Here is a 57480-nt window from a genome sequence, read left to right on the forward strand (position 1 = left end):
CGGTCCCGCGGTACAGGGGATGTTCATGATGTGGCCCCCATTGATACGTTCCCCTGGCGGTGCCATGAGGATCCTGGCGGAGGGGCAGGCTGACCAGACCGCGTTCGGGAAATCGGTGCGTGTCCGCCCCCCGGTCCCTTAAATTTCCGCACACCAAGATTTTCCAGCTGGACAAGTGGAATGTGCACTATTTACCTTAAGCGGGCCATGTGTTAGGGAATTAAGTCCGAGTATTGCTATATTTGTTCTGGCATGATCAAAAAAGAGACCATAGAGAAAGTACTTGACGCAGCTCGGATAGATGAGGTGGTCGGGGATTTTGTCGATCTCAAGAAGAGGGGCACCTCCCTTATCGGGAACTGTCCCTTCCACAACGAGAAGACCCCTTCCTTCCACGTATCGGTCTCAAAGGGGATCTACAAGTGCTTCGGGTGCGGGGCCGGGGGGGATTCCCTGAAGTTCGTGATGGAGCATGAGAAGTATGCCTATCCAGAGGCCATCCGGTACTTGGCCAATAAATACAATATTCCTATCGAAGAGGTTGAGCGCAGCCCGGCACAGCTTGCAGCCCAGGATAAAAGGGAAAGTCTATACGTCCTGAGCCAGTGGGCTGGGAAGTACTTCAAAACCCAACTTTGGGAAACCGACCTGGGCAAGAGCATTGGCCTGAGTTATTTCCGCGAACGTGGATATCGGGATGAGACCATACAGAAGTTCGACCTGGGCTATTCGCCAGAAGCCTGGACAAGTTTGGTCGATGCAGCCTTGACAGAAGGGTTCAGTAAAGAATACCTAGCAGAGGTCGGACTCGCGGTTGAGCGGGATGATAAGTCGCTATATGATCGCTTCCGGGGCAGGGTCATCTTCCCGATCCATAACCTGACCGGTCGGGTGATCGGTTTTGGAGGCAGGACCCTAAAGACCGATAAGAACGTCCCTAAGTACGTGAACTCCCCGGAGTCCGAAATCTACCATAAATCGAACGTCCTGTACGGCCTGCACCTCGCCAAGAAATCGATTTCAGAACATGATGTGTGTTATCTGGTGGAAGGTTATGCCGATGTGCTCTCCTGTCACCAGGCAGGAGTGGAAAATGTCGTTTCCTCTTCAGGGACCTCCCTCACCACAGGGCAGATAAAGCTGATATCCCGCTACACAAAAAATGTCGTTATCCTTTACGACGGTGACGAGGCGGGGATCAAGGCTTCATTGCGCGGGACCGATATGCTATTGGAAGAGGGACTGAACGTCAAGGTCCTGCTATTTCCCGATGGCAATGACCCGGATTCCTATGTGCAAAAGTTTGGAGCCTCGGCCTTCAGGGACCATATCGATAAACATCAGGAAGATTTCGTCTTCTATAAGACCAATATCCTTCTGCGTGATGCAGGGGAAGACCCCATCAAACGTGCGGAAGTCATCCGGGAAGTCGTAAACAGTATTGCCCTGATCCCAGATGAGATCAAGGTCTCTGTTTATATCCGCCAATGTAGCGGATTATTGGATATCGAGGAACGCGTGCTCCTTACCGAACTGAATAAAATCCGGATGGACCGGAACAAGGCCAAGGATAGAAAGGCTTCCAGTGCGGCTTCTGGACCTGGCCCAGATTATCCTACGGATGATTTTATCCCTGCGGAGATGTTGGCTGCGATGGCGGCCGAGGGAATCACGGTTCCGGAACCCCAGATCCAGCAGATTACATCCGAAATCCTGATGGAAAGGGAACTCGTGCGTGTGTTACTAAATTATGGGCGTGAGCTGGTTGTTTGGGAAGGGGATGGCGATATTCCAGTTGCCCCATATCTATTGGCGAGCATGGACGATGTCAGATTTGAGGACAAAGCCAGCAGCAAGATCATAGAAGAGTTTAAAAAGCAAGCTGAAAGCTTTGAAGTCCCGGAAGCCAAATTCTTTTTCTCCCATGAGGACGAGGAAGTCTCCAGGCTAGCGGTCGACAGCATAGCCACAAAATACGAGATAAGCCCTAACTGGAACGACGATAAGCGTAAGATCTTTGTTCCCGAGGAGAGAGATCAGTTGAAAGACCTGGTCAATCAATTGATCTATAGAGTAAAGAAGAATAAGATCGAACAGGAGATGCATAGGATCAGGGAAGAACTTAAGACAAGTAAGGACCCTGATGATATGCTGGTCCTGATCGCTAAATATCAGAAGCTCAAAGAAGGAGAGAAGTTATTGGGCGATTTTTTAGGGAACACCATCGTTAAGTAGATATGATAGACCGCAAGGACCCTTGAACAAAAGGTGAAGAAATGACGGTTTTATTTATAAAAAAGATTGGTTTCCAGATTTTTGAATTAAATTGTCGACATAAAGATCTATAGGTAGATATGATCGCCCATGATAATGACGTTGTGGTATTTGTGGAAGTGAAAGTAAGGTCTTCTTCGGCGTTTGGAACCGAAAGGGATATGATCAATTCACAAAAACAAAATAGACTGAGTAGGGCCGCAGAAGCCTATATCATGCAAAAAGATCATCGTGGAGAAATCAGGTTTGATGTCATTACCTTTATAGACGGAAAATCAACATATATAAAAGACGCATTTTGGAATTATTAATATGAATAAGAAACTAAAGCTTAGCATTCAGGCACTAACTATCCTTTCCATTTCCTTGGTCATCGGTTGTAAGACCCAACAAAGCAAGGTTGAATTTGTAAACCCGACCAATAACAGCAAGGTCCTGAAAGGGGAGAAGGTGCAAGTGAAGTTGAAATTTCCTGACGCTTCGGTAGACTCAGTGGTCTATTCGGTGGATGGTGATATCTTTGACCGTAAAACCGACACAACAGCGGTCGTGTTTGATACTGACGCCTATAGCTATGGAAATAAAAGATTGAGTGCAAAGGTGTATTCCGGGGGCAAAGAGGATATCGCATACAGCGAAGTCTTGGTCGTTCCGCCCGCTCCAAAGCAATACGCTTTTGAAGTGGTAAATACCTATCCGCACGATCAAGGAGCCTTTACCCAAGGGCTATTCTTCGAAAACGGAACATTATATGAAACTACCGGTCAGTTAGGTGAATCTACCCTTAGGAAAGTGGAATTAGCAACAGGCAAGGTCCTTCAGAAAGCAGACCTAGCGGCTGATGAATTCGGTGAAGGGATGACGGTCGTTGGAAATAATATGTACGTATTGACCTGGCAGAACAACAAAGGCCATGTTTATGACAAGAACAGCTTCAAACTATTGAAGTCTTTTGACTACCAAAACAGCAAAGAAGGCTGGGGTTTGACCTACGATGGTAAACAGTTCATCAAATCCGACGGTTCCAATAATCTGTATTTCCTAGATCCTGTGGCATTAGCTGAAACAGGTTCCATTGCTGTTTTTGATGATAACGGTCCTGTAGAAAAACTAAATGAATTGGAATTCATTGACGGCAAGATCTATGCAAACCTCTATTACGGCGATAAAGACGAAATGGTGATCATCGATCCTAAGACTGGAATCGTTGAGGGTAGGATCAACTTTGTTGGCCTGTACAGCGATAAACGTGCTCCTTATGACAATGAGATGAACGGTATAGCCTATAAACCGGACAGCAAAACCTTATTGGTAACAGGTAAGCACTGGACCAAGTTGTTCGAGGTCCGCTTAAGGGAGCGCTAGATCAATCTGTGCTCCGTCGTTATCTTGATCAGCGACATCATGTTTTTAGCTTTGAACTTGCTCATCATCCTTTTCCTATGGGTTTCGATGGTGAGTGGGGACAAAAACAACTCCTCCGCAATCTGAACTGAAGTCTTCCCCAATGCAATCAGTTTCAAAATCTCAGTCTCTCTTTTCGTAAGCTTGGGTAATAGGGGCAGGTCTGAACCTATCGGATTGGCAATGATCTCCTGTACCGCGGAGCTGAATACCATCTGTTTGTTCACCGCCTGGTCCAGGCATTTCTCCAATTCCACGATATCGATGTTCTTGAGCAGGTAGCCTGATGCCCCATTCTGCATGAGCTGCAGGATCACGCTGCGCTCGGTATGGTTGCTCAGGCCCAGGATGATCACATTTGGGGCGATCCTCTTTATCTCCAGGCAGAGGTCTATCCCATTAATATCAGGAAGTGAAATATCCAGGAGGACAATGTCCACAGGGTCGGTTTCTAGAAATTTCAGTAATTCATAACCTTTGGTAAATGTGGCGGTCACCTCATAGGGTTTTATGCGGTCCAAGAGACTGACCAACCCTTGTAGGATTAGCGAGTGATCATCGACAATAGCTATGCTATAGGCTGGATTGTACATGGTCTTTAGGAAAGTGGTCCAATATTAATCCTAAAGATAACCAAGTTTTCAGTAAAAAAAATGGCCAATTTGAAATATCCCTGTTTACGGGTACAGCGGTTTTATTCCTCAATTAAGGCCTGATACTACCTTTTTGAATCAAAAACTCCACTTTATCTCTCAATGGCTCAAATTCTACCTTTGTCGACTCTTCTATGCGATCAGGGAATAAAATACCGTAAAGATGGTCTACCTCATGCTGGAAAATCACAGCCGTAAAACCTTCGATCAGCTCCTCTTTCACATTCCCTTGGCGATCAATATGCTGTAATTTAATAGCGTAACTTCGTTTTACATCTTGCCTCAGATCAGGAATAGACAGACAGCCCTCTGCACCTTGGCGAGTCAACTTAGAGCGCCAGATGATTTTAGGGTTCAAATAAAACTCAAAAGGCTCATCTTTCTTATCCAATCGCTGAACCCAAATAACATTTTTGTTGATGCCTACCTGCGGACCAGCTATCCCAACACCAGCATGTTCCGGATCCTTGACCGTAAGCAGCATCCTTGCAGCAAGTTTATCCAGCAATGGATCATCAAATTTGATGTCCTCCGATGGTTTCTTTAAAACTGCCAGTTCCTTTTCATCTGTAACCTTGTATACATGCATCAAGCTGTTTTCATCAGCCCCATTGATCAAAGATTTTTCAAAATCGTTAAAGTTCTTTGCCGTGCTCTTGTTCACGTTCCTTTCGTTTTTAGGTCCTTTGTACTTTTTCTCCCCAGCTTCTATGGCCGCATTCAAAATATTGTCCTTGGGTGGCTGAGGGCACCGGTATCCATTGCTGTAGGCACAGTAAGGGTTGTATGCCCTGTTGAAATCGACCTTGATCTTTCCATCCTTGATATCGGCTATGCTCAGGTCCATATATCGGCCGCCTTCATAGGTGGTCTCTCCTGTCGAATTGTCCATGAAAGGCACGAAAAGGTGGTTTTTATAGGTCGCATTCTGGAACAGTGCAACACTTTGATAAGCCGTTAGCTTATATTTCTTCCCGTTCAATTCAAAATTCAAGAATCCAAAGCGCTTGTACTCGTTGGAGGTGCCATCATAAGTGGGCATCCTGAAGGTAGGTTCATTGAAAAGCTGCTCTACTGATGCTGTCACCACATAGTCTCGCTTTGCAGGATAGAAGCTCACAAATTCAACCTGATCCTTTCTTAATGGGCCAAACTCGTCCTTCACCATTTCCTGGATCTGTTTGTCCCTATAGGACTGAATTTCCTGTTCCAAAGATTGGGCCATTAATATTACCGGACCAAAGAAGCTGATGAAGTAGATAAGTGCTTTCATTTTTTTGAATTAATATCTATCAAATGTATAGATATTTTGCGATTATCGGATAGGGCTAATCTAAAGTTTAATTGTAATTTTGTGAAAATTGCAGAGACATGAGAATAATGGCGTTTGATTATGGGACCAAGAGGATCGGGATTGCTGTTTCCGACAGCATGCAGATCATTGCAAGCCCATTGACCACCATCCATCCCGAAGGGATCTGGAAATTCCTGTCCGATTACCTTGCCGGGGAACAGGTAGAAACCTTCGTCATTGGTAGGCCGAAGCAATTGGACGGAACTGCATCCGGATCTGACCAACATGTGGTAGGTTTCAGCAGGAAGCTCCGCAAAACCTATCCCAATATCCCGATTGTCGAAGTGGATGAAAGGTTCACTTCCAAGATCGCTTCCAGGGCGATTGCTCAGTCTGGAATGAAAAAAAGCAAAAGACAGGATAAGGGGTTGATTGATAAAGTTTCGGCAGTATTGATCCTGCAGACTTATATGGATAGCAAATCTTATTAATATGGCATTGAAGGACATTCAGTTTTTTTCTGAAGACATCGATTTTACACTCAAGGAAAAGCAAAAGGTTAGGCAGTGGATTGGCGCAACGATTAAGGCCGAAGGTTTTAAGCGCGTAGGGGAGCTGAGCTTTGTTCTATGCTCGGATGCCTATCTCCTTGAAATCAATAAGCAATACCTTGACCACGATACCTTTACGGATATCGTGACCTTTGATTCGTCAGAAGATGAAGGTGTCATTGCCGGAGATATCTTTATTTCCGTGGAAAGGACCATGGAGAACGCTAAAAAATTCAATGTTTCCGAACGCGACGAACTGCATCGTGTCATCATCCATGGTATACTCCACCTTTGCGGCTATTACGATAAGAAAAAGGAAGACAAAACCTTGATGACCGAAAAAGAGGACTACTATCTAGCTAAACGCGAATTCTAGGGATCCTCTTCCTAATCCTTATTTCTTGCTGAATTCCTGAAAGGCGGCATTAGCCTCGGCATCACTCAATTCTGCACCAGAGCTGATGATGACCTTGTATCTAAAAGTAACGGACTCACCTGCCTTCAATTTGAAGTTCAAGGTCTCCTTGCCCTTGCTGAACTCTTTCTGTCCCAGTGGATTGGCAGCAAAAAGACCATAGCCCCTAGCATGCCAATAAGTTGGATAGCCAACATTTTTGGGATTATCTAAGATCAATAGTGATACCGGTTCATTTCCAATCTTCCCTATCAGATTGACCCATTTTCCTCGCGTTCCCCAAACTTCGTCACCTTCTATCCCTTCGCTGCTGCGATATTTCCCAGTAACTTTATCATTGTCCAATTTGGAGACAGTTGTTGGATTCCCGTTTGCATCAGTAAAGATCTCCGGTTTATCGGACGGGTGTTCTAGCTCTCGTGCAATCCGGATCCCAATCAGGCCCTCCTTATTATCTGAAAAAGAAACGTCCTCATCCAAAGCCGTCAATTTAGTAGTCATTTCAATCGATCTTTTCTGACCTTCTTCGGAAAAGATATATTGGGTGTTTTCCTTTAGCAGGCTTTTTCCATCAGGGCTTTGCCAATCTTTCAGCACGGCCAATTCCGCATTCTTGTTGCTGGCTTTTATTTTCTCAACAGCTACATGTTTGATCGTTCCAAAATCCTTTTTCCTTTCCGGAGGTATGGCGGTTGAATTGTTCCAGAAATCCAATCCATTGACATTTCCATAATTAAACCACATACCGACATGATGCGGATGGTCCACGCGTTCCTCAGGCCTTGGGTCCAGTGGCCAGCCACGGGTCACCAAAGTGCCCTTTGTCGTCCGAAGGGGATAAAGCACGGGCTTCATCAACACGCCGGGATAGATATAGGAGGTGAATGGTTTTCCATCAACAGCAATGTCGATCCGCTTTTCCGCTCTGTTTTCCACAATGGAATATTTAGTCTGTGCATGTGCCTGGAACAGCGAAAGTGCCAATAGCAGCACAGGGAGTGTTTTAATAAGCATAATCCTTCATTAACTGGTTAGCACTTCTTGTTTGGCATCGTCAAAGGTCACCCGTTTTCCGGTCTCCATGGCTGTCCTTGCCATAATATTAGCGATAGAATGGTTGTAACCGGCTTCTACCGATGCATTTGGCGTCTTCCTGTTACGGACACAGTCCATCCAATTGCGCATATGCAATGAGGTCATCGGGTCGCCACCCGTATTGGCCGAAGTTTCCATTTTTGCCGCATTATCAAGCGTAAATGGAGTCAATAAATTTGCTTTCATCCCCATTTCAGCAGCCGACCTTTCGCTCAATCCTCCTTCCGCACTTACCTGATTGGTATCCAGGTTCAGCATGCCGGCATTGGAATAGTAAAGCTCCTTGATCCCTCCAGCAGAATTGGTGAAGCGGGAGGAGTACAGCACTTGAAACCCCTTGCTCTTATCATTCTCGGGACCATAGTCCATCACTGCCGTTACGGTATCGGGATTCTCTCTGCCATCCTTCCAGGTATAGATGCCTCCATTGGCAACCACACTTCTCGGATGGTTTAATCCCGAAAACCAGTGCACCGTATCGATCTGATGCGCCATCCATTGCCCCCAGATCCCCGATGAATAGGGCCAGAACAACCTAAACTCCAGGTATTTCCTCGCATCCCAGGCTACTTTAGGTCGGTCCATTAAAAAGCGATCCCAGTCCGTATCCTCTTGACGGATTTCCTTGACCAATTTCGGTAATCGCCAACGTCCGGGCTGATTCACATTCCAGGTCATCTCCACCATGTTGATATCCCCAAATTTCCCAGACTTGATGTACTCATCCGCAGCAATGTAGTTCGGGGCACTTCTGCGCTGTGAACCAACTTGTAATATCTTGCCTGTTTCCTTTACAGCTTTCAACAGTATCTTGGCATCTTCCAAGGTTTCAGCCATTGGCTTTTCGACATACACGTCCTTGCCATTGCGGACAGCTTCAGCAGCCATCAGAGCATGTTGGAAATCTGCTGTACTGATGATTACGGCATCAATTCCTTTATCTGCATAGAGTTCATCGTTGTTGCGGTATTTCTTGATGGTATTATCCGATTTCTGCTTGATATAGGCCTCAGCCTCGTCTCGCCTTCGGTTCCAAATATCCGATACCGCAACAAATTCAAAGTTGAGTTCCTTAGCATGGTTTAGGAAGGAGGGAACAAGGGAATCCTTGAAACGGTTTGAAAACCCTACAATGCCTACCTGAATCCGATCGTTCGCACCCATGATCCGGCCATAGCTCTTGGCATCGATGCCCATTGCCGTTAGACCTATCACACCAGCGCCGATGCTAGCTTTTTTAATGAATTCCCTTCTTGAATAATCTGAATTAGGCTTTTCCATAATGGTTAAGTTTTATGTTCGTGAATGAAGCTGTTTGTAAGTTTAGGTTTGCTAAGTGCAGTTGCTTAATAAATAGTAAGTTACGATTTTGAATTTTAATTGTTGGAAAAACAATTGTAAAAAATCAAATAGCTATTTAACCTTTTAATAAAGCTCCAAAATCGGTAACTTGTTCCAATAAAAATTTCCTAATTATGAAATTCAAGCTTTTTTCGGCATACAGAGTATGGCTCCCAACCGTCTTTCTTTGCTCTATAGGTATTTCCGCTTTTGCTCAAAGGACCCAAAAACCGCCACTCCATGGAAAACACTGGATGGCGATCACCGGAAAACCTTTGGCTGCCACAGCAGGAGCTCAGCTTTTCCAACAAGGCGGAAACGCTGTCGATGCAGCCTGCGCCATGTTGGCCGCGACCTGTACCATGTGGGATGTCCTGAGTTGGGGCGGAGAGACCCAAGCCTTGATATATCATCCTAAACTTAAAAAAGTAATTGCCATCAATGCTCTCGGGGTAGCACCGACAGGGGCAACCGTTTCTTTTTTTAAAGGTAAAGGATATGATTTCCCGCCTGAATACGGACCTCTTGCAGCATTGACCCCAGGTACGCCTGGAGGACTTTGCCACATGCTGGCCGAATATGGTACCAAAAGCCTTGCAGAGGTCCTAGCTCCAGCTATGGAAATGGCAAAAGGCTATCCTATTGATGCACAAACAGCCAATAGTATTGAACGCGGAAAGGATAGGATCAAACAATGGCCATACAGTAAAAAGGTTTTCTTGGTTCATGAAGGTGGGGAAAGAGAAGCTCCAGAAGCTGGAGAGATCTTTGTCCAGACCGATCTATTGAATACCCTGACCAAGATGGTTGAAACCGAAAATGCAGCCCTAAAGGCAGGTAAAGGTAGAAAAGCAGCGATCATGGCAGCCAATGATAGATTCTATAAAGGGGATATCGCCGATGAGTTTGTACGCGGAAGCAAAGAACAAGGAGGTCTGATCACAAAAGAAGATTTGGCCAAGTGGAAACCCATCGAAGAGGAACCTTTGAAGATCAACTATAAGGGTATCGATGTTTACAAATTGCAGGAATGGACCCAAGGGCCATCCATGCTCCAAGCTTTGCAGATCTTGAAGAATTATGACCTTCCTAAAATGGGATACAATTCTGTGGATTATATCCATACCGTTTACCAAGCCATGAACTTAGCTTTTGCAGATCGCGACTTTTATTATGGGGACCCTTATTTCAGCCGAAATATTCCAATCAAAGGCCTGTTGAGTGAAGAATATGGAAAACAGAGAGCTGGAGAGATCGATCCCAAAAGAAACAACCCTGCAACTGCTCCGGGTGATCCCTATGTTTTTGAGGGAAAGAAAAATCCATTTTTGGCATTGCTGAAAGAGCGTCAGGAAAGATTTACACCGACTGAAAAAAATAAGGTTGAGTTTGTTCCTAAGCATGATGTAACTTCTTCATCAAACTATGAACAGTCAACTAACCCCTTGGACGAAGAATATATGGACCGTTTATGGCGTGGCACAACCACCGTTGAAGCGGCCGATGCCGACGGCTGGGTCGTTTCCATTACCCCCAGTGGTGGATGGCTACCTGCAACAATCGCCGGAAATACCGGCGTCGGAATGAGCCAAAGGCTACAGAGCTTCGTGTTGGACTCCCTGATCAATCCTTTCAATGTGGTGGAACCGGGTAAACGACCTAGGGTTACCCTTACGCCTTCCATGGCCTTAAAAGATGGCAAACCCTTTCTTTCCTTTGCGGTACAAGGCGGAGATACCCAAGACCAAAATCTCCTTCAGTATTTCCTGAATATGGTTGAATTCAACATGACTGCCCAGCAAGCCAGCGAAGCCGCCAATATCAACAGTAACCAATTATGGCTTTCCCTAGGAGGAACCAAGATGGATGACCGGAAACCTCGTGCGGGTAGTTTGTTGCTGGATCGAAAGACCGATCCCAAAACTATTGAAGCATTAAAGACAATGGGTTACTCCATTCAATTAGGCGACCGAACCAGTGGTCCGATCAATGCCATCTTCTTCGACGAAAAGCATGGTAGCCTATGGGGAGGAAGCAGCAACAATGGCGAAGACTATGGTATTGGCTGGTAGTTACAGATTAACTGAGAAAATGTTTAATATTGTAGGATGATCGAGGAATCGGTGTTTTTTGCCGACGATCTAATCACAAAATTATTATTCCAATGATAAATAAATTATTCGCTTCCGTACTTATTTCTACTTGTTTTGTGGCCTCTTCACCTGTTCTCCTTGCGCAAACGGTGCCCCTTATCAAAGAAGGCGAAGCTCAGATTGTAGAAGGTTTCAATACACCGGATAAATGGATCCGTGAGGACCTTTGGGTGGAAACCGAGTTTGATACCGACGGTGACGGAAAACCGGACAGGATGCATGTCGATGTCACTCGGCCATACCAAACAGAAACCGAAAACCTTAAGCTCCCTGTTATCTACGAAACCAGTCCATACTATGCCGGTACAGCACAGATGGTCGATGGGATCATGTGGAATGTGGAGCATGAGCTAGGAGAGAAGGCCCCCACGGCAAGGGTTCACCCAGAGGTAAAGAGAACAGGTGAAAGACCTATTATTTCCAATAGTCTTATTCGTGAATGGGTAAAACGTGGTTTCATCGTGGTGCATTCTTCATCTCCAGGAACTGGTTTATCTGATGGTTCTCCAACAATTGGCGGCCCCAATGAGTCCCTTGCCCCGAAAGCTGTCATCGAATGGCTGTCTGGAAAGGACAACGGCTATACCAGCCGCGATGGAAACGAGAAGGTGAGGGCCTATTGGTCAACCGGAAAGGTAGGCATGACCGGAACTTCCTTTAACGGTACGCTACCTTTAGCTGCTGCAACCACAGGTGTGGAAGGCCTAAAAGCCATTATTCCCGTTGCACCTAATACTTCTTACTACCATTATTATCGTTCTAACGGACTGGTTCGCAGTCCCGGAGGCTATTTGGGTGAAGATATCGATGTATTATACGATTTTGTCCATAGTGGTGAGGAAGCTAAGCGAGCTTATGGCAATAAAGTAATCCGAGATACAGAGATGGCCAACGGATTGGACCGTGAATCTGGTGATTATAATGATTTCTGGAAAGGACGCGATTATCTGAACCAAATGTCGGGAATGAAAGCAGCTCTTTTGATGTCCCATGGATTCAATGATTGGAATGTAATGCCTGAGCATAGCTATAGGATCTATAAAGCAGCTAAGGAATTGGGAATCCCAGCTCAGATCTATTACCATCAAGATGGACACGGTGGTCCTCCACCCATGAAAATGATGAACCGTTGGTTTACCCGCTATTTATATGGTGATCAAAATGGAGTTGAAAAAGACCCTAAGGCTTGGATCGTACGTGAAAATGACAGCCAGTTCAACCCTACCGCCTATGCCGATTATCCTAACCCGGCAGCCTCCAATGTGAAACTTTATCTAGCTGCAGGTGCTCCTAAACATGGTTCTTTATCGACCAAGCAAAACTCTGGAAAAGTTAAGGAGACTTTGGTTGATGATGTATCCTTTACTGGTGATTCCTTGGCACAATTAGAAACATCTAAGAATAGATTGCTTTATCTGAGTCCAAAACTGACCAAAGATCTCCATATTTCGGGATTGTCCCGGATCAATATCCGCTTGGCAAGCAGTAAACCGGCAGCAAACCTATCGGTTTGGTTGGTGGCATTGCCCTGGGAAAAGGGAAAGGGAGTGAAGATCACGGATAACATCATTACCCGGGGTTGGGCTGACCCGCAAAACTATGAGTCATTGACCAAAAGCAGTCCGCTGAAACCAGGCAAGTTCTATGACCTGGCTTTCGACCTGCAGCCCGATGACCAGATCATTCCTGCCGGACAACAGATCGGGCTGATGATATTCTCCTCTGATCAGGAGTTTACCCTATGGCCAGAAGCCGGAACAGAACTAACACTTGATCTCAATGGAACCAGTTTGACCCTGCCAGTGGTTGGCGGAGCTCAGGCATTTGAGGCAGCATTAAATTAAATCAATACCCAGAAATATCGCTCAAGATCTTCTTCTGTAGTCGATAGTTTTGGTCGAATGGACAGCTTTACACTGCTCTTGCCATCAGCATTATTGGTCTTCTGATATTGGATACCAGCCATGGAAAGATATTTTTGATGATCCAGATCGTCCAAATTCTGTATATAAGAGAAGATCTCATCAAGATTCTGACCTGCGATGCTCTCGCAGGTCATTTTTATTTCAGCTTCCGTAGCCCCTCTATCTTTTTCCTTATAGAAGTTGTAGTAGAGGGCCCTCATCACATCATTGAGCGACCTCTCGTTCTTACTGGAATTGCGGATAGCTCACAGATTTTCGTCCACGATACTTCAAGGAATAATCTTATATTGGATGACGTGGCCAGGGAACTAAATCAAGGTAAAAAGGCAGCCGGCCCAACCGGACCAACGTCTATGGCTTAGCGAAGGACAGGAAAGTGTAACGATCGTAGGGGTTCTCCCCAATGATATAACTGTTTTCCCAGTCGCTGGTGGTCCTACGATCACCCCGAAATCTTTTTTTCCTACTTCAGATACGGCATTGGCCTGATGCCTTCTCAGTGCGGCATTAAAGGAATGGGATTAGAGCATGTTTACTTCGGTTATCAAAAAGTTCATGCGCTACCTGTGCATCTCTACAGAATCGTAAGAGCTTTCCAATAAACCCTCTTGGGATGAGTATTTCATTTTCAGTTTCTTCGATTAATTTAAAAAATCTAGGTGTTTCGTAAGTACCCCTTCCTGACTTTTTCTTAATCATAAAGGCTGAGTTGGCAAAGTTAAGGTGCTCTTTCAAATAATTAATTAATACTAATGGAATTGCATGACTACTTAGATTTTATCGTATTGCTCAGTATGATCTTAAGTTTTTCGTCAATATTCGAAATGTTGCTTTCTGCAATCGTCCATCTCTCATTATATAGTTCGTCCAATAAATCCAAACTCATTTTTCTTGCCCTTTTCAGATATCCAATCTGATCAGCAATTGGATCCATTGTTTTAGGATCTACAAATGGGCTGTTCCCCTTCTGTACAGCAGGTAAAAATAAAGGCAGGGCAATGAGATTTCCTAACCCTTTACCAGTAAGGTACTCCTGGTTTGGAAACAATCGGTCAAAGCTGGAGCTTTTATCAAATGGCGAGAATGCTCCACATCATTCTAAGATCTCCATGAATATCTTAGGGCTTTTAGATGCTGGGTACGGTTCCTCAAAGAAAATTCAAACATGCGCACCATTTCCCGAACGGGATCGTTCAAGGTAATCAGGTACATTTTTGGATCTGCATCCCTCCAGAAATTTCAATGCCTGCCGCTGCCAATCAGATTTATCGAAATCAGCCACTAAAAACCAGGAGGTATTGTCTTGCAACAACGGGTAAATTCCATTCTGTTGAAGGCCCTGAAGGTGTTTGGAAATTTCTATTTCTGATAAATGCAGAAAACTTTTGTGGTTGTAGTTACTATAAGTACCTCCATTTGCTTTGTGCAGTCGGTAATGATAGGGGTCGTAGCTATAGTCCGGCATATAGCCGCTTTTATTTCCCTTTTCCCACCGTACTGCAAATACATCTCGTCGTCCGTTGAAAATGTTGAGTAGAGATGTTTTGTCATCATTATCGAATTCCACTTATTTTCTTCTTTCGTAGCAAGATAATTAATTGGGAGTTAAAAGATTAAAATTTTTATATCATTGGAGTTTGCCAAAATAGCTCCATATCGAAATCTAGCTTAATGGTTTCAATAACCTTTGTCTATTAGAATTTATTGCATACAGATTTGGGATTCCAAGTTAAAGTTCTTCTGAGAAATACTTTTAATCTTTTCTACTTGAGGAATAACTGGATTTATATTTTATTTCAAATCACTTCTATAAACTATATAATTCATGCACGGGTAAAAATATTTATTTTGTCCAGTTTTTTTAATAAATAACTGGACTTTTATTTTTTTTGAATAAAATTAAAATGTTTTGAAAGTAACTGATATAGTGTTAAATAAAGTTGGCAGACTTCCTGTTGATTATGTTTTTACCTATAAGGATTTTAATGTGCCGGGGAGCAATAAGGAATCCGTTATCAAAGCATTGAATATACTTTTGTCTAAAGGAAAGATTAATAAGATATCAAAAGGGAGATTTTATAAACCTGAGAAGTCTTTTTTTGGAGAATTACTCCCGGCACAGACGCAGGTAGTAAAGGATCTGTTAGAGGAAAACGGTAAGATCGTAGGCTATTTAACCGGGCTCAGTGTTTTTAATACCTTTGGGTTAACCACGCAGGTCAGTAATATCATCCAGATAGGAAAAAATAACGTTAGACCAAGCTTTAAAAGGGAGCGTCATTCCATTGGTTTTATAAAACAGCTGAACTTAATCAACAGGGAGAACATACCTTATTTACAGATATTGGACTGTATTAAATTTCTCAAGTTATAGAACAAACTACAAAGCACGCTATGCGGCCGTTGTACGATACAGGCACATTGATTTACCACTAGGGTCTGTACAATAACAGTTACACAGATTTTCAAATGGAATGGGTAATAAAAGAACTATGATGAACAGAGAGAAAGTAGCGGTAAAATGTAACACTTGGTATGAGTGGGGTGCTGTAAGAATTTTAAATAATTCCGACTGCATGATTAAGGTGTTAATGAAGGATGATGCTTTCATTATAACTGGATCTGATTATAGTGGAAGAAGGTTAATAGATAAGCCTAATGCAAATGAATACCAAGTAATCGATTTTAAAGACTATATAAAATCAGTTAAAGCGGGATATATTCATAATTCCTTGAGGGTTTAAATTGCAGAAAAGCCCAATAGGCACTAAACCATTGGGCTAAAAATCGAGTAACGAAATGTGTGGTGTCGTATACGAAATAAAGGTAGGAAATAAAATCCACAGACCCCTATTTCGGTAGGGGCATAAAAAAGGCCCAGCGATATGGATAACTGGGCCACCTGATATGTAAACCCTTTGAGAGGTCTGCATGTTGCGATGGGCAAGATAGGCAATAAAAACAAGAAACCCAACGGCCACTACTCCATTGGGTTCCAAAAACTACTCATTTACCTTTTAACTTTTATCCAAAGTTAATTGGAATATTGTTAAAAAAAAGCCCAGTCTTGTGAAACTGGGCCAGAAAATGAAAAACCTTCTAATTGGGATTGAAGGGTTTAATGAAGATACACATTAAAAACAAAAAACCCAACAGCGGGAGGGTTGCCATTGGGTCATGAATATATAATAGAATTAATGTTCTTAAAGATAGTGAATAAATACAAAAAAGCCCAACAGCGCATATACCGTTGGGCAATTAATTGAGAATGGAAGTGTGTGTGTTGGTATAAATATAATAAAGAAACATGTAAACAGGAGAAAAAGGATTGGCATTAATCAAGAGCTTGAGGGATTCTACCCAAAGCCATATAGGGACCCGATAGGGATTCCTACCATTGGTTATGGCTTCACGTACTATCTGCCCGATTGGCGCAAGGTAACGATGCAGGACAGGCCATTGGCGGAGTACCAGGCCACATGCATGCTACAGGAAATATTGAAGGGATATGAGAACGATGTTCTTCGGTTGGTAAAGGTACCATTAACACAGAACCAGTTCGATGCCTTTGTGAGCTTAACCTTCAATCTGGGGGCTACAAACCTTGGTAAGTCTACACTGTTGCGAAAGCTCAATGTAAACCCAAACGATCCTTCCATCCGTGATGAGTTCGCAAAATGGAACAAGGCCGGGTGAAAGGTATTTGCAGGATTGGTTAGAAGGAGAAAAGCAGAAGCGGATTTATATTTCAGTAAATAAGGGGATGATACCAAAAGTTGATGAAGGAACAGCTAAGGCAGCGAATAAATATTCCATTGGTATTTATAGTGTTTGTCCTGTCTTCAATCCTATCCATAGCGATTGACAGAATTTTCTTTAAAGAGGATAGTAGGAACGATGACTGCCAGGAACAGGTGCAGTATTTAAGGGAGAGGGTTGAAAAACTAGAAATTCAAGTGGATGACTTTACAAAAATCATCTTGTTTAAAAATGCTCAAATTGACAATCGCGACTTGGCTTTGGATTCTTTGAAAAGAGAGGTAGTGAATGAAAAAGAATGTAGGAATTATTTTTTTATGCGGGATAATAGTTATCCTTCTCATAAAGATTTTTTGGTTTCCGAACAGTGGTAAAACTAAAGTTGAACTACCTCAAGAAGCTAAAGAGGCCGTCAATGCAGAGGTGACAAAGATCACCAAGAAGATAGATGAAAACGGAATGGAACACGCTATTATTAGTGATAAGGAAAATGTTATACAATCGTTCTATGAATTAGATGACAGCACAAAGATAAGGCTTGACAGTGTTACCAAACTTTTGGGCATAGAGCGAAAACAGTTCAAGGAATGGAGGCATTACAATACTTCAATTTCTGCAAAGGATTTGCCGGCATTCAAAACAGATACGGGATTCTACTATAAAGACAAATACTCGCACATCGAATTTATCAAAGGAAAGGAAAGCTTAAGCAAAGAGAAATTTAACTTCTCATACAATGCAGAAATCAACTATCAGAATATTACAAAAAGGATTGGTTTTTAGGGCGCAAGAAGCATTATGTTGATTTTTGGATAGCTGACACAAGGGCAACTGTAAACGGTGTCAAAAGGGTTAAAATACAGCCTAAACAGGATAATGTTAAAGTTGATGTCAATGCATCTGGATTCTATACCGATAGATTGAATTTAGGTGTAGATGGGGGCGTAACCATTGGGCGTACTCGTTTGGGTGGTAACTATTATTATGACATGGTAGATAGACAATGGAAGCCGTTGGTAAGTGTTAAACTTAGATTGTTGGAGTTTTAAAAGAAAATAATTATGTTTATATAAACTAATTATTAAATATTTATGGAAAATCCAATTGATTTAAAAGAAGCTTTATATGGTAAAAATATGGCTACTTTCTTAAACCATTTTGAAGAATCGGCTAATGATTTTCAAAAAAAAGCACCAACATTGGTTTGATGAAAATTCTAAAGATGGTGAAGTAGACAATGTGCATAAGCACTATCTCTTGCAATGGACTAATTATAGTATTGGATTCGGCTTTTTAAAATCATCCAATATGCCAGATGAAATGCAAAAAGAATTGCATGAAATTTTTACCAAAATGACCGATAAGGAAAATAAATGATAAACATAGCCACTCTAACCAGTGGCTTTTTTATTGAAAAGAAATCCCCAATCTAAACATAAGATCGGGGATATTGAGATGAAATTTTATGGAAAAACTAATTAGCAGCCCGTTAAAACATCCCCTGACACATGGTGTCAGGGGATGTTTCAAATATATATCGATAGGTGAATCTCCCTTCAAATTTAATAAGGGTAGGATTTCAGGTCAAGTGTTTTAAGAATTTTTAACAGTTTCATAAAAGAGATTCAACCTGTCATAGCTTGGGCATTTCTCAATTTCCTTTTACCAGTTGTCACAGTCCCTGTACTGTTTTGCCAGGAACCTCTCGGCATAGCACACTACCATGTGCGGAGCTATCCTGATGTTGTCCTCATATTGCCTGTTCAGTAATTCTCTCCTTAATTCATCTAATGTCATCCGGCAAAAATAAAAAATCCCCTCAAAATTGTCGAATGAGTGGATTTTTTATGGTAACTGGATATAAAAGATACTAAACCTATAATATCAACAGATGCTACCCTCCGTTTATCCAATTATGATGAATTAACAATCGAGTTTCAAAATGGTCTTAAGAATTCCCCGAGACCATGACGAAACGGGGAATCCCAATTTAGTAAACCACTATATTAATTGTTCTTATACATCGAACATACGAGATTGATAATAGTTTGAAAAAAATCCCCAGTAACTACGAAAATACTGGCAAATATCAATGCAAAAACCTGGGTATTGCGGGCACCCTACTTCATAGGAACAAACCAATAGGAGAATTGGATAAAAAAACCGCCTACCATAATAAGATAGACGGCCTGGGGTTTTTAATATAAATATTACTTGTTTGCAATGTCCAAATAACCGATAAGATAATTTTGTTTGGGATACTATTCCACTTTTTTAATAATCCAATTGGAATCCTTGGATTGTACGAACTTGTTTTAGAAATCTATGTCAAGTTTATGGTAATTATTATTTAGATATTAAATTTTGGGAGGAATCAAATATTTTTTATTTTAGATGCTGGTTTAGATAATAAGAACTAATCTGCATTGTGCAAGAGGAATGAGTACCAAAATAAAATTTTCTAAGGAAAACACGTCCTTTTCTAGGACGCTTAAAAATAAAATCAACGAATATTTCATTAAGAATAAGTTAAAGAAGTCAGGCAATAGAAAATTGACGATTAAAGCGATTCTGCTCCTTTCCAGTTTAGTAGTGATATATATAACTTTGATATTTATCCAGCCACATTGGTTGATAGGGATCATTCTGTGCATGTTATTGGGTGTAAATCTGGCCGCAATCGGATTTAACATCATGCATGATGCCGGCCATAATACCTTTTCAGAAAACAGGCATATTAATTCCGTACTGTCATACACCCTGAACCTTTTGGGAGGCAATATTTACCTTTGGAAGCTGAAGCACAACATTGCACATCATACCTATACCAATATAGATGGCGAGGACCATGATATCGAGATCAAATTCATGCGCATCCATCACGACCAGCCCATAAGGAAGCACCATCGGTTTCAGCATCTCTATTTTATTCTGCTCTATTCGATTTCTTATCTTGCTTGGATCTTTTATCAGGATTATGAAAAGTTTTTTAGGCAAAGATTAAGCCTCCATTCTTCAAAAATTCTGATCCCCAGGAAGGAAAAGGTAATTTTCTGGATCAGCAAGTTACTCCACATAGTTGTTTTTATTATTGTACCGATCATCTTTGTGGGTTTTATACCTACTCTCATAGGGTTATTGGTTGCAAGTATGGTATGTGGGATATGTTTGGCTACGGTCTTCCAACTTGCCCATGTAGTGTCAATTACCGATTTCAAGACCATTGAAAACCACAGGGTGGAGGACGAATGGATGGTGCACCAGCTCCAATCGACTTCGAACTTTGCAACAGACAGTACATTCCTGACATGGTTGTTGGGCGGGCTTAATTTCCAGGTAGAGCATCACCTTTTCCCGAAAATAAGCCATATCCATTATCCTGAACTGAACAGGATCGTCAAAACGACATGCAAGGAGTATGGGATCATATACAATGAATACCCAACTTTTTGGGCGGCATTTAACTCGCATTTTAAGGTTATTAGATCAATGCGAAAATAAAATTAGGATTATAATTAATTTTTGTTACCTTTGATTATAATCAGGCTCTGCCTACGCTTTCTGAAACCGATCAGTTAATCTATCTTTTTTAGTTTCGCATTTTCAGCTGCTAATTTGTTACCATCTAAACGATGCAGAAACTATTTGAGATTGGACTCCTTCAACCTCTTTTACAAAACATCCTTTCCTTGTCGACAGAATGATTATTGAAACGTTAGGTTTCAAAAGGAACGGCCATAGGCCCCAACAGATTTTTTAATTAATTTTTATTACAATGCAAGAAGGAAAAGTAAAATTCTTCAACAACACCAAGGGTTTTGGGTTTATTACACCAAATGATGGCGGACAGGACCTTTTCGTACACAGTACGGGCTTAAGGGAAAACATTAGAGAAAATGACGATGTTATTTTTGATGTTGAACGCGGACAGAAAGGAATGAACGCCATAAATGTTCGTGTAGCTTAAAAATACTCCATTTGTTAATAATTGTTTGGCTTTAACTTATGTTAAGGCCATTTTTTTTAAAAACAAAGCTATCAAGCTGTATGTGTTAATCAAGAGTGAAAAAGTTATTCAAAAATATTTCAGGAACTGCTCTCGGACACATCCCCAATGCAATATTTTCCTTCATACAATAACCTTTTTGCAGTTTAAGCACGTTTTGGATTTGTATTTGTAATATATGATAAATTATTTATAGGTAGTTTTGGCTTATATATGAAAAAGAAAGAACGACAACAAAATAAAAAGGATATATCAATAAAAACCCAATTTAAGGAGCCAAATAAAAAATTCCTAAAACACCTTCAGGCACAGGCAAATAAAATGTCAGAGCTCCTAGGTGAAAAACAGGGAGAACAGTTTATGAAGGACTCTTTAAAAGAATGGCCGCGACTTTTAGAAAGAGAATTGAAAATTCTTAAAAAGTCGAAAGATTAGAAAACCAAATATTCAATTATAGATTTATTCGATCAAGAATATTTTGATTATGGTTAATAAATCCAAAAGTTGCGATACAAAAAAACTGCGTTGATCTGCAGATTCCCCTTTCAAAATACTCCCTTTTCTGTCTTAGGGGATCATTCAAATACATGAATATAGTTAAGTGTTGAAGGGGAAAGTATTGGTTCATCATCGTGAATGAGACGATGTAAACTTTAGTTATGTAATCATTAAATCATCCGCCAGTATAAACATCTGGATACAAACCCAAATTATGGACTTCCTCACCAATTTTTATTAGCCACTGTTTGCCATCCACGGTGTACATGGTCCACATTTCGCCCTCGATTTCCTTTATATTTGAGTCGGAGAAATAGAAGGGTTCGCCTTCCATTGTAACAGGGAAAGTAATTTTTTTCCTGTTGGTCTCTATTCCCCCGCGCAATAAACTTTTCGCAGTTGAGAGTACGGTATCTATTGGAATCTTTTTCATGTATGATAAACAATTAATTAAGGTATTTGTGTCGAAATAAATTAATTTAAAATAAATCGAAACAATTTTATCTTATATTGTTCTATATAATAAAGGAAATGAATGAATATTCAAAATTAGATGTAAGGGCTTTTGTAAGTAGATATGCTGTTTGGATAGCAAGGACAAGGTCTAAAGAAGAAGCTATCGAATACGCTGAAAAGGTACTAAAGGATAATCCAATAATCCTAAACCTCGTTTTAGGGGATATCCAGGAAGTGGTAGATAAGAAATAGGGTTTATTTAGTTGATGCGCTTGATGCGTTTACTAAAAATATTAGTAATTTTGTTCCGTGTCAGCACCAGCATGGATAAACAGGAACAAGCAAACTCCCAGTGACGTTGTCTCTTTCATTAAGACAGCGAGGGTAAACGGTTGCTGGATATTCCATGAGAGGCGCCAGAGATTCTATACTCCGGACGAATTTGAAGAGAATTGGGAAAAGGTAGTTCACTCAGACGGCAAGGTCAATAACTTCAAGGAATTCAAGATCGTTAACCCTATGTATGCAGTACGCTTGTGTGCAAGATGGGTAGATATAGCCAATCAAAGGCAGCAGGAGATCCTAAAGAAGCTGGAAGGGTATAATGGGGAGTTTAAGAGAAATGCCTAACCAATCAAGATAGATCGAATTCTATGATGTATTTATTGGAGTCCCAGTTTATTACGATTGTAAATATCATTCTTAATTCTCTCAGTAACTTTTTCGATTTGACGGTCAATAACCATATTTATGGCTTCTTTTACAACGTACATCTTATGGATATATAGGTCTGATTTAAAGAATCCACTTATGATATATACATCAGTGCCAATTGGCCATCCCTCATTAATGTGGACGCTGGCATCTGCAAAGGAGTGGTTAATATGATAAGTATCAAATAATGTCTTCAATACTGGTTCAAGTTTATCATAGATATAATCATTCCTGGTCATGTCCTATAGGTTTTACGTTAATGTAAACATTTTGGCCACCTAAAGTTAGGAAAGGAAAATGAGAAAGCCTAACGGTGGGTTAGGCTATAGAACATCCTTTTGGGTCGGAGAAGGTGGCGTGTAAGAAACTGTTACTGTTTCTAGATATCTACTTGTTTCATGAGATGCCTTTATTGAAAAATCATTTAGAGACCAAATGTATAATTTTTCATTATCCCTAATTGTAGGGTCTCCATATTTCTGCTGTATATTTTTATAAGTTTTTACCCAAACCGCTGTTTGATTTTCTTTGGTCCTTTCCTTTACGACAGGAGTGAATATGTACTTGATTTCAACAAGTTTGTTTTTTGCAAAAATATATTCCATTTCACAATTCAGATCAGTTATATCAAGTGAGTAAGTTAAATCTCCATTGTATTCTCTGACTAATTTTGATGTTTCTATTTTTTTTACTTCTTCTGCTTTCATTCCCCATGAAGTATTACGTAACTGAGAAAATGAGGAAAGAGAAAATAGAAGTAATAATGTTGACAATGCAATTTTCATAATTTCTATAGTTTGGTTATATCAAATATAGTAAAAAAGCCTAACGGTTGGTTAGGCTTGAATGAGTTAATTGATATCGACTTTATACATAAAAATCAAGGAATCTTCTTCTTGAATTTCAGGATAAACCGTAGTTTCACAGGTATTCTTTTCTAAAAAAAATCCGTCATACCTAGGAAAGATTGTTGTACTTTAGAGGAATCAAGCATTTATATAATTCCGCTGGGAAAACCCATCGGAATAAAACAGGAAGGACAGGATGCTAAGCAGAAGGAATTCTCTCATGGCGGGTAAATAAAGGTTTCTGGACCTAAATTTAAGGAATATTGAAATAATTTCCATTAACGGTCCGACAATTTGCGGTCCGTTGCCAGGAATTTCGACAGCGCCGCCTCTCAGGCATGTGCACAGGGATATAGGCCTGGTAACGGGGTCATTTCCCGGAGATGACCAGGTGCCTTGTGGTGGGATCGGAAATCAGCCTGTCCATTTCCGAGTATGTGATGTCCTGGATGTCGCGTTTGATCTGCTGATAGTTCTTGGAGACTATCCCTTCGTTGGGCCTGGTGAGCTCCTGGGCACCCCGGTAACTGGATTCTTCCCTGGCGATCTCACGGTGGTTGTTTATTATCTTGCCATGGAAGGCCTTGAGGGACACCGGCATCTTGGGCTCGTCCGCCACCATTCCCACAAATTCCCCGGAGGAAAGGCTCGAGATCACCGATGGTGGGATTGCCGAATCTAGCTGACTGGACAGACCGATGGACGTGTCGCTGGAATTTATCGATAGGCTCTGCCTGTCCTGCATGATCTTCCCAAACCTTTCGGAAAGCTGTTTTGCAGTCTCCCCTGAGACCTGTCCGCTGATCACGTTTCCCACTATGTTCAATATGACGTCGGCCTGGTCCCTGCCATAGTCCTTTCGGAGCTGGGAAATGTCCTGCACGCAAAGACTGGTGGCCACTTTGTTGCTCCTGGCCGTAGCGATCAGGCTATCAATATTGTTCAGGTAGATGGTCGGGAACTCATCGAAGATAAGGCTGCACTTGAGCATCCCCTTTCTGTTGACCTGCTTGATCAAACGGTTTACGAAAAGCGATATCACGGCCCCATAGATCTGGACCTTCTGGGGATTGTTGCCCATGCAGACTATCTTTGGCGATTCGGGGTTGTTGATGTCAAGGCTGAAATCGTTCCCCGAAAGAACGTAGTAGAGCTGGGGCGAGGACAGTCGGGCCAGGGCGATCTTTGCCGAGGCGACCTGGCCTTCGAGCTGTTCCATGACATTGTTCAGGTAGGCATTGACAAAGGGGTTTATCAGTACCTGGATCTCCTCTTGGCTCCGCAGCAGGGAGAACAGCCTGTCATAGTCCTGCTGCATGAGCTCAATTACGTGCGGAAGGGTGCAGAACTCTCCGTTACGGTAGCACCTGAGGTACCAGATCACGGCGGTCAAGAGGTTGATAGCTGATTCCACGAAGAAATCACCCTGCCGCTTTACCCATTCCCTGTTCAGGCCCAACAGAATGGTCCTGGCAGATTCCGCTGCATCGGTGATGTCGCTCATTGCCGAGGGTTCCAGGGGATTGCACCTGTGGGTCCTGGAGAGGTTGTCAAAGTCAATACGGAAGAAGCTCATTTTCTTTCCTCCCCTTAACCAGTGATGGTATGCTATTTTGGAGAGATCATCGTACTTAAAGTCGTACACCAGCATGGAAAAACCTTTTTTAATGTGCTGGGAGATGATATGGCGGATTACGTAATATGATTTGCCCGATCCGGGGTTTCCCAGGACCAGGGTCGCCCTGAATGGATTGATTATGTTGATCCAGCCCGTTCTCCTTCGGTCACCTAAACGGTACTGGTAGGGAAGGTTGATGGAATATTCGTTTTCCAGCAGGTCCTCCTGTTGGGGAAAGGTCTGGTTCCGCAGGTTGAATATGTCCTGGCCTGACAGACCGGTCCAGAGTATCCGGGCAATGGTGGTCATCCCCTTGATAACGGCCAGGACGCCCGCCGTGCTCAGCACATAGTATACCGACAGTACCGCAGGGGTGGCACCTAACAGGCGGAAAATGAGGCCGCTGGAGAAAAAAAGGCAGATTCCCGAGAGCAGCCAGGCAAATGCTCCGGTAAGATGGAACCGGGTGCCCTTCTTTCCCCTGGTTCCCACCATGGAAACGAGCAGGAACAATAGGCAAAAGAACTTGCAGCGGTTAAAGGTGTCCAGGAGCCCCGTGCCCGCAATGGAGTTCAGGATCCTATCGGTCAAGGGCCAGCTCATACCTATCCTGCTGAACCAGTGATAACCCACATGGTAGAAGTGCAGAACGAGCAAGGACACGGCAATCAGCCTGCCCATGTCCGATATTTTTTTCAGTGCCTGTATATTTTCGGTATTGTTCATTTCGGTTGGGATTTGGGTATCATAGTTTAAGTGACCAGTGCGTGGGAACTTTGTGTTTTTTTACCGAGGTGGATTCCTCCCGCTGGCCCATCCGGAGGGCGCTGATGTCTAGGCCCAGCCTGTTCTCGTGGAGCGCGCACCGCATCAGGTGGTCGACCACCACGATCTCGCAGGGACCCTTGGGCTTACCGGGTGACTCGACAAGTTCGATCCCCTGTCTCCGGAGCCGATCTGCAAGAGAGTTTTCCCTATTTCCGGAATTCTCCAGTTCCCGCTGCAGGATGGTGCGTATACGTGAACGGGAGGTAAGTGCCCCTGGGGAGTCCTTCAGGCTGTATGGGTTGGGGGAACGGAGTCCGGGCGAGAGGTGGGAGCCGGGGATCCCTTTGCTTATGGCCCTTTGGCATTTGTCGGTCATGTAGTAGATCAGGCCTTTTTTCGCTTCGCCCGGACAGTCCCTGGGGCTCAGCGCAAGTATATTGAAAGGCCTTAGCAGGGCGTTCCATTCCTGTAAATCTGAAAAGCTATATGTTTCCTGGAGATAGAGCAATATGTCACGGAGAGCCTTTGTGAGGGGCTGACCGGCCTGGAGGAGCTCTTTCCTGGGCAAGGGACGCTCCTGCTGGTCACGTGTATATCCCATTGCGCTGACCAGTCCGAAATCATCTTCCAGTCGTTTTGCAGCGGGGAAGGAAAGCCGCTGCCCCAGCCTGTGCGTATAGATTTGGCTCCCATCGCTGCGTATGTTCGTTGATACGATGTGCAAATGGGGGTGGAAGGTGTCCGTATGCCTATATACCAAAAAGGGCTGATGTCCAAACCCAATAAGGTCCATATAGCGTTCGGCAATCTCGCTGAACTGGGCATTGGAGAGCCTTCCGTCAAGAGGGTGGAACCCAAGGATGGCGTGCAGGCAGGGAAGCTTGATGTTTGCATTGAGCGTACACCGGTTGACCATGTACCATTTCTTCTGCCTGGAGCTAAGGTCCACTGAGGAAAGTGGCATGTTGGCTGCCAGTAGGCACTCTGCTATCCCAGAGGATACCTTGTTCTCGTGGTAGGCGATTATCCTGGATACGTCCGCCAGATCGTGGGTCAGGGCAACCATAACGAGAGGAGTTTTTTTACCAATGAGGTCTGCTTTCGCATCTCCAGGTCGATCCGATCCGTGATTTCCAATAGATATGCCCTCTCCGGACTTTCCTTTAGCGCATGGGCCAGCTGGGCCCTGGCACTCTCCAGGCATCTCCTGGACCGCGAGATCTCCTCGAGGATGTCGTCCTGTGAACGGTTCCGGAACGTGGTGACGATCTTGCGGGAATAGAGCCTCTTTCTGAGGTAAAGTGCCATGTTCGGGCAGGTGCTGTTCTCTTTCCGTTTCTGCAGTTCGTCATACTCCTCCTGCGTGAAATTGATTGTGATGGCCTTGGTGCGCAACTGATCGCTTGTCATATCGAGTGGTCTATGGGGTTATCTGGATATTCTGCGGGCCTGGGCAGGTGCCGCCAACCTCCCCGGATTCATGGCCCAGTCATTAAGGTCCTTGTGGTTCTTGTACAGGATGCTCTGGTCCCTGTACCTATCGTCCAGGGACAGGGCGTACATGGTCAGCTCGGACCCTGCCCTGTCACGGTCCAGGTATAGGGAGATCTGCTGGTGTGTTTCCATTTTTTCCCTTGCCCTTTCGAAGAAGGATACGGAGTTGAGGACCATGAAGTCCACCCTTGATTCGTCTATTTCCGGATGTAGGGTCCTGAATGTCAGGAAATCCATGAAACCCTCAAAGACCAGGATCTCGCTGCTGCCCGTCCCATGGCTTGAGATGTCCTTGGGTGAGCTGCCCAATTTATAATCGGGGCTACGGATCTCAAAGCCTCCTCCATCATTGGGAAACCCTATTCCCAGGTACCTGTTCCCCGATATTTCATAATTTATCTCCCGACAGTACCTGTCGGCCATATGTACGGAAACCCTGCGTTCCTGGATGTACCGGAGCAGCGAGTCGGACCTCAGGGACCTCTGCTCGACTATTTTGATCCCGCTCTCGGGCCGGGCCGGCCGTTGGCGCAAGGCCCTTGTTGAGGTCATCGTGACCGGTGATCCGTTCCTGAACCCTGCTAGGAATTCGGAAAGGCTGCAGTTTTGGTAGAGGATGGCAAAATCTATCAGGTTCCCTCCCCGGCCCATACCATGGTCGTACCACCTGTTGATCCTGCGGTTCACCTTAAAGGAGGGGACGGTCTCGTCCCGAAGCGGGGAGAGGTACCAAAAATCATTGTTCCGGATCTTAGAGGGTTCATGGCCAAGGTTAGCCAGGTAGCTCACCAGGTCCATGTCCCGGATTTCCTGTAGGGAAACATTCCTTCTGTTGTCTTCCATGTCCAAGTTGTTTTTAGTGTTGGCAAAATAATCCTTCGGTCCAAAGGTAATCGGTCGGGGTCCAGAAAACCCCTCCTGAAAAAAATCGTAGGTAGGTCAGAACATTAATGTTGCGTCCAGTGGTATCCAGGGGGCTGAAATGCGGAAAACGGTATGTAACGCCCCCCCCAGGGTACAACCTGGGTACAGCCAATAGTTGTACTTGTGCCAAAAAATCCTTCCATCTTATTTTGTGGAACAATTGGGCTGCTGTCCGCATAGAAGGGACGGCCCCGTGTTATAAACCATTTAAAGGAGAAAAAATGTTAGAAAAGCTGACGTGGTCGCAGGTCCTGCTCCCACTTATGATCGCCCTGGCCATATATTATGGATGGGCCCTATCGAGCCTTTACGGGAAGAGATTTCTGGGCCGGTCCAAAAGGGGTAATGGATTTTCAAGCCTTCAAAGGGAGAGCAGGGACATCCTGCATATCGGTTCGCGCGAAAGCTCCGAGGATGGCCCGGGTAGCGATCACGAGCTCTCCGAGGAATTCCTTGAGCAGCTGCGCCTTTACCTTGTGCCATATCGCAACTCGGAAGGCCGGCCGGAAATCCAATGGGATTCCCTGCGTGACCTGTTGGAAAAGTTCAATCCCACCAAGGACTGGGCGCGCCATGGAAGCCTGATTGAGGCGCTCCTCGTTGAGCTGGCAAACTTCGGTGTCCAGGTCCCCGAATCGACAGTAAGGGAGAGGATAGGTCAATTGTAGAATAAGTTGAGAGTTGGCCTGTGCTCCCGGAACCTGCATGGTGAAAACACCTTCTTTATATTGTATCACAGGTGTCACGGGACCACAAGCCATCCTTTCAATAACATAAAAAATTATTTGTTTCATGAAAAAAGCTATAGAAATGGTCCATAGCGCGACCATAGGGTTGAACCTGCGTGCAGGTGCAGTGATGTTGGCTGTCTATTCCCTGGTCCCTGGAATCTGCCTTGGCCAGGATGGAAATGCCGGAATCGAAGCGGCAAATTCCCAGATAAGGAGTTATTTTGGTGCCGGTACCCAGCTCATGTACGGTGTCGGTGCACTCTTGGGGCTCATCGGAGCGGTCAAGGTATTCCAGAAATGGAACAATGGAGATCCCGATACGGGAAAGGTAGCCGCTGCCTGGTTCGGGAGCTGTGTTTTCCTTGTGGTGGTAACAACCGTAATCGAATCGTTTTTTGGAATCAGTTGACCATGGGAAATTCAATATACAGGATCCATAGGGATATCAACAGGCCAATCGAGTTCCATGGGCTCCAGTCCCAGTACATCGGCTTGCTTGCCCTGGGATTCGTTCTTTTGCTGGGGCTGTTCCTGGTACTGTACTATTCGGGGACACCCAGGATCATGAGCCTTTCTGGTCTTGTCCTGATTGGCCTCGCCTGGACCGCCCAGGTCCAAAAATGGAGCAAGCGATATGGACGTCATGGTCTTCTAAAGTCGTATGCGCGGAGAAAACTGCCGAGCTCAGTCCGTTTGAGGGACAGAAGGACCTTTATCTTCATCAAGCCTTTGGAGGGAAAGAAATGGACATAGACTTCAACTTGGCCTTCCCCCTGCTGGACATTGAGCACGACTGCATCCTTAGCAAGATGGGCGACCTCACCCTTGTCTTTCGCGCCAAAATGCCGGAGATATTCAGTTTATCGGACGCAGAGTTCGAGACGTTCCACCAGAGCTGGATAAGTGCCATCAAGGCCCTGCCCAAGGGCAGCATCCTGCATAAACAGGACTGGTTCGAGAAAAAACGCTACCGAGCGGGCCTTGGGGACCTGGAAGCAGGTTTCCTGGAAAGGGCAAGCGAGCTCCACTTTAACGAAAGGAGCTACCTTGACCATCAATGCTATATCATGTTGACCAAACCGCCCGCACACAGGAAGGGGGCGAGCAGCCTTTTCTCTAGCTTGGTACGGGGAAACCTGGTGCCGCAGGAAACCATTGAAGCGGAAGCCCTGAAGGGATTTCTTGGGGCCTGCGGACAGTTCCAGAGGATCTTGGAGGATTCCGGCCTGGTCCGGCTTACTAGGGTGCCCGAAGGTGAGCTAAAGAGCTCCGGCGTCCGAACGGGCCTGATCGAACGTTATTTTGGCCTGGGAGACGGACAGGGCCCTCCTGTGATCAGGGATATTGATTTTTCCAATGGGATCAAGGTCGGGGACCGCCACTGCCAGCTGTTTACCCTGAGCGATGCCCAGGATCTCCCCCCGCTGAGCGGGAGCAGGCTTGACTACGAGAGGTACTCCACGGAAAGGACGCGCTTCAGTGTGGGGTTCAGCTCTCCCTTGGGACTGCTTCTCAACTGCGACCACGTCTATAACCAGTACATAATGGTGTCCGACAAGCAGGAGGCTATCAAGCGGTTGGAGCGCAAGCGCCTGAGACTTCAGTCCCTATCGGCATACAGCCGAGCGAACAGGGTTGCCAGGGATTCCACAGAAGATTTCCTGCATGAGGCACTCACGCAGCAACGCCTGCCCGTAAGGGCACATTTCAACGTCCTTGCCTGGACGTGTGACCATAAGGAGCTCCCTTCACTCGTGAACATGGTTACCTCGGCCATGTCCAAGATGGGCGCACTTTGCAAGCACGAAAGCGTAGGTGCACCACAGATCTTCTGGGCCGGTGTCCCCGGTAATGCGGCCGACCTTCCGGTAAACGAGACCTTTGAGACCTTTGCAGAACAGGCGAGCTGCTTTCTCAACCTGGAGACCGGCAGCGAGACTTCAATTAGCCCAACCGGGATCCGGCTCGGAGAACGCCTTTCGGGAAGGCCTCTCCATGTGGATATCTCCGATGAGCCGATCCTCAAGGGGATATGTACCAACCGCAATAAATTTGTCCTTGGACCTACAGGGAGCGGAAAATCCTTCTTTACCAACCACATGCTACGCAGTTACCACCAACAGGGCAGCCATGTTGTACTGGTGGATGTCGGGCACAGTTACCGTGGATTGTGCCAATTGGTCGGAGGAAGATATTTTACCTATAGCGATGAGCATCCAGTGAGTTTCAACCCTTTCTTCATCAGTCAGGGAGATAACCTGGATACCGAGAAAAAGGAAAGCATCAAGACCCTTCTCCTTGCCCTTTGGAAAAGGGATGACGAGGCCTTCAGGCGTTCGGAATACGTCGCACTCTCCAATGCCATCTCAGGTTACTTCGGATACCTGGCGGCGGGAACTGAGATATGGCCATGTTTTGACAGTTTCTATGAGTATCTACGGGACCTGTACGTACCCTCTCTGCGGGAAGAGGGGGTCAGGCAGAGCGACTTTGACATCGAAAACTTCCTATATGTGCTCAGGCCATTCTATAGAGGGGGCGAATTTGATTACCTGCTCAATTCCCGTGAGGAGCTCAACCTTCTCGAGGAGAGGTTCATAGTCTTTGAGCTGGACAGCATCAAGGAGCATCCCATCCTTTTTCCAGTGGTAACCATCATCATCATGGAGGTCTTCATAGGCAAGATGAGAAAACTGGAAGGGGTCCGAAAGGTCATCCTGATCGAGGAAGCCTGGAAGGCGTTGATGAAGGAAGGTTTCGCCCAGTACATTAAATACCTATTCAAGACGGTGCGCAAATTCTTCGGTGAGGCAATCGTGGTAACCCAGGATATCGAGGATATCATATCCTCACCCATTGTCAAACAGGCCATAGTCAATAACAGCGACTGCAAAATCCTGTTGGACCAGCGGAAGTTCCTGAACAGGTTCGACCAGGTCCAGCAGTTGTTAGGCCTGACAGACAAGGAAAAGGCGATGGTGCTCTCGGTTAACCGGGACAACGATCCCGCCCAGAAATATAAGGAAGTTTTCATTTCACTGGGAGGTGTCCATTCCAGGGTATACCGTACCCAAGTGTCCCTGGAGGAATACCTATGCTATACAACAGAGGAATCGGAACGGGTGAAACTATCGGAATATACCCGACGACAGCAGGGGGACCTTTCCCGGGCAATTGCCGATATGGCAAGGGACATCCGGAGCGGATTAATTAAAATATGAGGACGATGAAAAGATATACCAGAAAATGTATAGCCCTTACGGTGGTGATCCTTGCGGTTGGCGGCTTTCTTCGCACAAACGCCCAGATCGGACTGGCCGAGGTCATCAGGGCAGGTATAAAACGGGTGGTACGAGCAGTGGACCTAAAGGTACAGAGGTTACAGAACCGTACCATCTGGCTACAGAACGCACAGAAGGTACTGGAGAATTCCCTGAGCAGGCTAAGGCTACAGGAAATTTCCGAATGGACCCAGAGACATACCGAGCAATACCAAGGCCATTACCAACAGTTTAGCAAGGTCAGGTCCGCCATTGCCAATTTCCAGCAGGTCCGCCAGATGATTCGGCTCCAATTAGGACTGGTCAGGGAATACCAAAGGGTCTGGGAGCTTTTGAAAGGGGATCCGGTGTTCAGCTCAGAAGAGATCGGTCATATGGAGAAGGTCTATGCTGGGATCCTGGACAGGAGTATCTCCAACCTAGATCAGATCCGAACGGTAATGATGTCCTTTCACCTGGCCATGACCGATAGGCAGCGAATGGAACTCATCAACAATGTAGGTAGCGACATTTACAGGAACTATATGGACCTGGTGGGTTTCAACCGACAGAATCTAATCCTTAGGACCCAGAGGGCCGGAGAAAGGGGACGGATCGAGAATATCAAAAAACTGTATAATTTACAATAGCTCATATGAAAGAGACGAAAATATCCATTTGGTTATTTGGGGTGCTTTCCCTGCTTGCCCAAAACGGCAGTTGCCAAACCCTCAGGGAGTGGATCCACCAAAAAAAGGTACAGAAGGAATACCTCACCCAGCAGCTTACCGCCCAGCGGGCTTATTTGGACCTTCTGGAGGATGGCTCACGGCTACTCCGGACAGGCTGGGGAAATATCCAGGGATCCAGGAGCAGGGAACTTGACCTTCACGGGCTGTTCTTCAGTTCCCGTGGCATTGTCAGTCCGGGCCTGAGGGAACATCCGCTGGTCCCAGAGATCCTTGGCATGCATTACAGCATCCTGTTGCACTATCGGCAGGTAAATGGGCTTTTTCGGTCGACCGATATGTTCTCTGCCCAGGAGGAGCATTTGATGGACAGGGCATACTCGGGGATTCTGGCAAAATGTGATGGGGTACTTGAGGATCTGGGTGCCCTTCTGGTAAACGATCGGCTCCAGATGGATGATTTCCAGCGGATGTACCGGATCCGGGGAATTTATGACCAGATGCTGGAGCTCCTGGCAACCTCGAAGGGATGGCTGGATGATTCATACACCACTTCCAGGATCAGGGAACGCATGCGATCGGAGGTGAGCTCCGGTCAACAGCTCTTTGGACCCATAAAATCTGAAAAATGAAAAAACATTGGCTCATGTTACTAATATCCCTTTGCCTGTCCATTCCAGCAAAAAGGCTGTTCGGACAAAGCGCAGATGTTTCCCAGTTGGTCCTTAACGTAGAGAAATTGGCGCAATTGAAAAAAATCCTACTTCAGATGAAGCAAAGCTATTCGATTCTGTCAAAAGGTTACGGAATGGTCAGCCAGCTGTCCCAGGGGAACTTTAACCTCCACAGGGTCTTTTTGGAAGGTCTTATGGAAGCCAGCCCCTCGGTCCGGAAATACCGCAAGGTAAAGGAGGTCGTAAACATCCAGCTCCATCTGGTCTCCCTATGCAATACATCCATTAAGCGGTACCGGAATTCAGGGGCCTTTTCGATCGGCGAACTCCGCTATCTCGCCTCTGTCCAGCAAAAGGTCCTTTCGGAATCTCTGGGGAACCTAGAAGAACTTGCCGTCCTGGTAACGGGCGGACTTGTACAGATGGACGACGGGGAGCGGCTATCGGCAATCGACGGGATACACAGAAAAATGGAAGAGACCATAGGGTTCCTTCGCCGTTTCCTGGTGTCAACCGACATACTGAGGCTCCAGCGAATCCGCCATGGCAGGGACCTGGGCCAGCGGGAGAGCCTTTTCAGGACCGAACAGATGAACCCCAAATAAACAGTTAATACGATGAAGAAAAATATTAGATATGGACTGGTCTGTCTGCCTTTCCTTGGCCCCATGCAGGCCATTGGGCAGGATCACTCCGAAAATTTCACGAATTTCCACCTCGTCCTCGAACGGCTGTACGAAGAAATGATGCCCCTGTGCTCAAGCCTAATCGGAGTGGGCCAAGGCCTTGCGGGGTTTGCTGCCCTTTGGTACATTTCATATAGGGTATGGAAACATATCTCTGCGGCGGAGGCCATTGACTTCTTTCCACTTTTCCGGCCTTTTGTGATAGGTTTCTGCATCTCCATCTTTCCTTCCCTGATGGGGCTGGTGAACAGCGTCCTGTCACCCGTGGTCCAGGTTACCTCGGCCATGGTGGGCGACTCAAACCAGGCGATCTCGGAGCTCCTGAAACAAAAGCGTGAAGCTCTCGAGCGGACCGAGTTGTTCCAGATATACGTAGGTCAGGACGGAGAGGGCGATCGGAGCAAATGGTACCGGTACACCAACCAGGATGCCGATCCAGAGGCTGAGGGCTTTTGGGAAGGCCTTGGCAATGATTATAAGTTTGCCATGTCCAAGGCAGCCTACAACTTCAGGAATTCGATCAAGGAATGGATGAGCGAGGTGCTGACCGTTCTTTTCCAGGCCGCGGCCCTTTGTATAGACTGCCTACGGACCTTCCAGCTGGTTGTCCTCTCCGTCATGGGGCCCATCGTGTTCGGCCTCTCGGTCTTCGATGGTTTCCAGCACAGCCTTGTGATATGGCTTGCCCGGTACATAAACATATTCCTTTGGTTGCCGGTTGCCAATATTTTTGGGAGCCTGATCGGCATGGTCCAGCAGAATATGCTAAGACTGGACATCTCCCAGATCGAGGACGGAGGCTATACCCTTTTCTCACCTACGGACAGCGCGTACCTCATTTTCCTGATCATTGGGATCGTGGGCTATTTTGCCGTTCCCAGCATTGCCAACTATATCGTCAATGCCTCGGAGAACGGTGCTTTCGTCAGGAACGTTACCAATATCTTCCTTAGCACAACCACAAGCATTCCGACCAGGATGGTCCAACAGGCCTCCATGGCAGGAGATGCCATGGGCGATCCACCTGCAAGGAACTCGAGCAACATGGCCCAAAGGTCCCAAAGCGAACCATACTTCAAAGATCCTCCCCAGACAAGCTTTATGGAGGATAAACTGAAGGGTAACCCTTAACCATGAATATATGTACGATGTTTAGAAAGATGAAAAATATAGATTCTGCCTTTCGCTATATCAGGACTTTTACGATACTGGTAGTCCTGCTGAGCAGCTCTATAAGCTGTCTGTGCCTGTACTGGTGCTTCAGCTCGATCAGTAGGCAACAGCAAACGGTCTATGTACTTGGAAACGGCCAGGCCTTTCTGGCCAGTTCCTCCACACGGAAGGATAACCTATCGGCAGAGGCCAGGGACCACGTCCAGCGGTTCCACGAGCTCTTTTTCACGCTGGATCCCGACGACGCCTCCATACGCGAGCATACCACGAAGGCTCTCTACCTGGCAGACCAGAGTGCAAAGAAGATATATGACAATCTCAGGGAGAGGGATTTCTATTCACAGCTCGTTGCGGCAAATGTCAACCAGAGCCTCAGGGTGGACAGCATAGAGGTTGACCTTTCGGAATATCCCTACAGATTCCGTTTCTACGGCACCCAGCTGGTAACAAGACCCACAACCCAGACCACGCGCAGCCTGCTGTGCCAGGGGATGCTAAGGGAGGTCTCCAGGAGCGAAAATAACTCCCATGGACTTCTCATCGAACGGTGGGAGATCCTTGAGAACAGGGATATCAGGACACGAAACCGTAAATAACGTAAAAATGGAAGCTAAAAGAAACAATAAACCTTTACCGCTGCAAAGAGCGTTTTCCTCTAGGCTGGGGAAGGCCGCGGATGGATTGTCCAGACGGACCTTGACTATCTGTCTGTCCATCTTCGTCCTGGCCGGGAGCATCTGCTGCCTCACAAGGATATTCCTTGCGGTCTGGTTTCCAGGATCCCCGCCGTTGTCCCGACCGAGTGCTGTGGGAATGCCTGTGATCCAGCGGGATTCCGGTACTGTACAGGAAAGGGGAAAGGGGCGGGGGACAGTTTTCGGCCAGGGGGACAAAGATACCCTCGATGCAAAAACAAACAGGGAGGCAGGACCAGAAAGCCGCACCAGACCTGATTGATCCGTTAAAACCAATAAAAAAAATGCCATGCAGACAAGCAATTCAATTATGAGTAAACAGGTGAGGGGAAGGTTCCTCTTGCTGGCACCTGTGGTTGCAATACCTTTTGTGCTCCTGTTTTTCTGGAAAATGGGGGTCGGAAAAGATCTGTCCGAAGCCCCAAGGACGGAGGGAAATCCCGTTTTTCCTGCAGGTCTCCCAGATATCGGTGCACATAAGGGAGAAAACCTTAATAAGCTGGAACACTACGAAAAGGCCGATCGGGATTCCCAAAGGCTCAAGGAGCTCATTAGGCACGATCCGTACTACCTAGAGCCGCAGGGGCCCATCGGATACCCCGATGGTGATCCCGAGGTCCTTGCCGGACATGAAGCCTATGAGTTCACGCCCATTGGCCGGCAATCCGGAGAGCAGCTTTCCCAAGAGATCTTTAAAAAGCTTTCGGACCTCCAGCAGGAGCTGGAATCGCCCGCGACCAGAAGGGACGCTGACCGGCTTTTCCCCTTCGACGGCCATCAGGGGGCAACCAATGCCCCAAAAAAGGAAATGCTGGACCTTCTGGATGCCCATGAGGCGCATCTGGACTCACTTTCCAGTGATCCAAGCCAGGACATGGAAATCCTGCAGCTCAATGCCATGCTCGACAAGGTCCTTGATATCCAGCATCCGGACAGGTTAAGGTCCCGGGCACAGCAGGAGGAAAACTTAGAAGGTGTGGGTGCCTTACCGGTCGGCCATCCATTGGAAAGGGCCCAAATCTCGGTCCTGGCAGCCCATGGGCACGAAAGGGACACATTTCGGAGAGCCTTCAGGTTCTATTCGCTAAATGACCAGGGAAAGCTTCCACCAGAGCAAGGGGCGATCCCTGCAGCGGTCCATGGTCGGCAGGAACTTATCGATGGTTCGTACATCAAGCTGCACCTTATGGAAACGGTGAACGTTGCCGGTAAGGAGGTCCCAAAGGGTGCCCTTGTGTTCGGCCAGGTCAGGTTTTCGCCACAGCGGATGGACATCAAGATCAAGCACCTCAGGGTCGGACGGTCCATATTGCCGGTCGATATGCAGGTGCATGACCTAGATGGTTTGCCGGGGGTTCATGTGCCGGGCGACATTTTGCGGCAGGGTATCCAGGAATCGGCCGATAGATCGGTCCAAGAACTGGGAATGCCATCCCTGGACCCTTCATGGGAGACCAAGGCGGCCTCCTTGGGGGTACAGGCAGCAAAGAGACTTATGGCAAAGAGGATTAAGGTGAAAAAAGTGATCATGCCCGCTGATTATAGAGTGCTATTATTTGATAAAAAGAAAACAGAAAAGATAAATAAACAGTAAAATAAATCATGGATAAATTACCACATTGCATAATATTATCGGTATTCCTGCTGGCCTTTGCCGCTTTCGCAAATGGACAGTACGCTCCCATGCCCCAGCGCATAAGGGTTAGCGAAAATATGACGACCAACCTCATTTTCTCCATGCCCATCCTGAGCGTGGACCTGGGAAGTTTCGATATCCTGGCCCAAAAGGCTAGCGGGGTACAGAACGTCCTGCAGGTAAAGGCCGCCAGCAAGGAGCTGATACAGACGAACCTCACCGTGATCACACAAGACGGAAAGTTACATTCATTCCTGGCTAGCTATGCTGAATTTGCAGACCCCATCAACCTGATCGTCGGGGAGAACCTGCCCGAAGGTACCTATGTTCCCTCCATCCCGAACCGCACAAAGGTTCCTCCCATCCAGGTGGGGCAAGGTATGGATTGGGTGCGGAATACGGACCTTGTTCCCGTTAGGTTGATGAAGAAATCGGACGGGATCAGCTTTAGCCTTGACGGCATATTTATACAAGGGAAAAGGATGTACCTGCGCTTCCGGTTCTACAACGAATCCCATATCCCTTTCAAGGTCGACCAGTTCAGGCTTTTCCTCAAGGATAACAGAACGGCGAAAAGGACGGCTGCCCAGGAAATTGAAATCATACCGGAATATGTGGACGGGCAGCAGGACAAATTGCATGAACATGTGCCGTATACCTGGATTGTTTCCCTACCGAGCTTTACCATTCCAGAGGGCAAGCACCTGTGGGTTGAACTCATTGAGCTTTCCGGAGGAAGGGATTTGGGGCTAAAGGTCAGGAACAGACATGTCCTAAAGACCCTTCCGGTTCCATTCATCCAATAAAAAAACAGACATCATGAACATACAAAACTTTGAATACCTCAGGAATCAGCTCTTCTACTGCGGTTTCGGACACAAACTTGAAGATGCCCTAAGATCGAAGATGGCAAAGGACAAACAGGAGTTCCAGTTGCAGTACAGGGGACAGATAGATTCCGAGCCTGTAAGGGCAGAACTGCACTTTTCCAGGAGTAGGCAGACGGATAGGTACTACTTCAATTCCTTTCGGGTCGAACTCCCCCAAAACAGTGCCCGGGTAACGGGATCGAGAAGGTTCCAGGTGAACGGAAGTAACAGGTTTACCTTAAAGGAAGCATATAACCTTCTCAACGGAAGGTCGGTTCACAAGGAGCTGACCAATGTCCAGGGGGAACGGTACAGGGCATGGTTCCAACTGGATGGCAAGACCTTGGATATCCATGGCAACCATAAACTGCTGCAGTTCCATGAAAACTATGGATATGACATCGAAAACCAGCTAGGGCGTTTTCCGATCATGGAACTTAGGGAGGAACAGAGCAAAAAGAGGTTGCTGGAATCACTTGGCAGGGGCAACCGTCAGCTGGTGACCTTTGAGCTGAGCTCAGGGCCCCATAAACTGTACGTAGAGGCCCTGCCAAGGTTCAAGGCAGTCTGCATATACAATGAACAGGGCATAAGGCAGGAATTCATTGATGACCGTTCCAAATTGGACCAGCGGCCAAGTGCCAAGCTTCAGGAGCAGCAGAGGCAGATCCAGATACGGAGCAGGGGGGGAAGGAAGGGACACAGCTTATGAGACCCGATACCTTCAATGCCCTGGCCAAGGTGCTTCCCGATTTCTTTCAGGCCATGGACCGTGACCCCAGGTTGTCAAGTACGCACGTTTCACTCTATTTCTCACTGATAAGGCAGTGGGCGAGATCAGACTTCAAGGGGTGCATACGGGTCTATGCCAGGCATGGTGCCCACAGGGCCAAGATTTCGATGGTAAGTTACATTAAGTGCCTGAAGGACATGCATGAATTTGGGTATATCCGTTACGTGCCATCCTATAACAGCGCTGAGCCCAGTTCGATCTACCTCTTCTGCAGGGGAGAGCTACGCGCAAATGAAGCGCAGAAGGTGGTTGATTCCCCGTTGATCCCCGCGAAAAAGGGAAACTAATGGATGCTATTGATGTTATCTTCAGGCATAATTGAGCCTTTTCGCCAGGTTATACCCAGTTCCCATGGGAAAGGTCCCAAAAAGCCTTTGGTGAGTGGCGTCACTCTCCGGCACTCACCAAAGGATTCCTAAGGCAATTATGTTTTAGGGAACACAGTACTTGGAATCCCTTGGTCCATTATGTTTTAAAAGGTTCCCTATTGGGTATCAGGCAGCTCGTTTCCAGTAGCTCATTGGATATTGCACTGAACATGTCCTGTAGAGAGGTCGGTTTGGGAGCTACGATGCCACCATTTCTACCCAGGACAAGTGAAACCCCGATCTTGGTGACTCAGGAGCCCATATGGTTGTCTTAGAACCAGTCCGCAGCTTTTTCCCAGTTCCCGCACAGATCTGCACCGGACCCCATTCCTTTCTCCCCATTTCCTTCACTCTGCACTGACCGGTCGGTAAAACCGTAATATCCGATAGCCGATGCCGATACGAAACCCGGAATTCTCTGGCTGTGACCTTTCAATCTCCCCATCAAAAAATCCCCTGCTCCGATGCTAGTTTCATAAACCAATCTTTTTCGATCCCCTGTAAGCGGAGTCCCGTCGTCCAGCTCTGACCGAGAGGTGGACGATATGGTCTGCTCCGTCCAGGGCTTTCTCATCCATGGTCCAGTTTTCCATGTCCCAATGGTATTTATCTTCAGATCATGGTGCCCTTTTTAATGGATTATTCTATTACTTTCCCTGGAGCGACTTTAGGTGTTCTTCAATAAAGCTGTCAGCCCCTGTTATTAATGCGGGTGGTACCATGAAGCCTAAAATGAATAGTCAATTAAACAAAGATATGGACCTTCGTGCCAATATTAGTTTTGGGGATATTACGGATGAGTGGTTACCTTCAGGTTAGCGTTATGGTAAAATGCCCAAGAGCGACCCACCAAAGTGTTTGGCGACATCGTAGCTATAATGGATACATCTGGGATATTTGGAACCAAATGGAGTTTGCTAATAGAGCATTGCCTGTCGGTACGGGAAAGCGAGGTCAATACATTCAAGAAGATCGAAAAGGACATTGGTGGAATCTCAGCAAGGATGCTTCCAAAAGGCCCTAAGGTACTAGAAAGGGACAAAATCCTTGCCGCATCGTCCGCAACAAGGATTTTGGGGGCTTAAATCAAGGACAAGCCGAGCCAGGTTCTTAGAACCTCTCGAACTGAGAGAAAAAGAAACTTCCTTCGATCTCAGCATTTTCATCAGAATCGGACCCGTGGATAGCATTAGCATCGATAGATTTAGCGTATTTGCTACGGATAGTTCCTTCACTGGCTTTAGAAGGGTCAGTGGCACCGATTAATGTACGGAAATCCTCAACGGCGTTGTCCTTTTCCAGGATTGCTGCGACGATAGGTCCCGAAGACATGAAATTGACCAGGTCTCCGTAAAAAGGACGTTCCTTGTGAACCTCATAAAACTTGCCTGCATTTACTTCGCTAAGCTGAATGTACTTCATTGCAACGATCTTGAAGCCGCCAGCAATGATGTCATTCAAGATGGCGCCTGTGTGGCCATTTGCAACTGCATCTGGCTTGATCATTGTAAAAGTTCTGTTTGTTGCCATTTTACTCTAAAATTTTTGCAAAGGTAATAAATTTATGCAAGTTGGAAAAGTTTTGGACCGAGGTCACCTTTAGGAGGTTGACAATAAAAATCCATATCCTGGTGGAGGACCGTTGTCTCTATCTAAATTCTTGGATCTTTCCTATTTGTAAGGGTGAAAGTCCACATGGTGGCAGGGCATTTCAAGGGGATAAAAATACAAGGGATTATATTGTTCCCTATTCCTGGTTGTGAAACAGTCGATCCCTACGGACCTAAACAGTTACCTTGGCAGGCCAACCTGCTGTTTTCCCTATGTTTCCCTTTTCCTTAACAGTATGAGTCAGGACCGTCATTGGAAACTGACCTTTTATTTGTCTTTGTGGGTGCCATTGGCTCTATTGCCCTTTGGATGGAACTCTTTGGGTATGTTTGATTCCTCTCCCTTGGGAATGAATGGGGGCAATGTCTCCGGACCCCTACTGCTATCTGTTTTTTTCCTGTTGCTGCCTGCTGCCTTGTCATCTTGGGGCATTTTTGCTCTTTTGTTGTCTGATTTCATGTCCATCACGTTTAGCGTTTGCCTTTGAACAATCGGAAGGAGGATAAAGTTTTTAATTGTCCATTTATTCATCATGGAAAATATAATGGGAATGTGATCATTTCTATTCTTTGAAAACCGATATTCCATTCCTCGGTCAGGTTAACCTCTTTTAGCGTACTTTGGGATGGGAGGGGAATCAATTTGGATGAAAAGAAGTTTAGGACGGTGTCTTCTGTCCGGCTTTCCCCGTATTTAAGGGAGCCATTTTGGGTCGATCCTGAAGTGACCTTTCGGATATTAAGGAGGACCGGTGTGCTGTTTGGGAAAATATCCAAAGGGATCTTCCAACAAATGGTTTTTGCGATTGTTCTAGGTAAAATGTGTTTTTAGTGTATTCATATGAAAATAAATGAAAAGAAATTGAACCGGCTTGGGGAACTAATAAGTCTAGGCGGGTATAAACTGTCGTTGGCAGAAAGCATGCCCGGAGGCTTTTTTACGAGCATATGGAGTTTACAGACTGAATCCGGGGACTATTTGGAAGGTTCTATCGTATGCTATTCCGAAAATGTTAAAAAAGAGGTCCTGGGTGTTCCTGGTTCCTTGATTGACCGGTTCTCTGCAGAGTCAGAGCGTGTTACGGAATCCATGTTACAGGGTTTGGAGACCGTCATTCCTGCTGATATTCACATAGCTGTGACGGGGAAGGCTTTCAGTGATTCAGAAGGGAGTGCCAATGCCGTTAGGGGCGATGTATTCCTCTGTGTTTCTTGTCAAAACAATGTGATATCCCAGAAGTTCCATTTTTCCTCACTTAATGCCGCGCACATATTTATTTCAGCTTTCAACGCGAGCCTGGACATGTTGGAATCTCTCCTTTGCGATTAAATGTTTGGCTCCATATTACCCGGCATTCCCAGCCCGAATCCGTCAATGCAGGGACAAGTCTTTTGGACTGCCATCCCTCTGTTGATTTTGATCAGTTAGTACCGAACGGATGCCGGGGCAATACATCCTATTTTTCATCCAAACCCTTTCCGTCCAGAATCTGCTGATAGTGTTTTTCTATTCGTGCCTCTCTGGTCCTGGATTGTTTAGCTTGATTGAAATAAAACAAATACCCCTTTTGCCGGCCCGGCGTTAAGGAATAGAAAGCTTTTTTTAGGTCCCGGTCCTCTCCAATTGCCCTTTGGAATTCTTCAGGGACTGGATAGTCACTTGCTTTCTTCAACTCTACCTTCTTCCCCGACATTTCAATCTCTATGGCTTCAGCTATAAAGGCCTTGAGGATGGGCAGGAGTGCTTCGATCTGCTCAATACTGGTAAATCTAATCTGCCTCGCCGATTGTACGTTTTCGGTTTGCTGGATAAGTACCTTCTGCGGATCTTTCAGTAAAGCTCCCTTGAGGAAAAGTAGTGCACAATAATCTTTAAATCCGTGTATCAGTACAATGTTTTTCCCATGAAATGTGTAGCAGGGGTGCTTCCATTTGTAGGTTTCTTCAAGAGAGGTGTTTTCAAGAACGATCTCGCGCAACAATTGGAACTCCTCTTTCCATCTATCTGCCTCCGCAAAATAATGGTCAATTATCTTCTGGTCCATGGGTAACTTCTTTAGGTTTTTTGAGGGGTGATTTTTCTGCTTTCTGGCCTGAAGTACCATGACAGCACGGTTGCCGAAACCAATATTAATGATGGTACAGCTTCTCCGAATGGCTGTCCAACCGCAAGGTGGGACGCGAAGGCACCTGACATTGCAAAGAAGAAACCTGCATAGGCCCATTCCTTGAGTATCGGAAATTTCGGGATCAGGATAGCCGCTACGCCCAATAATTTCCAGGCTCCGAGGATGCTCAATAGATAGAGAGGGTATCCCAATGAACTCACGATCGCATTATAGCCACCTACCTGCAACAATTGCTGTATACCCCCGGCGGTCATCCCAATTGACAGGAATATGGTTGCCGCCCAATAGATAATTCTTCGTTTCCTTGCCATATCCAGCTATTTTAAGCGATTAACCTTTTCCTGTAGCCTGTCGTGTGCCATGTTGAGGCCATGTGCGAACGGCATCTGCAATAATCGGTTCCTGAATTCAACGGACCTGAACACTATCTGCATGGTCAGTTTGCTCGTCTGGTTTGTCAGTTCCTCAAACTCCAAAAATTCTAACTGAACGGGAAAAGGGGTGTCCTCCATTTCAAATGTTCGTGTGATCCTCTTCTGCGGTACAAATTCGTGGAAAGTCCCGTTAGCCCGAAATACCACCTTTCCGTTATGCCAAGTTTCAAAAGCATAAGAGCCGTGGTCCCTGTTGTCCATTTTCAGTACTTTGGCGTTCATCCATTCTTCAAAGAGCCCGGGTTCTTCGTATGCTTTGAAAAGCAGTTCCAAGGGCAGGTCAAAAACCCTCGTGATCAGGATTTCCTGTGAGCCATCCTCGGCACTTACTACTGTCTTGTTTTCCATTTTTATTTCCTGTTATACTTTTTCATCACTGTCTCCAGTCTGTTGAACCTGTCGTCCCACATCTGGCGGAACTGTTCAATATAATCTGCGACCTCCTTCATCTTTGAGGCGCTGGCATGGTAATAAATCTCCCTCCCTATTTGCTCTTGTGTCAGCAATTCACACTCAATCAGGATCTGTATGTGTTTGGATACTGTTGGTCTTGCGGTGGCAAAATTTGAAGCGATGGCACCTGCCGTCATGGCTTTTGTAGCCACCAGCAATAGGATTGCTCGCCTCGATGGATCTGAAATGGCTTGGAATACGTCCCTTCTTAAGTTCATAATGAAGTCATTTGGCTACAAATATAAACGAAGCCATTCGGTTACGCAATGTTTTCGGAAAATATTTCTGCTCTGTTGATCCGGAATAAGGACTGGGCCCATTGACCGGCTGTTTTGGATCAGGGGGTCGCAAACCACCTGGCACTTCTCCTTGGTCGTGGAAAGCGCCGGTATTGGGACATAAGGGTCATTTGGAATATTCTTAACTAGCCCTCTGTTCCGGGACTTTCTAGAACAGGCCCGCGGAGGTGTGTGCAGGTATCGATTCCCGAACCCGATTGCACATGGATATCACAGTCTTGACCTCAGGGCAAGGAGCCCTGCCCTGCTCAGGGGCTTGGCCAGGTAGGAGACCACGAGCTCATCGCTTGAGGACCTCTCTATGTCCCTAGAGTCAACAGATGAGGTAAGGATGTGGATGGACAGGTCGAGGCTTCCCCCTTGGGACCTTATGGCATCCAGGAACTCCCAACCGTTCATGACTGGCATGTTTATGTCCAAAAAGACCAGGTATGGGCGGTCAGGCTCCTCTTTGATGAGCTCAAGGGCCAATTGGCCGTTCTCCACGGTAAGTATCCTGTTCTCCGGGAAAACGCTTGAAATGATCGTCCTGTGAATGAAATTGATGACGGGGTCGTCATCGATCAAGAGTATCGTCCTTTGTTCCATTTTCTATTGAGTTTGCCTTTTCTGTCATTGTTCTGATTATCATGTCCAGTTCCTCGGCCGATCCCCGGATGAGCTCCATGATCCTTACCGCTTGGAGGCCACCGCCCTCATGGTGAATCGATATGTCCGCAAGTCCCATCAACCTGGTAAGTGGTGCCCTGAGCAGGTGCGATTGAGACCATGCAATGTCCCTTAGGATTCTGTTCTGTTCCTCGATCATCTCAACGTGCCGCCGGGAAATGGTCACGTCCAGTGCTGCCCCGACCAACTGGACTGCATTGCCCTCCGGGTCTCGCAGGACGTGGCACCTGTCCTGGTAGTGGTGGACCGAGCCATCTGCTGCGACTGTTCGGTATTCGGCACACCATGCATTCTGTTCCTTGTCGGCAATCACCTTCCATAGCGAATCCCAGACCCTTTCCCTGTCGCTGGGGGAAATGGTGGTGAACCAAGAATTGTCTATGGAGAACTCTTCGGGACTATCTTGTTCGATGGGCCGCAGTCCCCCTCCCCCTCGGGTATGGGTTTTCCCTTGCACGTCTACGTGCCAGATCATCTCGTTGCTCGCCAGCATGGCAAGCCGGAAGATCTCGTTGCTCATGGATAGCCTTTCCTCGTACGATTTCCTTTCGGTAATGTCCTGGATGGTACCCTCTAGCTTCTGGGGCGTGCCGTCCTCTGAGGTGACCATCCTTACCTCCTGCCTTACCCATTTGATCCTTCCCTCGGGAGTAACTATCCTGTGTTCAAATCCCTTGGCGGCATTTGGTTCCAGAAGGAGCGCAGGGTCCTTCTCTATCAGGTGGCGGTCATCGGGAAAGAAGGTGTTTCTTAGGTTCTCCATGGTGGGTACGAATGTGCCGGGGGCGCGCTCATAGATACTGTAGGTCTCCTCGCTCCAATTCGAGATCTGGGAGTCGACCGGCCGGAACCAATAGCCCAGCTTAGCTATCTTCTGGGCATTTTGGAGCTTCTTGAGGGCCCCATGGAGTTCCTGCTCTGCTCTGTCCTGATCGGTAACGTCCTTTCCTACGGCGACGATCCGCATGGACTCTCGCGAGATGGCAGCAGACCAGAGCAATGTGCGCAAATGGCCCTCAGCGGTGGCGACCCTGCAGCGGTATGGACCGGTGCTCCATCCGTTGACCATGGAAATGAAATCCCTCTTTGCTCGCATGATGTCCTCGGGGTGCACAAATTGAAGGACGGTGCTGCCAGTGGAAATTGCCCCATCGGTCGTTACCAGTGCGGAAAAGGCGCTGTTGCACATCTCTATTTGGCCGTCCCGACCGATGATACAGTGCGGGTCGGGGGATATGTCGAAGAGCATCCGGTATTCGCTCTCCTTCAATTTATGGGCAATCGGTTCAGCAATCCGGGTAGCTGCCCTTTCCAAGAAAGGTCCAGTGGCCTCCAGCCTTTCCAGCGGTCCGGTTGAGTAGCATATCAGGCATCCCAGGAACTTTCCCTCGGCTAGGATCGGGACCCCAAAGGCAGTCTGGTTTCCCGGAGGGGCGTATCGCGCGGTGACAGGCCCCATTTCCATCCAAACCCTTCCGGGCATGCCCTCCCCCTTCCTGCAACTGAAGCTCGGTGAAAACCCCTCTAACAGGTACTGACCATCCCGCCTGCTTGCCCTGCCCCTCAGGCCAAGGGAGGAAGGATCCGAGGACACGATCCAGATCTCTGCCGTTCTGACCTCCTGCAGTCCAAGAATGGCCTGGATGGCCTTATCGACGAGTGTCTCTAACGATGTAGCTTCGGTGATCCCCCTCTCGATCCGCTCGAGGGCCTGTTCGTGCAGCTGGCGTTCGGTCTTTTCGGTCACGTCCCAGAGCACGACCTTGACGGCCTTTCCCTTTCCAGTCGAAACAACAGAAAGGTCGCATGCCATCCACCTCCGCTCACCGTCCTCACGGATGAGTGCATAGGTCCCCGATGGGAACGATCCCCCTTGCATGAGACTTTCAAGGAGCCCTGAGAAGAGCCTTCTTTCCTCCGGATGTAAAAAATCGAGGAGTTTACGGCCCAATAGCTCCCCCGGGGCACATCCCAACAACCTGCAGTGGTCGAGGTCCGCGAACATGAATTTTCCTGCACCGTCGAGCAACGAATGGGCGCCAAGGTCCTTGTTCTGGTCTATAAGTGGACGAGGGTCCTGTTCGACCTCTACTGCGGCTACCAGAATTGCCGCCCTGCCAGCATATGTGACTGGGGCAGTGTTGAGCCTAAGATAGAAGGTCCCCCCATCCCGGTTTCGGTGCCTTTGGACAATCCCTTCGGCAATTCCGGTGCTATGATCCTTTATCTCGGTGTCCGGATCCGCAAGGACGTCCTTCAGGGCCATGCTCGTGAGCTGATTGAGGGAAAACCCATAGAGCCCCTGGGCCTCCCTGTTTGCTGCAAGGAAACAATGGTCTGCTCTGTCTAATATCCACATGGGGATAGGGGAAAGGTCAAAGAGATCGTCACGTTCCATTGGTTTGTCGAATTAGGTGTCTGGCAATTTAGTCTCTTCCATAGTGCGATTTGCCCCATGGAGGATACGAATTTACGTTTTTTTTCCGAGCCCAGTGCCAGCCGACCTGCATTTTCTCGAACTTGACGGAAGAGGTAATTGCAGGTCGGCACTGCGGTATTTCTACTCTAAATGTGGCCCATATGAACAAATGTGCAAATTAAATGTTTATTCCTTGACAGAAACTGTACTTTTAAAGTCATGCCAGAACTCGAAAAAAGGTTGAAACTTCTGGTCCAGGCCATCTCAGCGAACGCGACCAGGCTAGAGGGTTATAGATGGGCCTCTGAGCACGCAGTCAGCAAGGGACATGTTGGACTTAGGAAGGTCTTTTTGGACAAAATGCAAAAATCGATTGATTTCAGGCTCCAGTTCAATGCCCTTGCCATGGCGTTGGGCTCACTTGAGGAAGTTTGCGCGCCTGGGGAGGGAGAGATGGCAAGAAAGTTCTTTGCGATGGGGAGCAATGTTGGAAAGGAGGACATAAACGATGTTCTCCTGCACTGTAGGAGGATTGAGCGGGGTTTCACCGAATCCTACCTCTCCATTATGGCCCAGAGCCATGGGTTCTTCCCGTCGCTTGTGGAGGTTCTACATGAACAGCTCATCGTGCAACAGGCTCAGGACCAGAAGCTCTAGCTGGACTTTTATTGGGCCCCATGGCCAGCCCGAATAGCTTGCTGAGGCTATGTAAAAACTGCCGCCAATCACAAGGAGTGTTAACAAAATTACTTAACTTTGTACCATGTCAAAGAACCTGCAAGTAACTATAGACAAGGACTCGGGCTTTTGTTTCGGGGTCGTCTATGCGATTGATATGGCAGAAGAGATCCTGGACAGGGATGGCTATCTGTATTGTCTCGGGGACATCGTCCACAATGACGAGGAGGTCGCCAGGCTCAAAGCCAAGGGCTTGCGCATTATTTCGCATGGTGAACTGCAAGGCCTAAAGAACGAGAAGGTGCTGATCCGTGCACATGGGGAAGCTCCGGAAACCTACAGGACGGCCCTGGAGAACAGTATCACCCTTATCGATGCCTCTTGCCCTGTTGTGCTGAAGTTGCAGAACCGTATCAAGACTTCACACGATGAAAACGAGAAGATCTTGATCTTCGGGAAGCATGGACATGCCGAGGTCATCGGTCTGCAGGGACAGACCAACAATGAGGCCCTCGTTTTCCAGGATATAGATGAGCTTGATGGAGCGGACCTGCCAGCTCAATTCACCCTTTACAGCCAGACCACAAAGAGCGTCGATCGTTTCTATGCGATCAAGGAAGAGCTTATCAACAGGGGGTATGAGGTAAAGGCCAATGACACCATCTGTAGGCAGGTTTCCAACAGGTATGAAGATCTGGGGACATTCGCCGCGCAGTTTGAAAAGGTCATATTTGTTTCTGGAAAGAAATCCTCGAACGGTAAGGTCCTATTTGATGTCTGTAAAAAGGTCAACCCGAATACCTACTTTATATCCGGCCCCGAGGAATTGGATGCCCGCACATTTGCGGACAATGAGACTATCGGGATCTGCGGGGCCACATCTACCCCGATGTGGCTGATGAGGAAGGTAAAGGAAACCCTTGAATCCTATTAATCGTCATTTCAATTTAAAATTCATTGATGCTGGCCGTTGAAATCTACCATTGCGCCTGTTTTGCTATAAATATTGCCTAATTTTGTGTTCAGAATGAGTAAAAAAGCTAAAAAGGGTGTATTGTTGGTCCAGTTGGGTACCCCCAATTCACCGACTACCGGCGAAGTAAAGAAATACCTGACAGAGTTCTTAATGGACCCACGCGTGATGGACATCCCTTTTGTTTCAAGGACCTTGTTGGTCAAGGGAATCATCGTTCCTAAAAGGGCTTCAAAATCCGCTCATACCTATTCAACCATATGGAGTGAGGAAACCGGGTCCCCGTTAATGTACTACAGTGTTTTGCAGCAACAGATGTTGCAGCAGGAACTAGGTGAAGAATACCATGTGGAATTGGCCATGCGATACCAGGAACCTTCGATTCCCAATGCATTGAAAAACTTGGAAAGCATGTTCCTGGATTCCATTATCGTCATCCCGCTTTTTCCACAATATGCCTCGGCAACGACCGGTTCGGTCATCGACCGTGTCATGGAACTGATGCGCGGCTGGCAATACTTTCCCAAGGTAAGTTTCGTCAGCAGTTATTGCGACAACCCTTTAATGGTCGAGGTCATCGCAGATAATGCCCATAAACATGACCTGAGCGAATATGACCATTTCCTGTTCAGTTACCATGGGCTGCCCGTTCGACAGTTGGGAAAGGTTGACCCAAAGGGAGAATTGGAGTGTCCTGATTTTGGGTGCGATTCTTGCAAGAGAGAAATGAAATCCTTTTGCTATCTGTCACAATGCTATGCAACCACGCGCGCTATCGTAGAAAAGTTGAACATACCTGAGGAGAAATATACGGTCTGTTTCCAGTCACGATTGGGAAAAACCCCATGGATCCAGCCATATACCTCAGACACACTGCATGATTTAGCAAAACAAGGGAAGAAAAAGCTCTTGGTGTTCAGTCCTGCATTCGTAGCCGATTGCATCGAAACTTTGGATGAGATACAGGTTGAATACGCTAATGAATTTAAGGAAATGGGCGGAGAGGAGGTCCATATGGTGGAAAGCCTGAACGGTAGCCCGAAATGGATCGAAGCCCTGAAACGAATGGTGTTGGAAAACGGGAATTAAGATGTTAAAATTAAATGCAGTAATATTATTCTTACTAGACTTCTATATATTTTTTGCGCTTAGGGCGACGAATATCAGATTTGTCAAGACGAGATGGTTCACCATCCTATGGTGGGGCTATTCACTGTCTTTGCTGGTAGGATTATTTATTTCATTCCAATATAGCATTCCGCTTTCGGTTCGTTCCATTATCCTGGTGGCCTTTTTCCTGACTGCGGTCAGCAAGTTTGTCTATGCCATCGTCTTGATCGTCGATGATCTGCGAAGAGGGGGGATTTGGGTTGGACGTCTGTTCTCCAGGGGCAAGGGCAAGGACCTGGAAGAGAGATTGGAGACTTTGGAAGAACCTTTGCCAGAAGTCCCTAAAAAGGGTATTTCCCGTTCTGACTTCCTGTTGAAATCAGGGATAATAGTTGCTGCCCTTCCAATGGTCCCATTGGCTTGGGGCGTAATTTCCACAGCTTATGATTATCGGGTGAGACGCCAGAAATTGGTGCTTCCGAACTTACCGAAGGAATTCCATGGAATGACCATCGGGCAGATCTCAGATGTTCACTCCGGTTCATTTTATAATAAAAAAGCCGTCATGGGCGGAGTAGAGCTCCTGCTGGCACAAAAGCCCGATGTTATCTTCTTTACCGGTGATCTGGTGAACAATGTTGCCTCGGAGATGCGTGATTATCAAGATATCTTTGCCCATGTCAAAGCGGATCTAGGGGTGTATTCTACCTTGGGCAACCATGATTATGGCGATTATTACTTTGGTCCGGGCGACTCGCCAGCCAAACGTAAAAACCTGCAGGATTTGATCGAAACCCATAAGATTATGGGTTGGGACCTTTTGATGGACGAGAACCGGACCTTGAAAGTAGGCAATGGGGAAATCTCCATTGTCGGGGTACAGAACTGGGGAACGGGCCGTTTCCCTAAAAAAGGAGACCTTCCTAAAGCACTATTGGGAACAGAAGAAAAAGCTGTTAAATTATTATTGTCGCATGATCCATCCCATTGGCGCGCACAGGTACTGGAAACCGATGTGGACGTCATGTTTGCAGGTCATACCCATGGAATGCAATTCGGAGTCCGAGGGGAAAACTTCCAATGGAGCCCAGCCAAATATATCTATAAGGAATGGGCAGGACTCTATAAACAGGGAACCTCCCAACTTTATGTCAATACAGGTTATGGTTTCTTGGGCTATCCTGGTAGGGTCGGTATTGCACCAGAGATCACCATTTTTGAACTGGTTAAAGGTTAATTACACCTTTTCTCAACCAAGGATCCTTGCAAAATGATTGTTCAGGTGTTTTCTGATAGCATCTCGATAAGCTTCAGCGTCCCTTAATTTCAATACCTGGACCAGCTCTTTGTGCGAAATAAAATCACCTTTCATGATGTCCTTTTCCAATAATCCACTTTGATGTACATATTGGAAAATAGGGAAGAGCATCTCCTGCAGTTCCAACAGTATCTTGTTTTTGGAGATCTTATATAGCTTCCCATGGAAACGGATCTCATCCTCTACATGCCAAGGATTTGCGGTATCCCCGGAAACAATCTCGCTTGCTATCTTTTCAAGTTCTACAATATCCTCATCCGTGATATTGTTGACAATAAAATCAGCCATGCCCACTTCCAGCGCCAATCTCATTTCAAACATTTCCTTCAAGGTCTCATTATCTAAAATAGAAGGGTGGAATACCTTTCTCAATGAACCCAAGACATCGGGATTCCTAAGCACGGCACCTTTATGCTTGATGGATTCTATCAGACCAATGGTCTTTAACCTGAGTAAGGCCTCCCGGACAACGGTCCTGCTCACACCTAGGCTATCTGCTAAATCCAATTCTTTTGGAAGTACGTCCCCTACGCCCATGTTCCGTTCCTGGATGAACTGTATGATCCTTGCTTCTGCCCGGTCCACCAAACTCGAGGTGTCTATTGTTCCAAGTTTTTCCATATTTCTATCTGGTCCCATTTTCACAATATCGTCATAATGGCCACGGTACAATAATATTAAAAAAAAATTTGGAAGTAAAACATTATGTATTACATTTGGTAATTATTATGTTATACATAATCCAATTTTTTTTAAATCATTAAATTATGACAAACCTTTTTTACCATTCATTGCGGGGGAGCCTGTTGCTTGCGATTCTGTGCTGCATCCATTTTGCCGCATTTTCGCAGACCGCTTTAAAGGGAACGGTTACAGATCCTTTGGGGAATCCATTGGAGGGGGTGACCGTTTCAAACCAGACACAAGGGCATGTTACAAAGACCGATGAACAGGGAGGATTTAGCGTACAGGCTAAAGTGTCGGATGTAATTTCATTTTCTTCAATCGGATATCAATCACACAAGCTCACCTTAGAGAACCTGGCTTCAGTAAGGATTTCCCTTGATCCTTCTGGGGAAGACTTAGAGGAAGTCGTGGTATTGGGATACGGTAGTATCAAGAAATCGAACCTGACGGGATCTGTGTCCAGATTGGACAAACGCGTCTTAGAGACTGGGGTCCGTTCAAACCCTGCATCCGCATTGGCTGGAACAATTCCCGGCTTGAGGGTTCAACAGACTTCCGGTCGTCCGGGTTCTGTTCCGAACATTGTATTGCGTGGTGGAACTACCTACGGCGGCGGCGGATCGCCTTTGGTGATCGTGGATGGTTTGATCCGTTCAGGATTCTCGGATATCAACCAAGACGATATCGAGTCCATCGATGTATTAAAGGATGCTTCTGCCACGGCTATCTATGGCGCTAGGGCATCTAACGGGGTAGTCTTGATTACCACAAAACGCGGTAAAGATGGCGTGTCCAATATTTCGCTGAAATCTAAGATCGGTGTCAATTCCTTGAATATTCCGTTTGAGTTCCTGGATGCAAAGGACTATTTGTACTGGTCTAGAAAAGGGGTACAGACCTCTGGGATGTACCAACCAAACCAGTTGAACCAATTGACCTCTGTGGGTCCTTTTGGAACCGGCAACAAATACAAGGATGACCAGGGCAATATATTGGATGGGAACAAAGTGAGCAATGCCGTTTGGAGCACCATGTTCTTGGATGATTCCAATAGGGAATTATTGGGACAAGGCTACCAAACAATGATCGACCCTGTAACGGGGAAAGAATTGATCTACAAGGATTTCGATTATACCGATTATGCATTGCGCAAAAATGCCCTGACCCAAGACTATAACCTTGCGGTACAAGGGGGTAATGATAAGAGTAAATACTATGCAAGTTTGGGTAAATACTATGAACAAGGGGTACCAATTGGAACCAATTACGATCGTTTGACCTTTATCCTAAATGGAGATTACAAGATCAAGCCTTGGATTACCTCCAATTCAGGATTGAACTTTGCGAATACGAAATGGAGAGATGCCATCAATGGGGAGGGCAATTATATGACCCGTGCTTTGGGTGCTCCTCCAACCATGCGAGGCTATAACGCAAATGGAGACCTATTGGTAGGACGTGACTGGCAAGATGGTAACCCCGCGGTAAACAATGACCGTTTTATCCGCAATAACCAAAACCAGAAATTTACGATGTCCCAAGCTTTTGTAATTGATCTATATGAAGGATTGAGCTTGAGAGCAAGTGGAAACTGGTTTATCAACCAAACCAATAATGAGTCCTTCAACAGAGATTATTTGGCCAGCCCGGGAAACTGGGTAAGGACTCGTAACTCATCGGCAAGCTATGATAAGACCTTGAACCAAACCTATAATGCGGTTTTAAACTATAAAAACACTTTTGGCGAGAAACATAATTTTGATGCCATGGCAGGATGGGAGTTCTTTGATTCCTATAATACCGGATTTTCGGCATCGGGTTCAGGCGCGCCATCGGATGATTTCATGGATCTAGGCTTGACCAGTACCGAGGCAAACCGCCGAGGTATCGATTCTTACCATGTCCGAAATAGGATCACATCCTTTTTCGGACGTTTGAACTATGATTATGATGGGCGCTATCTAATGACCTTGACCTTGCGTCGTGATGGTTATTCAAACCTATTGAATAATCGTTGGGGAACTTTCCCAGGGGTATCCTTGGGTTGGAACCTACATAATGAAGACTTCTTCGCCAATATTATGGGCGCTGACCAGGTGATCAATTCCTTAAAATTAAGGGCTAGTTATGGTGCGAACGGAAATATCGGAAGCATAGGTGCATATACTTTGCAAGGGACCTATGGAACTTCAAAATATGATGGTAATGTAGGCTATGGCATGACCAGCTTAAGTATTCCAAACCTGAGATGGGAAAGTTTGATTACCAAAGAAGTAGGATTAGAGACCAGATTGTTGAATAGGCTAGATCTTTCTGTGGCTTATTACCATAGAACAACTTCAGATAAAATTGCTACACTTGAATTACCTGCTTCAGCTGGCTTTACATCCATTAGCACCAATAATGGCGACATGCAAAACCAAGGGGTAGAGATTGACCTGAATTACCAAGCAGTCCGTGCGAATGACTTTACCCTGAGCTTCAATTGGAATACGGCATACAACGAGAACAAGATCTTAAAGCTGCCATATAACGGTGTTGAAAACAACCGCCAGAATGGTTTCCAAGTATATAATCCGAGTACCATGGAACTAGAATGGGTTGGCGGTTTGCAAGAAGGACAGGATCCAAACGTGGCTTATGCATACGAAGCATTAGGTATCATCCGTAACCAACAGGACTTGGATAATTATGCTCTACAGTTAAAGGATTTGATCGGCGCGAGAACCTTGGTGCATCCAGATGTATTCAATGCGATGACCGCTTCAGAGAAATCCCTGCATTATCCATTGGCTTTGGGGGACGTGATGTGGAGAGATGTCAATAAAGATGGCATCATCAATTCCTACGATAGGGTTTACATGGGGAATACCGTTCCGCGTTGGACCGGAGGATTTGGCCTTTACTCCACCTACAAAGATTTCTCCTTGAGTGCTAGGTTCGACTATGCATTGGGATATGTTGCCTATGATGGACCTAGAGCTTGGTTTTTGGGAATGATGCAGGGAACGTTCAATACCACAACTGAAGTATTGGATACCTATACGCCTGAGAACACGAATGCAAAATACCCAACCTATTACTGGGCAGATCAATTGTTTAAGAACAATACCAGCCGCGAAAGCAGCATGTTCTATAACAAGGGTAATTATTTGGCATTCCGTGAGATCTCCTTGGCGTATCGCTTACCAAGGTCTTTGGCCAACAAGATCAAGATGGAAGATTTAAGCGTTTCAGTAACCGGGCAGAACCTCCAATACTGGACAGCCAATACCCTGTTTTCTGCAGAAAGCGGATCCATAGGACAGGGCGGGGGTGGTTACCCATTGCCAAGAACGGTCATATTCGGTCTTCAATTAACCTTTTAAACCTTAAATCATGAAAAAGATATTTATAGCCTTAGCGATAGCGGCAACGAGCATAACATTTTCATCTTGTAGCAAGATGGATTTAGAATTAACCCCAGAAGATTATTTTGCAAGTGGATCGTTCTGGAAAACACCGGACCAGGTGAAAGGAGCAATGGTCGGGATCCACAGCCAATTAAGGAATGCCCAGCAAACTCTATGGAATTTCGGTGAATTGAGAGGTGGGACTTTAAGGGACGGAACCAGTTTTACCGGAACCGCATCCTTGAATTCGAGTTCCATTATCATCCAAGATATCCGTGAGAGCAGTCCCGGCTTTAGCAGTTGGGCGAACCTGTACGGGCAGATCTTTCAGATCAATAACTTTATTTTCCAGGTGGAATCGGCTACCTACCTGTCGGCATCGGAGAAGGGATATTATTTAGGTCAGGCCTATGGGTTGAGAGCCTATTATTATTTCAACCTTTTCAGGACTTGGGGAAGGGTCCCTTTGGTGGCTGAGGCCAAGGTAGCCAATCAAACACCTAGTTCAGCTGAAGAACTGTACACTGCCCGCAGTAAAACGGAAAAAGAGACTTTGGACTTTATAAAAGCAGATGTTGAAAAATCAGTTTCTAGTTTCAACAACGACTATAATATCCTGAGCCAAAAAGCGCAATGGTCATTAGCAGCGACACAGATGTTGAAAACGGAGGTGTACCTATGGTCGGCAAAGGTGAAGATCGATGGGGCCGTTCCTGCAAGTACAGCGCAGGATCTGCAGACTGCCAAGGCCGCTGTAGAGAGCATTATCCCAAAGTTCACATTGGTCAATGACTATGCGAATGTCTTTGCTACGGCAAGTTCGGCTACAAATAAAGGAAATTCAGAAACCATTTTTGCCTTGAGGTACCAATATGGTGAAGCGACCAACTTCTTCAATAACTTCCTGTATGCGCAGAGTGATGATATTTCAGGCTATGTTGATGATAAAGGGGAGCCAATTCCGGCAGATCCTCTGAAGATTTCCAATACTGGTATTATCCGATATGAATATAAATATGGCTTGTACCAATTGTATGATGCTGCAGATAGCAGAGCCAATGCCACTTTCTTAAACTTCAACAAGGGCGATGTGCATGCTGTGGTGCTACGTAAATTCTTAGGGACCATTGTAGAAGGTGTAAGGAATTATTCAGATGACTATCCGATCTATCGCTTAGCTGATGCATATCTGTTATTGGCAGAGATCAAGAATAAGTTAGGTCAAGACCCGAGCAATGAAATCATGTTGGTGAGAAACAGGGCCTATAAAGGTTCGGCACCGCAATTTGTAAGGGGAGGGTTTGAAGCCAATGAACTTGCCATTTTCTATGAAAGGACCAAGGAGTTTGTCTCGGAAGGCAAGCGTTGGTTTGATCTGCGCCGCATGCAAGATGCTTCAGGAAACCCACTGGTTTTCCGCAAGGACCTGGACATGGTCGGGGTATTGGACAACAATGAATCCCAAAAACATAAAATCCTTTGGCCTATTGACCTTGGAACCCTATCAGCGGATCCAAAGTTAAATGGAGACCAAAATCCTGGATA

58 protein-coding genes and 1 pseudogene (1 of these 59 running past the window's edge) are annotated in these 57480 nt (G+C 46.1%); 36 read left to right on the top strand and 23 right to left on the bottom strand.

The annotated features are described in order from the left end of the window. Positions 1-252 precede the first annotated feature (252 nt). The 3 genes from dnaG to ACWICE_RS11765 all read left to right on the top strand — a co-directional run bounded on the left by dnaG (position 253) and on the right by ACWICE_RS11765 (position 3639). Positions 253-2235, top strand: coding sequence for a DNA primase (gene dnaG, locus ACWICE_RS11755; RefSeq protein WP_454298471.1), 1983 nt, complete (start codon positions 253-255; stop codon positions 2233-2235). Between the two features lie 119 nt (positions 2236-2354). Then, a complete protein-coding gene (locus ACWICE_RS11760; protein ID WP_093099428.1) occupies positions 2355-2585 on the top strand; it encodes a YraN family protein in 231 nt (76 codons plus the stop codon). Between the two features lies 1 nt (position 2586). Further along, positions 2587-3639 (top strand): glutaminyl-peptide cyclotransferase, encoded by a 1053-nt coding sequence (locus ACWICE_RS11765; RefSeq protein WP_454298472.1) that lies wholly within the window; start codon positions 2587-2589, stop codon positions 3637-3639. Here ACWICE_RS11765 and ACWICE_RS11770 read toward each other — a convergent pair. Together ACWICE_RS11770 and def are read right to left on the bottom strand one after the other, a co-directional pair. Further along, positions 3636-4271, bottom strand: a complete 636-nt coding sequence (locus tag ACWICE_RS11770; protein ID WP_185218686.1) for a response regulator transcription factor — start codon at positions 4269-4271, stop codon at positions 3636-3638. The two genes, ACWICE_RS11765 and ACWICE_RS11770, sit on opposite strands and share 4 nt — an antisense overlap. A gap of 112 nt (positions 4272-4383) precedes the next feature. Continuing rightward, positions 4384-5604 (bottom strand): peptide deformylase, encoded by a 1221-nt coding sequence (gene def / locus ACWICE_RS11775; protein WP_093099422.1) that lies wholly within the window; start codon positions 5602-5604, stop codon positions 4384-4386. Between the two features lie 98 nt (positions 5605-5702). Here def and ruvX point away from each other — a divergent pair, with 98 nt between their 5' ends. Continuing rightward, positions 5703-6116, top strand: coding sequence for a Holliday junction resolvase RuvX (ruvX, locus tag ACWICE_RS11780; RefSeq protein WP_093099420.1), 414 nt, complete (start codon positions 5703-5705; stop codon positions 6114-6116). A 1-nt stretch (position 6117) separates the two neighbouring features. Beyond that, complete coding sequence (gene ybeY, locus ACWICE_RS11785; RefSeq protein ID WP_175486327.1) at positions 6118-6552, top strand: rRNA maturation RNase YbeY; 435 nt, start codon at positions 6118-6120, stop codon at positions 6550-6552. A gap of 18 nt (positions 6553-6570) precedes the next feature. Here the strand turns inward: ybeY and ACWICE_RS11790 are convergent, their stop codons facing one another. After that, entirely contained in the window at positions 6571-7605 is a 1035-nt protein-coding gene (locus ACWICE_RS11790) for a DUF6807 domain-containing protein (protein ID WP_454298473.1), read from the bottom strand. 9 nt (positions 7606-7614) lie between these two features. Then, positions 7615-8967: a Gfo/Idh/MocA family protein gene (locus ACWICE_RS11795; protein WP_454298474.1), complete on the bottom strand. Its 1353-nt coding sequence runs from the start codon at positions 8965-8967 to the stop codon at positions 7615-7617. 194 nt (positions 8968-9161) lie between these two features. On the opposite strand from ACWICE_RS11795, the gene ACWICE_RS11800 reads away from it, so the two are divergent. Continuing rightward, positions 9162-11099, top strand: a complete 1938-nt coding sequence (locus ACWICE_RS11800) for a gamma-glutamyltransferase family protein (protein WP_454298475.1) — start codon at positions 9162-9164, stop codon at positions 11097-11099. Positions 11100-11191: 92 nt separating this feature from the next. Beyond that, on the top strand, positions 11192-13024 hold the full coding sequence (locus tag ACWICE_RS11805; protein WP_454298476.1) for a Xaa-Pro dipeptidyl-peptidase: 1833 nt from the start codon (positions 11192-11194) through the stop codon (positions 13022-13024). Here the strand turns inward: ACWICE_RS11805 and ACWICE_RS11810 are convergent. Next, on the bottom strand, positions 13021-13305 hold the full coding sequence (locus tag ACWICE_RS11810; RefSeq protein ID WP_185213132.1) for a hypothetical protein: 285 nt from the start codon (positions 13303-13305) through the stop codon (positions 13021-13023). The two genes, ACWICE_RS11805 and ACWICE_RS11810, sit on opposite strands and share 4 nt — an antisense overlap. A 566-nt stretch (positions 13306-13871) precedes the next feature. Next, positions 13872-14672: pseudogene (locus tag ACWICE_RS11815) on the bottom strand (TOTE conflict system archaeo-eukaryotic primase domain-containing protein). A 342-nt stretch (positions 14673-15014) separates the two neighbouring features. On the opposite strand from ACWICE_RS11815, the gene ACWICE_RS11820 reads away from it, so the two are divergent. The 7 genes from ACWICE_RS11820 to ACWICE_RS11850 all read left to right on the top strand — a co-directional run bounded on the left by ACWICE_RS11820 (position 15015) and on the right by ACWICE_RS11850 (position 21305). Further along, positions 15015-15479 carry a DUF6088 family protein gene (locus ACWICE_RS11820; RefSeq protein WP_093099403.1) on the top strand — a complete coding sequence of 155 codons (465 nt, stop codon included), beginning with the start codon at positions 15015-15017 and terminating at the stop codon, positions 15477-15479. Positions 15480-15597: 118 nt separating this feature from the next. Next, on the top strand, positions 15598-15849 hold the full coding sequence (locus ACWICE_RS11825; RefSeq protein WP_454298477.1) for a hypothetical protein: 252 nt from the start codon (positions 15598-15600) through the stop codon (positions 15847-15849). A gap of 532 nt (positions 15850-16381) precedes the next feature. Next, positions 16382-16801 (top strand): lysozyme, encoded by a 420-nt coding sequence (locus ACWICE_RS11830; RefSeq protein WP_454298478.1) that lies wholly within the window; start codon positions 16382-16384, stop codon positions 16799-16801. A 351-nt stretch (positions 16802-17152) separates the two neighbouring features. Continuing rightward, positions 17153-17647 (top strand): hypothetical protein, encoded by a 495-nt coding sequence (locus tag ACWICE_RS11835; protein WP_313366825.1) that lies wholly within the window; start codon positions 17153-17155, stop codon positions 17645-17647. Positions 17648-19303: 1656 nt separating this feature from the next. Next, entirely contained in the window at positions 19304-20365 is a 1062-nt protein-coding gene (locus ACWICE_RS11840; RefSeq protein WP_093099397.1) for a fatty acid desaturase family protein, read from the top strand. 274 nt (positions 20366-20639) lie between these two features. Continuing rightward, entirely contained in the window at positions 20640-20831 is a 192-nt protein-coding gene (locus ACWICE_RS11845; RefSeq protein ID WP_185213127.1) for a cold-shock protein, read from the top strand. A 252-nt stretch (positions 20832-21083) separates the two neighbouring features. After that, complete coding sequence (locus tag ACWICE_RS11850) at positions 21084-21305, top strand: hypothetical protein (RefSeq protein ID WP_093099393.1); 222 nt, start codon at positions 21084-21086, stop codon at positions 21303-21305. Between the two features lie 238 nt (positions 21306-21543). On the opposite strand, the gene ACWICE_RS11855 is transcribed toward ACWICE_RS11850, so the two are convergent. Beyond that, positions 21544-21801, bottom strand: coding sequence for a hypothetical protein (locus ACWICE_RS11855; RefSeq protein WP_454298479.1), 258 nt, complete (start codon positions 21799-21801; stop codon positions 21544-21546). A gap of 98 nt (positions 21802-21899) precedes the next feature. On the opposite strand from ACWICE_RS11855, the gene ACWICE_RS11860 reads away from it, so the two are divergent. Both ACWICE_RS11860 and ACWICE_RS11865 read left to right on the top strand, forming a co-directional pair. Next, the gene (locus ACWICE_RS11860) at positions 21900-22076 is read left to right on the top strand and encodes a hypothetical protein (RefSeq protein WP_157739574.1); all 177 of its coding nucleotides are present in this window, start codon (positions 21900-21902) and stop codon (positions 22074-22076) included. 57 nt (positions 22077-22133) lie between these two features. Beyond that, the gene (locus ACWICE_RS11865) at positions 22134-22454 is read left to right on the top strand and encodes a hypothetical protein (RefSeq protein WP_454298480.1); all 321 of its coding nucleotides are present in this window, start codon (positions 22134-22136) and stop codon (positions 22452-22454) included. Between the two features lie 32 nt (positions 22455-22486). Here ACWICE_RS11865 and ACWICE_RS11870 read toward each other — a convergent pair whose 3' ends face one another. The 6 genes from ACWICE_RS11870 to ACWICE_RS11895 form a co-directional block, all read right to left on the bottom strand. Then, the gene (locus ACWICE_RS11870) at positions 22487-22777 is read right to left on the bottom strand and encodes a hypothetical protein (RefSeq protein WP_093099387.1); all 291 of its coding nucleotides are present in this window, start codon (positions 22775-22777) and stop codon (positions 22487-22489) included. A gap of 84 nt (positions 22778-22861) precedes the next feature. Next, positions 22862-23245, bottom strand: coding sequence for a hypothetical protein (locus ACWICE_RS11875; RefSeq protein WP_093099385.1), 384 nt, complete (start codon positions 23243-23245; stop codon positions 22862-22864). A 511-nt stretch (positions 23246-23756) separates the two neighbouring features. After that, positions 23757-25730 carry a conjugal transfer protein MobC gene (gene mobC, locus ACWICE_RS11880; protein WP_454298481.1) on the bottom strand — a complete coding sequence of 658 codons (1974 nt, stop codon included), beginning with the start codon at positions 25728-25730 and terminating at the stop codon, positions 23757-23759. Between the two features lie 19 nt (positions 25731-25749). Continuing rightward, positions 25750-26838 carry a relaxase/mobilization nuclease domain-containing protein gene (locus ACWICE_RS11885; protein WP_454290934.1) on the bottom strand — a complete coding sequence of 363 codons (1089 nt, stop codon included), beginning with the start codon at positions 26836-26838 and terminating at the stop codon, positions 25750-25752. Next, a complete protein-coding gene (locus tag ACWICE_RS11890; protein ID WP_454290935.1) occupies positions 26826-27182 on the bottom strand; it encodes a hypothetical protein in 357 nt (118 codons plus the stop codon). Before ACWICE_RS11890 ends, ACWICE_RS11885 begins: the two co-directional genes overlap by 13 nt. A gap of 18 nt (positions 27183-27200) precedes the next feature. Further along, entirely contained in the window at positions 27201-28109 is a 909-nt protein-coding gene (locus tag ACWICE_RS11895) for a toprim domain-containing protein (protein WP_185217459.1), read from the bottom strand. Between the two features lie 302 nt (positions 28110-28411). Between ACWICE_RS11895 and ACWICE_RS11900 the strand changes: the two genes are divergently transcribed. From ACWICE_RS11900 to ACWICE_RS11955, 12 genes are all read left to right on the top strand, one after another. Beyond that, on the top strand, positions 28412-28858 hold the full coding sequence (locus tag ACWICE_RS11900; protein ID WP_185213121.1) for a hypothetical protein: 447 nt from the start codon (positions 28412-28414) through the stop codon (positions 28856-28858). 190 nt (positions 28859-29048) lie between these two features. Continuing rightward, positions 29049-29330 carry a DUF4134 domain-containing protein gene (locus tag ACWICE_RS11905; protein WP_236736539.1) on the top strand — a complete coding sequence of 94 codons (282 nt, stop codon included), beginning with the start codon at positions 29049-29051 and terminating at the stop codon, positions 29328-29330. Positions 29331-29332: 2 nt separating this feature from the next. Next, positions 29333-29674, top strand: coding sequence for a DUF4133 domain-containing protein (locus ACWICE_RS11910; RefSeq protein ID WP_454290937.1), 342 nt, complete (start codon positions 29333-29335; stop codon positions 29672-29674). After that, positions 29665-32142 (top strand): TraG family conjugative transposon ATPase, encoded by a 2478-nt coding sequence (locus tag ACWICE_RS11915; RefSeq protein ID WP_454298482.1) that lies wholly within the window; start codon positions 29665-29667, stop codon positions 32140-32142. The genes ACWICE_RS11910 and ACWICE_RS11915 overlap by 10 nt, the downstream gene beginning before the upstream one ends. 5 nt (positions 32143-32147) lie before the next feature. Next, complete coding sequence (locus tag ACWICE_RS11920; protein WP_454298483.1) at positions 32148-32831, top strand: conjugal transfer protein TraI; 684 nt, start codon at positions 32148-32150, stop codon at positions 32829-32831. 5 nt (positions 32832-32836) lie between these two features. After that, complete coding sequence (locus tag ACWICE_RS11925) at positions 32837-33502, top strand: hypothetical protein (protein ID WP_454290939.1); 666 nt, start codon at positions 32837-32839, stop codon at positions 33500-33502. Next, the gene (locus ACWICE_RS11930) at positions 33499-34149 is read left to right on the top strand and encodes a TerB family tellurite resistance protein (RefSeq protein WP_185213116.1); all 651 of its coding nucleotides are present in this window, start codon (positions 33499-33501) and stop codon (positions 34147-34149) included. Before ACWICE_RS11925 ends, ACWICE_RS11930 begins: the two co-directional genes overlap by 4 nt. Positions 34150-34161: 12 nt before the next feature. After that, positions 34162-35361, top strand: coding sequence for a conjugative transposon protein TraJ (gene traJ / locus ACWICE_RS11935; RefSeq protein ID WP_312695762.1), 1200 nt, complete (start codon positions 34162-34164; stop codon positions 35359-35361). A gap of 29 nt (positions 35362-35390) precedes the next feature. Continuing rightward, positions 35391-35999 (top strand): conjugative transposon protein TraK, encoded by a 609-nt coding sequence (gene traK, locus ACWICE_RS11940; RefSeq protein ID WP_454290940.1) that lies wholly within the window; start codon positions 35391-35393, stop codon positions 35997-35999. Between the two features lie 388 nt (positions 36000-36387). Continuing rightward, positions 36388-37692 carry a conjugative transposon protein TraM gene (traM, locus tag ACWICE_RS11945; protein ID WP_185217451.1) on the top strand — a complete coding sequence of 435 codons (1305 nt, stop codon included), beginning with the start codon at positions 36388-36390 and terminating at the stop codon, positions 37690-37692. Positions 37693-37700: 8 nt separating this feature from the next. Next, positions 37701-38540, top strand: a complete 840-nt coding sequence (traN, locus tag ACWICE_RS11950; RefSeq protein WP_185217450.1) for a conjugative transposon protein TraN — start codon at positions 37701-37703, stop codon at positions 38538-38540. 13 nt (positions 38541-38553) lie between these two features. Next, on the top strand, positions 38554-39315 hold the full coding sequence (locus tag ACWICE_RS11955) for a hypothetical protein (RefSeq protein ID WP_454290941.1): 762 nt from the start codon (positions 38554-38556) through the stop codon (positions 39313-39315). Between the two features lie 720 nt (positions 39316-40035). Here ACWICE_RS11955 and ACWICE_RS11960 read toward each other — a convergent pair. Further along, entirely contained in the window at positions 40036-40338 is a 303-nt protein-coding gene (locus ACWICE_RS11960; protein ID WP_454290942.1) for a hypothetical protein, read from the bottom strand. Positions 40339-40530: 192 nt separating this feature from the next. Between ACWICE_RS11960 and ACWICE_RS11965 the strand changes: the two genes are divergently transcribed. Next, positions 40531-40788, top strand: coding sequence for a hypothetical protein (locus ACWICE_RS11965; protein WP_454290943.1), 258 nt, complete (start codon positions 40531-40533; stop codon positions 40786-40788). 86 nt (positions 40789-40874) lie between these two features. Here the strand turns inward: ACWICE_RS11965 and ACWICE_RS11970 are convergent, their stop codons facing one another. Together ACWICE_RS11970 and ACWICE_RS11975 are read right to left on the bottom strand one after the other, a co-directional pair. Then, entirely contained in the window at positions 40875-41294 is a 420-nt protein-coding gene (locus tag ACWICE_RS11970) for a nucleoside-diphosphate kinase (protein ID WP_185217446.1), read from the bottom strand. 348 nt (positions 41295-41642) lie between these two features. After that, complete coding sequence (locus tag ACWICE_RS11975; RefSeq protein WP_454290944.1) at positions 41643-41834, bottom strand: hypothetical protein; 192 nt, start codon at positions 41832-41834, stop codon at positions 41643-41645. A 381-nt stretch (positions 41835-42215) separates the two neighbouring features. Between ACWICE_RS11975 and ACWICE_RS11980 the strand changes: the two genes are divergently transcribed. Further along, entirely contained in the window at positions 42216-42704 is a 489-nt protein-coding gene (locus ACWICE_RS11980; RefSeq protein WP_185213107.1) for a CinA family protein, read from the top strand. Between the two features lie 127 nt (positions 42705-42831). Here ACWICE_RS11980 and ACWICE_RS11985 read toward each other — a convergent pair whose 3' ends face one another. The 6 genes from ACWICE_RS11985 to ACWICE_RS12010 all read right to left on the bottom strand — a co-directional run bounded on the left by ACWICE_RS11985 (position 42832) and on the right by ACWICE_RS12010 (position 47756). After that, positions 42832-43419: a YdeI/OmpD-associated family protein gene (locus tag ACWICE_RS11985; RefSeq protein WP_454290945.1), complete on the bottom strand. Its 588-nt coding sequence runs from the start codon at positions 43417-43419 to the stop codon at positions 42832-42834. Positions 43420-43430: 11 nt separating this feature from the next. Continuing rightward, positions 43431-43814, bottom strand: a complete 384-nt coding sequence (locus tag ACWICE_RS11990; RefSeq protein WP_093099347.1) for a DoxX family protein — start codon at positions 43812-43814, stop codon at positions 43431-43433. A 6-nt stretch (positions 43815-43820) separates the two neighbouring features. Beyond that, a complete protein-coding gene (locus ACWICE_RS11995) occupies positions 43821-44285 on the bottom strand; it encodes an SRPBCC family protein (protein ID WP_454298484.1) in 465 nt (154 codons plus the stop codon). Positions 44286-44287: 2 nt separating this feature from the next. Beyond that, the gene (locus ACWICE_RS12000; protein ID WP_093099344.1) at positions 44288-44608 is read right to left on the bottom strand and encodes an ArsR/SmtB family transcription factor; all 321 of its coding nucleotides are present in this window, start codon (positions 44606-44608) and stop codon (positions 44288-44290) included. 291 nt (positions 44609-44899) lie between these two features. Continuing rightward, positions 44900-45277: a response regulator gene (locus ACWICE_RS12005; RefSeq protein WP_093099342.1), complete on the bottom strand. Its 378-nt coding sequence runs from the start codon at positions 45275-45277 to the stop codon at positions 44900-44902. After that, positions 45246-47756 (bottom strand): PAS domain-containing protein, encoded by a 2511-nt coding sequence (locus ACWICE_RS12010; protein ID WP_454290946.1) that lies wholly within the window; start codon positions 47754-47756, stop codon positions 45246-45248. The genes ACWICE_RS12005 and ACWICE_RS12010 overlap by 32 nt, the downstream gene beginning before the upstream one ends. 240 nt (positions 47757-47996) lie before the next feature. Between ACWICE_RS12010 and ACWICE_RS12015 the strand changes: the two genes are divergently transcribed. From ACWICE_RS12015 to ACWICE_RS12030, 4 genes are all read left to right on the top strand, one after another. Then, positions 47997-48434, top strand: a complete 438-nt coding sequence (locus tag ACWICE_RS12015) for a hypothetical protein (RefSeq protein WP_454298485.1) — start codon at positions 47997-47999, stop codon at positions 48432-48434. Between the two features lie 106 nt (positions 48435-48540). Then, positions 48541-49389, top strand: coding sequence for a 4-hydroxy-3-methylbut-2-enyl diphosphate reductase (locus tag ACWICE_RS12020; protein ID WP_093099338.1), 849 nt, complete (start codon positions 48541-48543; stop codon positions 49387-49389). 93 nt (positions 49390-49482) lie between these two features. Next, a complete protein-coding gene (gene hemH / locus ACWICE_RS12025; RefSeq protein WP_093099336.1) occupies positions 49483-50517 on the top strand; it encodes a ferrochelatase in 1035 nt (344 codons plus the stop codon). Position 50518: 1 nt separating this feature from the next. After that, positions 50519-51775 carry a metallophosphoesterase gene (locus ACWICE_RS12030; protein WP_093099334.1) on the top strand — a complete coding sequence of 419 codons (1257 nt, stop codon included), beginning with the start codon at positions 50519-50521 and terminating at the stop codon, positions 51773-51775. Positions 51776-51787: 12 nt separating this feature from the next. Here ACWICE_RS12030 and ACWICE_RS12035 read toward each other — a convergent pair whose 3' ends face one another. Then, positions 51788-52477 (bottom strand): FadR/GntR family transcriptional regulator, encoded by a 690-nt coding sequence (locus ACWICE_RS12035; RefSeq protein ID WP_236736533.1) that lies wholly within the window; start codon positions 52475-52477, stop codon positions 51788-51790. 146 nt (positions 52478-52623) lie between these two features. On the opposite strand from ACWICE_RS12035, the gene ACWICE_RS12040 reads away from it, so the two are divergent. After that, positions 52624-55911: a SusC/RagA family TonB-linked outer membrane protein gene (locus ACWICE_RS12040; protein ID WP_454298486.1), complete on the top strand. Its 3288-nt coding sequence runs from the start codon at positions 52624-52626 to the stop codon at positions 55909-55911. 10 nt (positions 55912-55921) lie between these two features. Further along, positions 55922-57480 carry the 5' portion of a RagB/SusD family nutrient uptake outer membrane protein gene (locus tag ACWICE_RS12045; RefSeq protein WP_313366813.1) on the top strand. It continues 13 nt past the right edge of the window, so only the first 1559 of its 1572 coding nucleotides appear in the window; it begins with the start codon at positions 55922-55924; its stop codon lies beyond the right edge, outside the window.

Source organism: Sphingobacterium sp. NPDC055346 (genome assembly GCF_053645235.1).

Coding starts and splice junctions, on each gene's coding strand:
- dnaG (WP_454298471.1), top strand. CDS start 253: ATGATCAAAAAAGAGACCATAGAGAAAGTACTTGACGCAGCTCGGATA.
- ACWICE_RS11760 (WP_093099428.1), top strand. CDS start 2,355: ATGATCGCCCATGATAATGACGTTGTGGTATTTGTGGAAGTGAAAGTA.
- ACWICE_RS11765 (WP_454298472.1), top strand. CDS start 2,587: ATGAATAAGAAACTAAAGCTTAGCATTCAGGCACTAACTATCCTTTCC.
- ACWICE_RS11770 (WP_185218686.1), bottom strand. CDS start 4,271: ATGTACAATCCAGCCTATAGCATAGCTATTGTCGATGATCACTCGCTA.
- def (WP_093099422.1), bottom strand. CDS start 5,604: ATGAAAGCACTTATCTACTTCATCAGCTTCTTTGGTCCGGTAATATTA.
- ruvX (WP_093099420.1), top strand. CDS start 5,703: ATGAGAATAATGGCGTTTGATTATGGGACCAAGAGGATCGGGATTGCT.
- ybeY (WP_175486327.1), top strand. CDS start 6,118: ATGGCATTGAAGGACATTCAGTTTTTTTCTGAAGACATCGATTTTACA.
- ACWICE_RS11790 (WP_454298473.1), bottom strand. CDS start 7,605: ATGCTTATTAAAACACTCCCTGTGCTGCTATTGGCACTTTCGCTGTTC.
- ACWICE_RS11795 (WP_454298474.1), bottom strand. CDS start 8,967: ATGGAAAAGCCTAATTCAGATTATTCAAGAAGGGAATTCATTAAAAAA.
- ACWICE_RS11800 (WP_454298475.1), top strand. CDS start 9,162: ATGAAATTCAAGCTTTTTTCGGCATACAGAGTATGGCTCCCAACCGTC.
- ACWICE_RS11805 (WP_454298476.1), top strand. CDS start 11,192: ATGATAAATAAATTATTCGCTTCCGTACTTATTTCTACTTGTTTTGTG.
- ACWICE_RS11810 (WP_185213132.1), bottom strand. CDS start 13,305: ATGAGGGCCCTCTACTACAACTTCTATAAGGAAAAAGATAGAGGGGCT.
- ACWICE_RS11825 (WP_454298477.1), top strand. CDS start 15,598: ATGATGAACAGAGAGAAAGTAGCGGTAAAATGTAACACTTGGTATGAG.
- ACWICE_RS11835 (WP_313366825.1), top strand. CDS start 17,153: ATGAAAAAGAATGTAGGAATTATTTTTTTATGCGGGATAATAGTTATC.
- ACWICE_RS11840 (WP_093099397.1), top strand. CDS start 19,304: ATGAGTACCAAAATAAAATTTTCTAAGGAAAACACGTCCTTTTCTAGG.
- ACWICE_RS11845 (WP_185213127.1), top strand. CDS start 20,640: ATGCAAGAAGGAAAAGTAAAATTCTTCAACAACACCAAGGGTTTTGGG.
- ACWICE_RS11850 (WP_093099393.1), top strand. CDS start 21,084: ATGAAAAAGAAAGAACGACAACAAAATAAAAAGGATATATCAATAAAA.
- ACWICE_RS11855 (WP_454298479.1), bottom strand. CDS start 21,801: ATGAAAAAGATTCCAATAGATACCGTACTCTCAACTGCGAAAAGTTTA.
- ACWICE_RS11860 (WP_157739574.1), top strand. CDS start 21,900: ATGAATGAATATTCAAAATTAGATGTAAGGGCTTTTGTAAGTAGATAT.
- ACWICE_RS11870 (WP_093099387.1), bottom strand. CDS start 22,777: ATGACCAGGAATGATTATATCTATGATAAACTTGAACCAGTATTGAAG.
- ACWICE_RS11875 (WP_093099385.1), bottom strand. CDS start 23,245: ATGAAAGCAGAAGAAGTAAAAAAAATAGAAACATCAAAATTAGTCAGA.
- mobC (WP_454298481.1), bottom strand. CDS start 25,730: ATGAACAATACCGAAAATATACAGGCACTGAAAAAAATATCGGACATG.
- ACWICE_RS11885 (WP_454290934.1), bottom strand. CDS start 26,838: ATGGTTGCCCTGACCCACGATCTGGCGGACGTATCCAGGATAATCGCC.
- ACWICE_RS11890 (WP_454290935.1), bottom strand. CDS start 27,182: ATGACAAGCGATCAGTTGCGCACCAAGGCCATCACAATCAATTTCACG.
- ACWICE_RS11895 (WP_185217459.1), bottom strand. CDS start 28,109: ATGGAAGACAACAGAAGGAATGTTTCCCTACAGGAAATCCGGGACATG.
- ACWICE_RS11900 (WP_185213121.1), top strand. CDS start 28,412: ATGTTAGAAAAGCTGACGTGGTCGCAGGTCCTGCTCCCACTTATGATC.
- ACWICE_RS11905 (WP_236736539.1), top strand. CDS start 29,049: ATGTTGGCTGTCTATTCCCTGGTCCCTGGAATCTGCCTTGGCCAGGAT.
- ACWICE_RS11910 (WP_454290937.1), top strand. CDS start 29,333: ATGGGAAATTCAATATACAGGATCCATAGGGATATCAACAGGCCAATC.
- ACWICE_RS11915 (WP_454298482.1), top strand. CDS start 29,665: ATGGACATAGACTTCAACTTGGCCTTCCCCCTGCTGGACATTGAGCAC.
- ACWICE_RS11920 (WP_454298483.1), top strand. CDS start 32,148: ATGAAAAGATATACCAGAAAATGTATAGCCCTTACGGTGGTGATCCTT.
- ACWICE_RS11925 (WP_454290939.1), top strand. CDS start 32,837: ATGAAAGAGACGAAAATATCCATTTGGTTATTTGGGGTGCTTTCCCTG.
- ACWICE_RS11930 (WP_185213116.1), top strand. CDS start 33,499: ATGAAAAAACATTGGCTCATGTTACTAATATCCCTTTGCCTGTCCATT.
- traJ (WP_312695762.1), top strand. CDS start 34,162: ATGAAGAAAAATATTAGATATGGACTGGTCTGTCTGCCTTTCCTTGGC.
- traK (WP_454290940.1), top strand. CDS start 35,391: ATGAAAAATATAGATTCTGCCTTTCGCTATATCAGGACTTTTACGATA.
- traM (WP_185217451.1), top strand. CDS start 36,388: ATGCAGACAAGCAATTCAATTATGAGTAAACAGGTGAGGGGAAGGTTC.
- traN (WP_185217450.1), top strand. CDS start 37,701: ATGGATAAATTACCACATTGCATAATATTATCGGTATTCCTGCTGGCC.
- ACWICE_RS11955 (WP_454290941.1), top strand. CDS start 38,554: ATGAACATACAAAACTTTGAATACCTCAGGAATCAGCTCTTCTACTGC.
- ACWICE_RS11960 (WP_454290942.1), bottom strand. CDS start 40,338: ATGAGAAAGCCCTGGACGGAGCAGACCATATCGTCCACCTCTCGGTCA.
- ACWICE_RS11970 (WP_185217446.1), bottom strand. CDS start 41,294: ATGGCAACAAACAGAACTTTTACAATGATCAAGCCAGATGCAGTTGCA.
- ACWICE_RS11975 (WP_454290944.1), bottom strand. CDS start 41,834: ATGAAATCAGACAACAAAAGAGCAAAAATGCCCCAAGATGACAAGGCA.
- ACWICE_RS11980 (WP_185213107.1), top strand. CDS start 42,216: ATGAAAATAAATGAAAAGAAATTGAACCGGCTTGGGGAACTAATAAGT.
- ACWICE_RS11985 (WP_454290945.1), bottom strand. CDS start 43,419: ATGGACCAGAAGATAATTGACCATTATTTTGCGGAGGCAGATAGATGG.
- ACWICE_RS11990 (WP_093099347.1), bottom strand. CDS start 43,814: ATGGCAAGGAAACGAAGAATTATCTATTGGGCGGCAACCATATTCCTG.
- ACWICE_RS11995 (WP_454298484.1), bottom strand. CDS start 44,285: ATGGAAAACAAGACAGTAGTAAGTGCCGAGGATGGCTCACAGGAAATC.
- ACWICE_RS12000 (WP_093099344.1), bottom strand. CDS start 44,608: ATGAACTTAAGAAGGGACGTATTCCAAGCCATTTCAGATCCATCGAGG.
- ACWICE_RS12005 (WP_093099342.1), bottom strand. CDS start 45,277: ATGGAACAAAGGACGATACTCTTGATCGATGACGACCCCGTCATCAAT.
- ACWICE_RS12010 (WP_454290946.1), bottom strand. CDS start 47,756: ATGGAACGTGACGATCTCTTTGACCTTTCCCCTATCCCCATGTGGATA.
- ACWICE_RS12015 (WP_454298485.1), top strand. CDS start 47,997: ATGCCAGAACTCGAAAAAAGGTTGAAACTTCTGGTCCAGGCCATCTCA.
- ACWICE_RS12020 (WP_093099338.1), top strand. CDS start 48,541: ATGTCAAAGAACCTGCAAGTAACTATAGACAAGGACTCGGGCTTTTGT.
- hemH (WP_093099336.1), top strand. CDS start 49,483: ATGAGTAAAAAAGCTAAAAAGGGTGTATTGTTGGTCCAGTTGGGTACC.
- ACWICE_RS12030 (WP_093099334.1), top strand. CDS start 50,519: ATGTTAAAATTAAATGCAGTAATATTATTCTTACTAGACTTCTATATA.
- ACWICE_RS12035 (WP_236736533.1), bottom strand. CDS start 52,477: ATGGAAAAACTTGGAACAATAGACACCTCGAGTTTGGTGGACCGGGCA.
- ACWICE_RS12040 (WP_454298486.1), top strand. CDS start 52,624: ATGACAAACCTTTTTTACCATTCATTGCGGGGGAGCCTGTTGCTTGCG.